At 41.3% G+C, this 57671-nt stretch carries 50 protein-coding genes and 2 pseudogenes; 18 read left to right on the forward strand and 34 right to left on the reverse strand.

All coding sequences use genetic code 11. From position 1 onward, the window contains the following. Window positions 1-465: 465 nt before the first annotated feature. Window positions 466-1224: an alpha/beta hydrolase gene (locus J7J00_RS02870; protein ID WP_214787323.1), complete on the forward strand. Its 759-nt coding sequence runs from the start codon at window positions 466-468 to the stop codon at window positions 1222-1224. 80 nt (window positions 1225-1304) lie between these two features. After that, window positions 1305-1475, forward strand: a complete 171-nt coding sequence (locus tag J7J00_RS02875) for a CsbD family protein (protein ID WP_096340795.1) — start codon at window positions 1305-1307, stop codon at window positions 1473-1475. Window positions 1476-1589: 114 nt separating this feature from the next. Here the strand turns inward: J7J00_RS02875 and J7J00_RS02880 are convergent, their stop codons facing one another. From J7J00_RS02880 to J7J00_RS02900, 5 genes are all read right to left on the reverse strand, one after another. Next, entirely contained in the window at window positions 1590-2732 is a 1143-nt protein-coding gene (locus J7J00_RS02880; RefSeq protein ID WP_214787325.1) for a PP2C family protein-serine/threonine phosphatase, read from the reverse strand. 281 nt (window positions 2733-3013) lie between these two features. After that, window positions 3014-3847 carry a CheR family methyltransferase gene (locus J7J00_RS02885; protein ID WP_214787327.1) on the reverse strand — a complete coding sequence of 278 codons (834 nt, stop codon included), beginning with the start codon at window positions 3845-3847 and terminating at the stop codon, window positions 3014-3016. 32 nt (window positions 3848-3879) lie between these two features. Beyond that, window positions 3880-6678 carry a response regulator gene (locus tag J7J00_RS02890; RefSeq protein WP_214787329.1) on the reverse strand — a complete coding sequence of 933 codons (2799 nt, stop codon included), beginning with the start codon at window positions 6676-6678 and terminating at the stop codon, window positions 3880-3882. Between the two features lie 310 nt (window positions 6679-6988). Continuing rightward, complete coding sequence (locus J7J00_RS02895) at window positions 6989-8305, reverse strand: hemolysin family protein (RefSeq protein ID WP_396020474.1); 1317 nt, start codon at window positions 8303-8305, stop codon at window positions 6989-6991. A 177-nt stretch (window positions 8306-8482) separates the two neighbouring features. Beyond that, window positions 8483-8872 carry a MerR family transcriptional regulator gene (locus J7J00_RS02900; RefSeq protein WP_309487128.1) on the reverse strand — a complete coding sequence of 130 codons (390 nt, stop codon included), beginning with the start codon at window positions 8870-8872 and terminating at the stop codon, window positions 8483-8485. A gap of 532 nt (window positions 8873-9404) precedes the next feature. Between J7J00_RS02900 and J7J00_RS02905 the strand changes: the two genes are divergently transcribed. Beyond that, window positions 9405-9830 carry a DUF4395 domain-containing protein gene (locus J7J00_RS02905; protein ID WP_214787333.1) on the forward strand — a complete coding sequence of 142 codons (426 nt, stop codon included), beginning with the start codon at window positions 9405-9407 and terminating at the stop codon, window positions 9828-9830. Between the two features lie 43 nt (window positions 9831-9873). On the opposite strand, the gene J7J00_RS02910 is transcribed toward J7J00_RS02905, so the two are convergent. The 4 genes from J7J00_RS02910 to J7J00_RS02925 all read right to left on the reverse strand — a co-directional run bounded on the left by J7J00_RS02910 (window position 9874) and on the right by J7J00_RS02925 (window position 14514). Further along, window positions 9874-11628, reverse strand: coding sequence for an FTR1 family protein (locus J7J00_RS02910; protein ID WP_214787335.1), 1755 nt, complete (start codon window positions 11626-11628; stop codon window positions 9874-9876). An 85-nt stretch (window positions 11629-11713) separates the two neighbouring features. After that, the gene (gene efeB, locus J7J00_RS02915; protein ID WP_214787337.1) at window positions 11714-13000 is read right to left on the reverse strand and encodes an iron uptake transporter deferrochelatase/peroxidase subunit; all 1287 of its coding nucleotides are present in this window, start codon (window positions 12998-13000) and stop codon (window positions 11714-11716) included. Beyond that, a complete protein-coding gene (gene efeO, locus J7J00_RS02920; protein WP_214787339.1) occupies window positions 13001-13846 on the reverse strand; it encodes an iron uptake system protein EfeO in 846 nt (281 codons plus the stop codon). Window positions 13847-14034: 188 nt separating this feature from the next. Continuing rightward, window positions 14035-14514: a MarR family winged helix-turn-helix transcriptional regulator gene (locus J7J00_RS02925; protein ID WP_214787341.1), complete on the reverse strand. Its 480-nt coding sequence runs from the start codon at window positions 14512-14514 to the stop codon at window positions 14035-14037. A gap of 129 nt (window positions 14515-14643) precedes the next feature. Here J7J00_RS02925 and J7J00_RS02930 point away from each other — a divergent pair, with 129 nt between their 5' ends. Together J7J00_RS02930 and J7J00_RS02935 are read left to right on the forward strand one after the other, a co-directional pair. Then, the gene (locus J7J00_RS02930) at window positions 14644-16158 is read left to right on the forward strand and encodes an MDR family MFS transporter (protein WP_214787343.1); all 1515 of its coding nucleotides are present in this window, start codon (window positions 14644-14646) and stop codon (window positions 16156-16158) included. A 129-nt stretch (window positions 16159-16287) separates the two neighbouring features. Continuing rightward, window positions 16288-16989, forward strand: a complete 702-nt coding sequence (locus J7J00_RS02935) for an SGNH/GDSL hydrolase family protein (protein WP_214787345.1) — start codon at window positions 16288-16290, stop codon at window positions 16987-16989. A gap of 41 nt (window positions 16990-17030) precedes the next feature. Here the strand turns inward: J7J00_RS02935 and def are convergent, their stop codons facing one another. Further along, window positions 17031-17609: a peptide deformylase gene (def, locus tag J7J00_RS02940; RefSeq protein WP_214787347.1), complete on the reverse strand. Its 579-nt coding sequence runs from the start codon at window positions 17607-17609 to the stop codon at window positions 17031-17033. A gap of 252 nt (window positions 17610-17861) precedes the next feature. Here def and J7J00_RS02945 point away from each other — a divergent pair, with 252 nt between their 5' ends. Both J7J00_RS02945 and J7J00_RS02950 read left to right on the forward strand, forming a co-directional pair. After that, window positions 17862-19595, forward strand: a complete 1734-nt coding sequence (locus tag J7J00_RS02945; protein WP_214787350.1) for an AAA family ATPase — start codon at window positions 17862-17864, stop codon at window positions 19593-19595. Window positions 19596-19923: 328 nt separating this feature from the next. Then, window positions 19924-20720: pseudogene (locus J7J00_RS02950) on the forward strand (ABC transporter ATP-binding protein). A gap of 42 nt (window positions 20721-20762) precedes the next feature. Here J7J00_RS02950 and nagE read toward each other — a convergent pair. After that, the gene (nagE, locus tag J7J00_RS02955) at window positions 20763-22673 is read right to left on the reverse strand and encodes an N-acetylglucosamine-specific PTS transporter subunit IIBC (RefSeq protein WP_214787352.1); all 1911 of its coding nucleotides are present in this window, start codon (window positions 22671-22673) and stop codon (window positions 20763-20765) included. A gap of 310 nt (window positions 22674-22983) precedes the next feature. On the opposite strand from nagE, the gene nagA reads away from it, so the two are divergent. From nagA to J7J00_RS02975, 4 genes are all read left to right on the forward strand, one after another. Next, window positions 22984-24162, forward strand: a complete 1179-nt coding sequence (gene nagA / locus J7J00_RS02960) for an N-acetylglucosamine-6-phosphate deacetylase (protein ID WP_214787353.1) — start codon at window positions 22984-22986, stop codon at window positions 24160-24162. After that, window positions 24162-24896 carry a glucosamine-6-phosphate deaminase gene (nagB, locus tag J7J00_RS02965; protein WP_214787355.1) on the forward strand — a complete coding sequence of 245 codons (735 nt, stop codon included), beginning with the start codon at window positions 24162-24164 and terminating at the stop codon, window positions 24894-24896. The genes nagA and nagB overlap by 1 nt, the downstream gene beginning before the upstream one ends. A 14-nt stretch (window positions 24897-24910) precedes the next feature. After that, complete coding sequence (locus J7J00_RS02970) at window positions 24911-25633, forward strand: GntR family transcriptional regulator (RefSeq protein WP_098372142.1); 723 nt, start codon at window positions 24911-24913, stop codon at window positions 25631-25633. A gap of 67 nt (window positions 25634-25700) precedes the next feature. Next, window positions 25701-26423: an SIS domain-containing protein gene (locus tag J7J00_RS02975; RefSeq protein ID WP_214787357.1), complete on the forward strand. Its 723-nt coding sequence runs from the start codon at window positions 25701-25703 to the stop codon at window positions 26421-26423. A gap of 109 nt (window positions 26424-26532) precedes the next feature. Here J7J00_RS02975 and J7J00_RS02980 read toward each other — a convergent pair. Continuing rightward, window positions 26533-29639, reverse strand: a pseudogene (locus tag J7J00_RS02980) (MMPL family transporter). Between the two features lie 8 nt (window positions 29640-29647). Continuing rightward, complete coding sequence (locus J7J00_RS02985; protein WP_098372145.1) at window positions 29648-30112, reverse strand: MarR family winged helix-turn-helix transcriptional regulator; 465 nt, start codon at window positions 30110-30112, stop codon at window positions 29648-29650. Between the two features lie 169 nt (window positions 30113-30281). On the opposite strand from J7J00_RS02985, the gene J7J00_RS02990 reads away from it, so the two are divergent. Next, window positions 30282-30824 (forward strand): YtxH domain-containing protein, encoded by a 543-nt coding sequence (locus J7J00_RS02990; protein WP_214787359.1) that lies wholly within the window; start codon window positions 30282-30284, stop codon window positions 30822-30824. A gap of 135 nt (window positions 30825-30959) precedes the next feature. Here J7J00_RS02990 and J7J00_RS02995 read toward each other — a convergent pair whose 3' ends face one another. The 7 genes from J7J00_RS02995 to J7J00_RS03025 form a co-directional block, all read right to left on the reverse strand. Continuing rightward, on the reverse strand, window positions 30960-31127 hold the full coding sequence (locus J7J00_RS02995; RefSeq protein ID WP_214787361.1) for a hypothetical protein: 168 nt from the start codon (window positions 31125-31127) through the stop codon (window positions 30960-30962). A 21-nt stretch (window positions 31128-31148) separates the two neighbouring features. Continuing rightward, entirely contained in the window at window positions 31149-32039 is an 891-nt protein-coding gene (locus J7J00_RS03000; RefSeq protein ID WP_214787363.1) for a peptidylprolyl isomerase, read from the reverse strand. A 288-nt stretch (window positions 32040-32327) separates the two neighbouring features. Then, window positions 32328-33401, reverse strand: coding sequence for an ABC transporter substrate-binding protein (locus J7J00_RS03005; protein WP_214787365.1), 1074 nt, complete (start codon window positions 33399-33401; stop codon window positions 32328-32330). Next, window positions 33398-34201 carry an ABC transporter permease gene (locus J7J00_RS03010; RefSeq protein ID WP_214787367.1) on the reverse strand — a complete coding sequence of 268 codons (804 nt, stop codon included), beginning with the start codon at window positions 34199-34201 and terminating at the stop codon, window positions 33398-33400. Before J7J00_RS03010 ends, J7J00_RS03005 begins: the two co-directional genes overlap by 4 nt. Window position 34202: 1 nt before the next feature. Beyond that, entirely contained in the window at window positions 34203-35006 is an 804-nt protein-coding gene (locus J7J00_RS03015; RefSeq protein ID WP_214787368.1) for an ABC transporter permease, read from the reverse strand. Next, the gene (locus J7J00_RS03020; RefSeq protein ID WP_214787370.1) at window positions 34996-36105 is read right to left on the reverse strand and encodes an ABC transporter ATP-binding protein; all 1110 of its coding nucleotides are present in this window, start codon (window positions 36103-36105) and stop codon (window positions 34996-34998) included. Before J7J00_RS03020 ends, J7J00_RS03015 begins: the two co-directional genes overlap by 11 nt. Before the next feature lie 63 nt (window positions 36106-36168). Then, on the reverse strand, window positions 36169-36711 hold the full coding sequence (locus tag J7J00_RS03025; protein WP_141994151.1) for a helix-turn-helix domain-containing protein: 543 nt from the start codon (window positions 36709-36711) through the stop codon (window positions 36169-36171). Window positions 36712-36931: 220 nt separating this feature from the next. Between J7J00_RS03025 and J7J00_RS03030 the strand changes: the two genes are divergently transcribed. Next, on the forward strand, window positions 36932-37294 hold the full coding sequence (locus J7J00_RS03030) for a hypothetical protein (protein ID WP_214787372.1): 363 nt from the start codon (window positions 36932-36934) through the stop codon (window positions 37292-37294). Window positions 37295-37352: 58 nt separating this feature from the next. Here J7J00_RS03030 and J7J00_RS03035 read toward each other — a convergent pair whose 3' ends face one another. The 4 genes from J7J00_RS03035 to J7J00_RS03050 form a co-directional block, all read right to left on the reverse strand. Continuing rightward, a complete protein-coding gene (locus J7J00_RS03035; protein WP_214787374.1) occupies window positions 37353-38738 on the reverse strand; it encodes a protoporphyrinogen oxidase in 1386 nt (461 codons plus the stop codon). Window positions 38739-38916: 178 nt separating this feature from the next. Then, complete coding sequence (locus J7J00_RS03040) at window positions 38917-39435, reverse strand: GNAT family N-acetyltransferase (RefSeq protein ID WP_214787376.1); 519 nt, start codon at window positions 39433-39435, stop codon at window positions 38917-38919. Window positions 39436-39554: 119 nt separating this feature from the next. Next, window positions 39555-41588, reverse strand: coding sequence for a Na+/H+ antiporter (locus tag J7J00_RS03045; RefSeq protein ID WP_214787378.1), 2034 nt, complete (start codon window positions 41586-41588; stop codon window positions 39555-39557). Window positions 41589-41886: 298 nt separating this feature from the next. Next, window positions 41887-42777 (reverse strand): diacylglycerol/lipid kinase family protein, encoded by an 891-nt coding sequence (locus J7J00_RS03050; protein ID WP_214787380.1) that lies wholly within the window; start codon window positions 42775-42777, stop codon window positions 41887-41889. A 511-nt stretch (window positions 42778-43288) separates the two neighbouring features. On the opposite strand from J7J00_RS03050, the gene yhfH (J7J00_RS03055) reads away from it, so the two are divergent. Genes yhfH (J7J00_RS03055) through yhfH (J7J00_RS03075) form a run of 5 tightly spaced genes read left to right on the forward strand, consistent with a single transcriptional unit; the run spans window position 43289 to window position 44109 of the window. Beyond that, window positions 43289-43423 carry a protein YhfH gene (gene yhfH / locus J7J00_RS03055; RefSeq protein ID WP_214787382.1) on the forward strand — a complete coding sequence of 45 codons (135 nt, stop codon included), beginning with the start codon at window positions 43289-43291 and terminating at the stop codon, window positions 43421-43423. Window positions 43424-43472: 49 nt separating this feature from the next. Further along, the gene (yhfH, locus tag J7J00_RS03060; protein ID WP_396020475.1) at window positions 43473-43604 is read left to right on the forward strand and encodes a protein YhfH; all 132 of its coding nucleotides are present in this window, start codon (window positions 43473-43475) and stop codon (window positions 43602-43604) included. A gap of 30 nt (window positions 43605-43634) precedes the next feature. Continuing rightward, window positions 43635-43772 (forward strand): protein YhfH, encoded by a 138-nt coding sequence (yhfH, locus tag J7J00_RS03065; protein WP_144529495.1) that lies wholly within the window; start codon window positions 43635-43637, stop codon window positions 43770-43772. A 29-nt stretch (window positions 43773-43801) separates the two neighbouring features. Then, entirely contained in the window at window positions 43802-43939 is a 138-nt protein-coding gene (gene yhfH, locus J7J00_RS03070) for a protein YhfH (protein WP_144553350.1), read from the forward strand. Window positions 43940-43968: 29 nt separating this feature from the next. After that, window positions 43969-44109, forward strand: coding sequence for a protein YhfH (gene yhfH, locus J7J00_RS03075; protein WP_098371755.1), 141 nt, complete (start codon window positions 43969-43971; stop codon window positions 44107-44109). A 111-nt stretch (window positions 44110-44220) separates the two neighbouring features. Here the strand turns inward: yhfH (J7J00_RS03075) and J7J00_RS03080 are convergent, their stop codons facing one another. The 10 genes from J7J00_RS03080 to J7J00_RS03125 all read right to left on the reverse strand — a co-directional run bounded on the left by J7J00_RS03080 (window position 44221) and on the right by J7J00_RS03125 (window position 57350). Beyond that, the gene (locus J7J00_RS03080; protein WP_214787387.1) at window positions 44221-45855 is read right to left on the reverse strand and encodes a PucR family transcriptional regulator; all 1635 of its coding nucleotides are present in this window, start codon (window positions 45853-45855) and stop codon (window positions 44221-44223) included. Window positions 45856-46021: 166 nt separating this feature from the next. Further along, window positions 46022-46237 carry a hypothetical protein gene (locus J7J00_RS03085; protein WP_098371753.1) on the reverse strand — a complete coding sequence of 72 codons (216 nt, stop codon included), beginning with the start codon at window positions 46235-46237 and terminating at the stop codon, window positions 46022-46024. Between the two features lie 15 nt (window positions 46238-46252). Then, window positions 46253-47737, reverse strand: a complete 1485-nt coding sequence (locus tag J7J00_RS03090; protein WP_214787389.1) for an NCS1 family transporter — start codon at window positions 47735-47737, stop codon at window positions 46253-46255. A 42-nt stretch (window positions 47738-47779) separates the two neighbouring features. Continuing rightward, window positions 47780-49198: a dihydropyrimidinase gene (gene hydA, locus J7J00_RS03095; RefSeq protein ID WP_214787391.1), complete on the reverse strand. Its 1419-nt coding sequence runs from the start codon at window positions 49196-49198 to the stop codon at window positions 47780-47782. A gap of 14 nt (window positions 49199-49212) precedes the next feature. Beyond that, on the reverse strand, window positions 49213-50499 hold the full coding sequence (gene preA / locus J7J00_RS03100) for an NAD-dependent dihydropyrimidine dehydrogenase subunit PreA (RefSeq protein WP_214787393.1): 1287 nt from the start codon (window positions 50497-50499) through the stop codon (window positions 49213-49215). Window positions 50500-50525: 26 nt separating this feature from the next. Next, on the reverse strand, window positions 50526-51884 hold the full coding sequence (locus J7J00_RS03105) for an NAD(P)-dependent oxidoreductase (RefSeq protein WP_396020476.1): 1359 nt from the start codon (window positions 51882-51884) through the stop codon (window positions 50526-50528). 711 nt (window positions 51885-52595) lie between these two features. Further along, window positions 52596-53861 (reverse strand): GTPase HflX, encoded by a 1266-nt coding sequence (gene hflX / locus J7J00_RS03110; RefSeq protein WP_214787398.1) that lies wholly within the window; start codon window positions 53859-53861, stop codon window positions 52596-52598. 274 nt (window positions 53862-54135) lie between these two features. Beyond that, on the reverse strand, window positions 54136-56259 hold the full coding sequence (locus J7J00_RS03115; protein ID WP_214787400.1) for a heavy metal translocating P-type ATPase: 2124 nt from the start codon (window positions 56257-56259) through the stop codon (window positions 54136-54138). Beyond that, window positions 56252-56623: an ArsR/SmtB family transcription factor gene (locus J7J00_RS03120; RefSeq protein ID WP_214787402.1), complete on the reverse strand. Its 372-nt coding sequence runs from the start codon at window positions 56621-56623 to the stop codon at window positions 56252-56254. The genes J7J00_RS03115 and J7J00_RS03120 overlap by 8 nt, the downstream gene beginning before the upstream one ends. A gap of 526 nt (window positions 56624-57149) precedes the next feature. After that, the gene (locus J7J00_RS03125; protein WP_034304915.1) at window positions 57150-57350 is read right to left on the reverse strand and encodes a cold-shock protein; all 201 of its coding nucleotides are present in this window, start codon (window positions 57348-57350) and stop codon (window positions 57150-57152) included. Between the last annotated feature and the right edge of the window lie 321 nt (window positions 57351-57671).

A 57671-nucleotide genomic window follows, 5' to 3' on the forward strand; every position in this document is an offset into this window, starting at 1 on the left:
TTAAATCGCTGTGTTTTTCAGTGACCATTTCATCTTATCATTTTCATAGTAAGAAGTCAATAGTTATTTTCTTTCAGCAATCTGCCGAAAGTGATGAAGTTTTTCGTTTGTCTTAGTTGGTGCTTATTTATATTAATCCCTTTTCACTTTAAAGTCAATGCCTTTTTCTCCATTTCTTATATTTATATCTTGAACCGATTATAAGCTTCTTCATTTATCAAAAATCCCAAAACAGTACTTATATAATAGAAAGAATGGCAACCATAAATGGAATAGACCTACTAAGTATCTTTATCCTTTTTTAATACCTCTTAATGATAGTGAATTTTGGAATATAACCAAGTTGACTTCACAATTTTCATTATGCTATTATATAACCAAGTAAAATAATCGGAATAGTTAATTTTATTTATAAACTTTCTTAATAAAACTTAGCTAATTAGCTAAATTAAAGGAGATGGGAATATGACAGCAGCAATGGTAATACCAGGTGCGGAATCTTTTTTCATACCCGGCAATTCTATCGGCATTCTTATTTGCCATGGTTTTAATGGAACGCCACAAAGCGTAAGGTATTTAGGTGAAAAATTCGCCGCCAAAGGCTTCACTGTCTTCGCTCCTCGACTGGCGGGCCACGGAACGGATGAATATGAAATGGAAACGGGTCATTATCAGGAATGGATCCTAGATGTTGAAATGGCTTATGCAAAATTAAAGCGAACCTGCACCCATGTATTCGCCATCGGACAATCAATGGGAGGCGCCCTTGTTCTCGATTTAGCGACAAAAGTGGCTTGTGATGGAATTCTCACCATCAATGCCGCTCTCCAAGTTCCTGAATATGAAAAATATCGTAAACAATCGGTTCCGCGCTTCGTTCCTGAAGGCAAGCCTGACATAAAAGACAATACAACTAAAGAAATCACATATGACCAAGTTCCGGCAAAAGCAATTAATCAATTGCTCGATATAATGGAACATACCAGTCAAAAACTAGTAGACGTTTCATGCCCGATACTTATCTTCCATTCTCCAGAAGATCACGTTGTACCAGACTCGTGTTCCTATCAGATTTACGATACTGTCATGTCCAGTGATAAGGAGATGGCGCCCCTAGAAAATTCATATCATGTTGCCTCGTTGGATCATGACAAAGATCATATCATTGATCGATCATATCAGTTCATTCAAAGGTTAAGCAAAAGGGCTATAATCGCTTCTTAAAACTCCCTTCTCCATAAAATCAGGTTTACCCATACACTTCGAGGGTATATATAGCATATAAAGAAAAAGGAGGTAACATAATGAGCGGTTTATCAGACAAAGTAAAAAGCGCTGTAAATAAAGTTAAAGGTGAAACGAAAGACCAAGTCGGAAACGCGAAAAATGATCCTCACTTACAAGCAGAAGGTAAAGTCGATAAATTAAAAGGCAATCTCCAAGATGGCATTAGTAAATTGAAAAATGACCGTTAATTAAAAATAACCGAATAGAGGATTTACTCTCTTAACGAACATTCTCATTTCATATAAAAGTGCCCCCCCTTTTATAGAGAAGAGGCGGCAGATAATCTGCCGCCTCTTCCTTCTTCAATTTGCTTGAATAACAACAACACACATATCATCAGGTTGATCTTGCTGCATTTCCGGGGACATCAAAAAATCGATAGGGGGAGATTCTTTACAATCAAACCATCTCGTCGTGACCGCTTCTTTGATTTGGTCGAGTCCTTCCGTTCCTTCTCGATCTATTGCTTCCATGACTCCATCCGTAAATAGCATAAGCTGAATCTTCTCTTCATAATGAATGACGGATTTCTCTATTTTCATTTCGGTGAAGAACCCAACAGGACATGTCCCTTTTGAAAGTGAGGCCACTTTTCCATCGTCCATTAAAGCAAATCCCGGAGGATGTCCGGCATTCACATATTCCACTGTCTTTTGCTCTGTATCAATGATCATATAAATCGCGGTAAAATAATAATGCACTTGATTATCTTCTTTATTAAGGGTACTCATCCAGCGATTCATTTCGTTTATTACTGCCACTGGATCTGTATGTGTCCTGATGGCATCCCTCAATACGGAGGAAATGAACATGCACACAAGTGAGGCGGATATGCCATGCCCCATCATATCCAACAGGATGATCCCATACCGATTTTCATCGATGCGGTGCCAATAGTACATATCCCCTGCTAATTTATTCGCAGGTAAGTATGATGCCCTTATAGTTAAGTGGTCATTTATAATGGGTTCACTTAATAAGCTGCTTTGAACCTGCATGGAAAGATCCAATTCATTGCGGATTTTTTCATCCTGCATTTTATGCCAATCTTTTTCATATTTAAGTCTTAACCCTACGCGAATCCTCGCAAGTAAATCTATTTTATTGATAGGCTTCATTATATAATCAATTCCACCAACATCAAGTGCCTCGGCCACCTTATTTGAATCTTCAAGGGCGGTTACAAAAATGACGGGTATATCTCTAAGGTGAGGAATACTTTGAAGTCTCCTGCACGCCTCAATCCCATCGATCTCAGGCATCATGATATCAAGCAGAATGATATCAACTGAAGTCTCTTTAGGTTGCGGACTATCCACCTGTAAATATTCAAACATCTCAACAGCTGAAGTTAATGATAGAAAATCCGTATAGCCAGCTCGTTTTAGAATTTTCTCTATAACGAAAAGGTTAACCTGGTTATCATCTACGATTAAAATCGTCATTCTTTCATTCCCCTTTTGGCTTATATCGAGCGGCAACATTTATCTTCATTATATGGATCGGTACTTTACTAAAACTCCCTAAAATAAGGATTTTTCAGTTATATTATAACGAAGTTCAGTCTCATTTAATAATAATAAACCATGGCAGCGATTTTACATGGAGACCAACTCATTATATATACCCCTTCTTCCGATATCTTAAACATAGAAATGCAAAAAAAGTGAAAAATACTGCACTAAATTAAAAAGAAAGAGTCCGCTTATATGCGAACTCTTTCTTTTTACAATTTCCGATAAATTCTTTCCTTTGAGTCAAAGTCCTCATAATCTTCCGAAAAGGATGATGTACGAAGTGTTTCCTTGCTGCCAACCGCAAGGAAGCCGTCTTTACAAAGACTGTCATAAAACAACTGATTAACATAGGTCTGTAATTCACCGGTAAAGTAAATCATCACATTCCGGCACATGATGATATGAAACTCATTGAACGAACCATCAGTAACTAAATTATGCTGGAAAAATACAATATTTTTTAGGAGATCCGAATCAAGATAAGCATTTTGATAATCGGTTGTATAATACTCCGAAAATTCCTGGTTACCTCCAGCTTGCAAGTAGTTTTTCGTATAAGACTGCATTCTATTTAAAGGTAATATCCCTTTTTCCGCATGACGGAGCACTTCATCATTCATATCAGTGGCATAAATCCTCGCCTTATCATAAAGTCCTTCTTCCTTGAGGATGATCGCCATGGAAAAGGCTTCTTCACCGGTCGAACAACCCGCATGCCAAATTCTGATTTCAGGAAGTTTTTTCAGGAGCGGTACAATATTTAAACGAAAGGCTTTAAAGAACTCCGGATCGCGAAACATTTCAGTGACATTTATTGAAAAATCTTTCAAAAGCTTCTCGACATACCCTTTTTCATATAAAACCATTTCTATCATTCCGCTAATCCTGCGAATATGGTCCAGTCTCATTCTATTTTCAACTCTTCTTTTTATTGAAGAACGCATATATTTGCGAAAGTCAAAGCCAGAAACGGAATAAATGGCCTCTAACAATAATTCGATTTCCAAGTCTTCTCTTTCTTCAATCGTTAAAGTATCCTTCATGCAAAACCTTCCTTACTCGTACGTACTATCAATCAATTAGTCAGCCATACTCTTAGGACGGATAGCAGCTGATCCAATTTCAATGGCTTGCTGACATAATCGGAAGCGCCGGCCTTCAGGCATTTTTCCCTATCGCCTTTCATCGCTTTCGCAGTTAGCGCGATGATTGGAAGATCCTCGAACTTACTTTGCTGACGAATTCTGGTCATCGTTTCGTAACCGTCCATGCCCGGCATCATGATATCCATCAATATAACATCTATATCGTTTCCTTTTTCAAGGAGTTCCAAACATTCGTAGCCGTTTTCAGCTGTAAGGATTTCCATCCCCTCATGCTTCAGCGCATTTTTCAGAGCAAATATATTACGATGATCATCATCGACGACCAGTACTGTTTTATTGCAGAATGGTTTGACCTTATTCCGATTTTCTTCATCCATTATAACTACATCCGATTCTCCTTGACCGCCAAAAGGTGCTGCAGAATCATCGTGGTTAGCTGCTGCCACTTCCGGAGAAGCAGCTATTGCTTCGCCGACATTCTTGAAGCCCTCTGGCATGCTTGGAATAAAGAAAGTAAAGGTACTGCCTTGCCCTTCTTCACTATCTACAATGACCCAACCTCCCAGAAGTTTGGCAAACTCCCGGCAAATCGATAGCCCTAAGCCCGTACCGCCATATTTTCTCATAGTAGCTCCGTCACCTTGCTGGAACGCTTCAAAGATAAGTTTTTGCTTTTCTTTTGATATTCCGATACCCGTATCCGTCACCTTAATTTCAACCCAATTGCTAGCTCCTTTTGTCTGTATCCATTGTGCTACATTTTCTTCATCAGCTTTTTGGATTTGGACAGAGACAGAACCTTTTTCCGTGAATTTAAATGCATTGGATAACAGGTTTTTCAAAATTTGTTGGAAGCGCTGTTCATCCGTAAAGAAAATATCCGGAACGTTTTTACTTTTTTCTATTGTAAAGTCAATGTTCTTTTTCTTCGCTACATGATCGAAGTTACGGTGCAATAACTCAGGAAGTTCACTCAAATTCATTTCGTCAAAGACCACTTCAAGCTTTCCGACTTCAACTTTTGATAAATCCAAAATGTCATTAATCAACGTTAATAAGTCTTGGCCCGATGAATTAATGACACGAGCGAATTCCTGTTGCTCTTCATTTAATTTACTATCATTTGGATCTGAAAGCATTTCAGATAAAATCAGAATACTATTGAGCGGTGTCCGCAATTCATGGGACATATTTGCCATGAACTCCGATTTATATTTTGAACTTAACTTTAATTCTTCCGCCTGTTTTTCAAGATTTTGTTTTGTGACTTGAAGCTCTTTCGATTTTTCTTCAGTTTCACGATTTCTCTCTTCTAATTGTTCATTGATCATTCGCAACTCTTCAGCCTGGGTTTGCAGTTCCTCCGATTGGGCTTGCATTTCCTCTGACTGTGACTGCAATTCTTCCGATTGAGCCTGTAACTCTTCGGTCTGTGCTTGTGATTCTTTCAATAAACGCTCTATTTCCATCCGGCCCTCTACATTATTAATCGTTATGCCTAGAGTATCAAGAACCTGGTTCAGGAAAGATTTTTGCAACTTCGTAAAAGTCTCCAAACTTGCCAGTTCAACCATCGCCACAACTTCTTCCTCAAAAACGACTGGCGCAATGACAATGCTTTTCGGATTGACTTCCCCTAATCCTGTCGTAACCAATTGAAAATCTTCAGGGATATCGTCAATGACTTTGGATTTCTTTTCAAGGGCACATTGTCCGATCAACCCTTCGCCAAGACGGAATTCACGTCTGCCTGAATCTTCGCCATCTCCAGCAAAGCTGGCAAGCTTCACAAAACGCATATCCACACCCTCACCCCGTTTGACGTAAAAAGCTCCAATTGAAGCCCCCATCATCGGTGCAAGTCTTGTAATGAACCGGTCAGCCAGAACTTCCACATCAACAATGCGCTGATACATGGTAGCTATATCTGCAACACGGGTCTGGATCCAGTTCTGTTCACTGATCTTTTCGGTGAAATCTTTCTCTTTTCGATTATAGTCTTCAAGTGATTCCGCCATATCATTGAACGATCTCGCTATATCACCGATTTCATCAGTAGTCCGAACCGGAACTCTTGGTATGACCGATAAATTTTTAAAATCTATATTTTTGATGACATTCGTAATCGATTGCAGATCTTTCGAAGTACTGCGAATCATCCAAACAACCGTTACGGAAATAACCAAAATGCTGAGAATAACCGCAAAAATCACAAAGCCGATCATATCTTCATAGGTTTGTTTCGAATTACTTAAGGTATCTTTCATGACACCTTCTTGGTAATCCTTAAATTCATCCATCGTACTGATGACTTTCGTTCGTTTTTCCCTCTGGTCATCCATCAGGCTTGTTAGATCCGAGGAGTTTCCCGACTTTATCCTTTGGATGATCTCAGCCTCCGTTATGGAGTAAGAAGCATATTGAGTCTCGAACTCTTTCAATAATTGCTTTGCTTTCGCCTTATTTAACGAACCTGATAACCCAGCAATTTTTGATTCAATCAAACTATGATTCTCATTGATGATCTCGAGGCTCTCTGCTCTTTCTTCTTTGTTTGCATCATTAGCTACAAACAGGATCTCACGGTCCGACCTGGAAAAAAGCTGACGGATTTCCATCGAATCTTGAACTTTTTCATAGCGATTTTCGACTATTTCAGTCATGCTGCTCTTTAAATTGTTAAGCGTAACCATCATGAATGAGAGTAAAATAGCCAAGAAAAACAAGATTAAACCAAATCCCAACATTTGCTTCTTCTTAAAACCCATTTTCCCGCCCACCTTCGATACTTATTTATACCAGCCAAAAATAAACGGCATTTCAAAATAAATCTTAATACTATCATTAGTATTACTTTTATTTTTGACACTTTAATATGATATATAGATAGATTCATTGCTCCAAGTCAATTTTAACATTTTCAAAGCCAAAATGGTTACCTACAGCGTAATTTTTAAGGAATTCCTTTTCCAATTAAGTAACAGTCAGCTTTAACCATTGTTATAATTGTCATTGTTCGAACAAAGGATCACAACAAGAGCCGAAAGTTTCCACTTTCGGCTCTTGTTGTGATCCTGTTTATTTAATCTTCTTCACTTCAACATATAAAACATGGTGGCCGTCCATTTCCTTTACAGTAAATTCATATCCGGCGTATTCGATTTTATCCCCGACAGCAATCTCAAATCTGCCTGTCAGGAACCATCCTCCCAATGTATCGATATCTTCCTCCGGCAAATCGATAGCAAGTGTATCATTGACATCTTCAACCAATGTTTTAGCGTCGAATACATAATGCCCTTCATCAATCTTTTGAATGAGCGGACGTTCATCCTGGTCAAATTCATCACGGATTTCCCCAACGATTTCTTCAAGGATGTCTTCAACCGTAACAAGACCGGCCGTTCCGCCATATTCATCAGTCAAAACTGCCATATGGATCCGTTCCTTCTGCATTTTCAGCAGCAAATCATGAATGGCGATCGTTTCAAGAACACGTATGATGGGTGTTACAAAGGAATCCACCGTCAAAGCTGTTACATTCTCTTCTGTAATCGTCGCTGTATAAAGCCGCTTGATATTGACCATTCCCACGACATTATCTTTATCGCCGTCTATGACCGGATACCTTGTGTATTGTTCTTCTTGAATAAGTTCAACAACTTCCAATAATGGCATGCCTTTTTCGATAACGGTCATTTCCGTACGCGGAACCATGATTTCATTGGCAATACGTTCATCAAATTCAAAAATCTGATTTACATATTTGTATTCCGATTGGTTGATCTCACCGCTTTTATAGCTTTCCGATAAAATGATGCGCAGCTCTTCCTCAGAATGGGCCATTTCTGACTCAGATGCTGGCTTTAATCCGAAAATGCCTGTCAGAAGACGCGCAGAACCATTCAGTAACCAAATGAATGGGTATAAAATGCGGTAGAAGAGAATTAACGGCTTTGCAAAAAGCAAGGTTACCTCTTCAGCCTTTTGAATGGCAACCGTTTTCGGTGCCAATTCACCGACTACAACATGAAGGAATGTTACGGAACCGAACGCGATCAGGAACGAGATGATGTGACTTACGGAAGCCTCTAATCCCCATTTAGTGAACAATGGTTTTAAGATCGCCTCGACCGTCGGTTCCCCCAACACCCCCAAACCTAAGGCGGTTACTGTAATCCCCAATTGACAGGCAGATAAGTACTCATCGATATGCGTTGTCACTTTCTTGGCTGCGAGGGCATTTCTATGCCCTTCTTCAATCAATTGATTGATTCGGGAACTTCTGACTTTCACGATCGCAAATTCCGATGCAACGAAAAATGCGGTTAATGCTATTAATACAGCTACTGCTAATAATTTTATAAAAATCTCCAATATGTGCGGGTTCGCCATAGTGCCAATCCTTCTGACCTTCGGATTAGCATGTACGGCTAAATCCCAAGCACCTCCTGTATAAATGGTTATTTTCGTTTCAAAATGCGATTTTTGCCTTATAACATGAACCAAAACCATTTAGCCTATATCGTTAATATGCACCTTCGTGCATAAAACTATAAAGATAAAATTTAATCATATAAGCAACAATAATAATGATTGGATCAAGGCCATGCTTTCACTGGACACCTGTTTTTTTAGAAGAAGCTCACTTTTTCCGTCCTTTTCAATCAAGCTGATGAATTCCTGAAGTTCCTCGTTCAGGCCATCCATTTTATTCTTGAGTTGAAGACCTTTTTCCTCAATTGCTGACGCGTCTTCCATTTCCTTTTTAAGTAGTTCTTTAATATCTTCCAATGAAAGGTTTTCTCTTTTGTATCCTTCGATACGGCGGAGCCTTTCAAGTTCACCGACTGAATAATAACGGTAATTAGAGGCGGAACGTTCTGCTTTAAGCAAGCCTAGGTTCGTATAATAATCTACGGTTCGTTTCGTAACGTTCGCCATTTCCGCCAACTCGCCAATTTTTAAAGTCTCGTTCCCAACCTAACCCCTCCTAACCGTCACGTGATGGTTTGACAAACAGAAAGTATGTCTTTTCCTCCATGACGTTTTATTCTATTCATATAATCGTACATTATTTTAATTGAAATGAAAAATATTTATTATCCTCTTTTTACCCTTCATTGGAAAAACAAAAACCGATTAATTGAATAATCGGTTTAATTTTATAATTTAATCCACGGATTTATTTTTTTGTTTTAACTGAGAATTGATTACTCAATATCTTAGGACCGCATTGGCATAGGGAAGAATGCTTTAGCTTTTTTATTGGTGTTCCGCATGTTTCACAAACTTTTGCTACCATTTATACTGTCCTCCTTACTTTAATTGCTTGTTATATATATAATAACACTTTCGTAATGATAATCAATACTAAATTAAAATAATTATAAACAAAGAGGGTTTTGACTTTATTTTAATAGCTTTTCACTTCACAAGTGATTATAATAAAGATGAAAATACAACAAGACACATAAGGAAGGTTGGTATTAGTATGACGAGTGAAATCCGTTCCATTCCCCGTCCCATAGTACGAACGAATCAATGGGTCATTTTGTTAAGCGTAGCCACCGCCTTATTAACGGGACAAATATGGATATTAGTGATTCCTTTAACAGCAGGACTTTTGGGTCTTCTCTTTAATTTCAATCCAGTGATGCGTCTCGCCAAGCTCTTTCTGCGAAAGAAACCTTCCGATTATATTCCTGAAGATCATTCACAGCAACAATTCAACCAGGTCATAGCAGTCGCTTGCTTAGGACTTGGATTCACTTCTTTTTTGCTAGGTTGGAATGTTACCGGTTATATATTCACCTTGATGGTCGGAATGGCTTCTCTCATAGCCATTCTTGGATTCTGCATCGGCTGCTTCATCCTTTTTCAATGGAAGCAATATTCCTATCGCCGATCTATTCGCTAATACCACACATAAAATGGGACTGACATTCGTCAGTCCCATTTTATTATTCGGTTGCCCGTAAGGAATTACTCTTTTTGACCCAAATGGTTGCCAATGCAATCAGCAATAATAATACACCTTGCGGCACCAGCGTTTCCATTGTTGGATAAAGACCTATCGTTTCTACAAATGGGAAGGAGCTGATCGTATTTGTCTGTAACACTTGAGAAACCTGAAGTGAGTGGATAGAGACTCCAAGAATCTTGAAAGCCAAGGCATATATGAGTATCGTTGCCACTTTAAAGAATAGTGTCATCGGTAATTTCACACTGTACCGCAGCATGATGAAACCAATTACCACTAAAATGAGGAAGGCAAGGAAAATCCCGCTCAGCAGCTGCTTTAATTCCATATAAGGAGCCATTCCAGCATAAAAGATAATCGTCTCGGCACCTTCACGGAATATGGATAGAAAACTGATTAAAGCGAAAGAGATGATACTCCCCGTCGCAATGGCTTGGTTCATTTGCTTGCCGATATACCGGTTCCATGCATTGACATTCGATTTACTATGAAGCCAAAGACCAATTGTCAACATCATCAATACTGCTAATATCCCAGTGATTCCCTCAATATATTCCCGGCTTGAAGCAGCTGTGATCTGAGAGAAAACGATATTGATTATGACCGCCAATATAGAACTGGCAGCTAAACCCGCACCAACTCCTGTCCAAATCCATTTTTGTTTGTCCGCTTGCCCGATTTTCTTTAGGAAAGACAGCAATGTAGCTACAATCAAGAGTGCTTCCAACCCTTCCCGCAAAAGGATCAGAGCTGCATCCCATGTTGTATAACCCGTATCCTCAATTAAAGGGAGTAACCTTGTGTTTAAATCGGATACGATTCCCTTTGCTTCATCTTCCTTTACATTTTTCGATTCTAAAAGGCTGATTGCGGTCGGGACTTTCGTTTCTATATCGCTGTAAAGCTTGCTGTCCCTTGTGGAAACCTCCCCTTCTACATTAGGCCAAATTGTTAAGATTTCATTTAGCTTATCAACGGCAGAATCGATTTCACCCTTTTCAATATCCGTTGCACTTCCTTGTAAAAGTTCTGTTACATCCCCAAGTGAATATGTGTTCTTCTGGCTTCCTACTTCAACTTTACCAGCAAGGAAATCCTCGATTAGACCCTTCAATTCAGTTAGGTTTTTTTGGGCTTTTTCCGAATCAGGTGGGTCTTGGGTAATCGCTATCCGCACAAAGGCCATTTTCGTTTCAAACTCACCATATGTAGCAACACTTTTCTCCCTGACAATGACCTCTGCATCGGTCCATTGATTCAAGAGATTGGTATATTGAACTTTAGCTTGATCAAAGTCACCCTCAGTTATCAAAGCCTCCAACTTATCTATTAATGGAAGTATCGCTTGTAACCGTTCTTTATAGTCAGTCTTGTCAACAGGGTTTTCATTGGCATCATAAATAACAAGCGTACTTGATAATGCCGATAATCGCTTTTTGATTTCATCTGTGGAGGCTTTGTCGCTCACAGCACTTTTTACAGCGGATAGCTTCTCGTCGACTTTCCTCGCACTCTTGCTGTCCGTTTTTATCGTTTTCCAATCTTGCTCGAATAGATTGATATTTTTCGATACTTCCTCAAGGTCGCCGGACTTTACCTTCATTAAACTATCGCCAATATAAACAAAAAGCTGATCATGGTTTTCACCTGCCGAAACCATCTTTATATCAGTCGAAAGAAATAAAAGACTGACAACTAAAACCAATAACCCACTCTTCCATCTAGAAACGGTCATAGTGGTTCCTCCTTATTCATGAACTAAAATCGCCAACTGGATAATATCCATGCTGGCGATTTCCCGTCCTCATTTGAAATTATATTTACCCAAAAAGGGAATCCCCGATATAGCCACCCTTTTTCACACCTGGTAAACAAGCGAACATGGCACTGCCCCTGTGAACGATATATTCGTTGAGCTTATCATTTTTCGCCAGTCGCTCTTGTATGGGTATGAATTGTTTACTTGGGTTTCGCTGAAAACAAATGAATAGCAAGCCTGCATTGAAGCTCCCTGTTTTAGGATCCATTCCATCTGCATATGAATACGGACGCCGCAATATCTTTGCTTTTCCGTCCCCCCTGGAGAGACTCATATGTGAATCTTCTGGAATGATCCGATTTCCATTTGGATCTTTAGCTTCAAGATCCACGGTATCGAACTCATTTTTCATTCCTAGTGGGGCTCCACTGTCGCGATGACGGCCAAACGTCTTTTCTTGTTCTTTCAATATAGTCCGATCCCAAACTTCAATGTACATCTGGATTCGTCGCACCACCATATAACTGCCTCCAACAAGCCAGTCAGGACCGTCCTCACCCTTCACCCAAACATGCTCATTCATCTCATTATTATCATTCGTATCCGGATTGACAGTCCCATCCTTAAACCCGAATAAGTTCCGCGGTGTCGTTTTTTGTAAATCGGCTTGCTTAGTCCGTTGAAAACCTGTTTGTGCCCAATGAATGATCGCTTTCCCTCTGCCGATCCTCACTAAGTTCCGGACGGCATGGAAAGCCACTTGAAGATCATCTGCACATGCTTGAATACAGATATCCCCACCGCTCCATTCTTCTTCTAAAGCATCTAAAGGGAATTGGGGCAGGTCCTTTAATTCAGCAGGTCTTTTTGATTTCAAACCAAATCGATCTTTGCCATCCTTCGAAAACAGGGTCGGACCCACTCCAAAAGTGATCGTTAAATTGGAAGGTGATAATTCTTTCGCTTCCCCTGTATCCTTTGGGGGCATATTCGTATTAAGTGATGTATCACCAATCAAATTCCCCGCTGTCATCTGAGCCGCAGCCTCTGTCCAATCCTTAAATAACTGGATTAATTCTGACCTTTTATCCGTGGTTACTTCCAATGATGCGAAGTAAAGGTTATCTTGCGCTTCAGTGGTGATACCAGCTTGGTGCGCTCCATAAAAAGGAACAATATCCTTAGTTTGTCCCTTCGCCTTTTGTTCAGAAAGTGTAAGCAGCCCACCAAATCCAGATGCTCCTATCACGACTCCGATTCCACCCACTCCTGCCGTTTTCAACATGTTTCGACGACTCACCTTTTTTGTAAAAAGTCCGGTTTCATCTTTCGGCGTATGTTCTTTCAATTAAGATTCCTCCGTTACAATACCTATTTGAGAAAGTGGTTCAGCCAATGCATCAATTGCTTGACTTAACTCTTTGACTTCAGATTCCTTTAAATCCGTATATGAGATGTAGCCATTCCCTTCCTTATGCTTTTCAAGCAAGCCGTATACATCGTCAAAACGTTTTTGGATTTCCCCAGCAAGCTTCGCATCCTTTTCTTTTAGAGCTGGAGTAAGCAGTTCATAGATCTTCTCTGCACCTTCAACATTAGCCACGAAATCATATAAATCGGTATGGGAGTATCGGTCCTCTTCTCCTGTCACTTTACTCGTGGAAACTTCATTCAATAAATCCACCGCACCCGTGATCAACAAATCGGGTGTTACCTCAACCGTCTCAACTTTGGCACGAAGCAAATTGACATCACTCATTAATTGATCTGCATACTTTTCGTATCCTTTCGTTGTATTTTCTTGCCATAACCCCATTTCAATCCTATGGTAACCGCCCCATTCTTCATCTTTGACATCCCCTTTACGCGCATCGATTTTGGGATCAAGATCGCCAAAGACTTCAGCGATGGGTTCCGCTCTTTCATAATGCATCCGTGCTGGTGCGTATAATTCCTTCGCCTTTTCAATATCACCGGCAGATACGGCCGTAGTGAATTCTTCCGTTGCGTTTACGAACTCTTCTATTTCACCAATGGCATATTCCCGGTACTCGCTAGATACACCATCAAGCTTACTCGCACTCACTTCTTTGGCCTTATCATCTGCCGGTTTAGTTCCTTCCTTTTCCTGCGCACAGCCAAATAATAGACTGGTTGATAGTAAGACTGCTAATGACGCCTTTGCTTTCTTCATATTGTATTCTCCCTTTGAAATGTTTTGTAGATTCATATTAGCAGATAATGAAATTCATTATCAATATATATTTTAATGGAAACAAAACATTGTTCATTCTCTTCCAAAATATTCAACTTTATCCCTTTTCCTTTCGTATGATAAGCCACCGGCTGGCTAAAGATAAAAAAGGCAGCCTATACAATCTGCTACCTTTCACGCTCACACATTAATTTGTCATTTTCTTTGTCCATGATTTTTGTTATATCCTCAATAAATTTATCGATTAACATTAGCTCTTGCTCATTATAAGCGGAACATAACTCCTTGGTTGCCGTAGAGAGCGATTGATAGTGCGATTTAATCTGTTCCTGTCTTTCGGGTATCGGTGCAATCATTACCCTTCTTCCATCCAATTGATCTCGTTCCCTTTTAACATAACCGGATTTCTCAAGGCGATTGATCAGTGCCGTAACCGATCCCGTACTCAATCCTGTAATTTTGGATAATTCACCGGCGGTAATCGGTCCTGTTTCATTCAATATTTCAGCACTCTTTAAGTCCGTATGGGACACCCCTATTTTCTGGGCCATGTTTTGTTGAAATAAAACGGACCTCATTCCATACCGCTGCAATCTGTGTGTTAAACTCTCTAACAGAGTTGCATTCAACCCATTATCGCTTGACATAAAATGCCACCCCTTTTACACTTAAATTTATCTTGATTTTCAAGATAAATATTTTGTTTCATCTTAACGTTTACCCTTCAACCATGTAAAGGAAATTCATTAGCTGGTTGATTTGAAGGAGGAAAATAAATGAACAATCAAAAAAAACAAAAATTCATTGTTGCCGGTTTACTATTGGGTATCTTGATGTCAGCAATGGATAATACGATTGTTGCAACTGCAATGGGAACGATCGTTTCTGATTTAGGCGGATTTGATAAGTTTGTATGGGTGACATCTGCCTATATGGTCGCCACGATGGCAAGTATGCCGATTTTCGGTAAGCTTTCCGACATGTATGGAAGAAAGCGGTTTTTTATTTTTGGACTTATAGTCTTTTTGGTCGGTTCCGCATTATGTGGCATGGCTCAGAGCATAGTGCAGTTAAGTATCTTCCGTGCAATCCAAGGGATAGGCGGAGGCGCTTTGATGCCTATAGCCTTTACAATCATTTTTGATATTTTCCCACCGGAAAAACGCGGGAAATTAACTGGCCTTTTCGGCGCTGTATTTGGGGCCTCAAGCGTATTGGGACCACTTTTAGGCGCTTATATTACTGAATACTCCAGCTGGCATTGGATTTTCTACGTCAATGTTCCGATTGGGATCATTTCTTTATTTTTCATCTGGAATTATTACAAGGAGTCACCCAACACCCAGGAGCAAAAAATTGATTGGGGTGGCGCAGCAACTCTCGTCATTGCCGTTATCAGCTTAATGTTCGCTCTCGAACTGGGCGGGGAGTATGGCTGGAGTTCCTCTCCTATCATAGGCCTGTTTGCCAGTTTTGTGGTTTTCTTCGTTTCATTTTTCTTTTTCGAAAAAAGAGCAAAAGATCCAATCATTTCATTATGGCTGTTTAAAAGGCGATTATTTGCCACTTCTCAAATTCTAGCCATTCTTTATGGCGGCACATTCATTATTTTAACCGTCTATATTCCGATTTTCGTGCAGGCAGTTTACGGTGGTTCCGCGACAAATGCCGGCTTGATTCTCACTCCCATGATGCTTGGTTCAGTATTCGGCAGTGCAGTTGGCGGGATATTCAATACAAAGACAAGCTTTCGCAACTTAATGACGATTTCCGTCATCTGTTATTTTGCAGGAATGCTTCTATTAGGGACCATCACCCCTGATACCAGCAGGACTTTATTAACTTTGTACATGATTCTGACTGGATTTGGCATGGGCTTTTCTTTCTCCCTTTTGCCTATTGCGTCCATTCACAACTTGGAACCTAGATTCAGGGGGTCGGCCAACTCAACAAACTCATTCCTCCGTTCATTTGGGATGACACTCGGTGTAACGATTTATGGAGCGATTCAGACCAATGTATTCCAAAGTAAAATGACGGATGCATTTAAGGGAATGCAAGGAGGCCCGGATACAGCCGGATTGATGGAGGACCCACGTCAGCTCTTCCAATCGGATGCACGTGCCGAGATTCCGGACTTTATCCTGGATAAAATCGTTCATGCGATGTCCGATTCGATATCATTGATATTCACCTTGGCTCTCATTCCGATCGGTCTTGCTGCAATCACTGTTTTCTTCATGGGAAAAACAAGAGTGGAAACACCTTCAAAAAAGGAATCATTGCAATAAACAAAAAGCGCTGAAATTCCAGCGCTTTTTGTTATTTCATCTTCCTTCTATAATGAGAGGTGAAGATTGCCGAAAAATCATTCCACAACTAAAATATAAGTAACACATTCACATACCGAGGTGAGAAGTTTGAAGATCGTATGTTTTGGTGACAGTTTAACAAGAGGCATTTCTTATGTTAAGGGGCGCCTTCGCATCATTAAAGAAAATTATCCGAACTCTTTAGCTAAGCTAACAGAATCTTTGCCATTCGTGGAAGTCTTGAATAAAGGGGTTTTCAATGACAACTCCGACCTGTTGGTTAGCCGGATCGAGAAAGACGTCATGTCGGAAAATCCCGATATCGTATTAATAGAGGTCGGTGGAAACGACTGTAACTTCCATTGGGATGAAGTAGCCAAGAATCCAGAAGGTGACCATGAGCCCATCGTTCCAATCGAACGCTACCTGGATAATATCACACAACTTGTCAAGCAGATTCAGGACAAGCATGTAACACCATTCCTTTTAACTCTCCCGCCACTTGACCCTGCCAGGTATTACAGATCCATCGCTGATAAGTTCGGTCATTCGATCGGGCATTTCGTTTCCCATGTCGGCGGTATTGAACATTGGCATGGGATGTATAATCGCCAATTGAAACACCTTGCAGCGGAACTAAAGGTGCCATTGATCGATGTCCGTTCCTATATTAAATCCTCCGGCGATTTGGGTCGCTTGATTAGCGATGATGGCATCCACCTCACTTCAGAAGGGTATCAGCAAATGAGCATGGCCATATTCAGTGATTTGCAAAAGCATATGGAAGAGGATATGATTCCTCAGCCATAAAACGGTAAAAAGGCAAAGCATGGCGCTTTGCCTTTTTTTCCTTAAAGACTTTTCACTTCCACGTTTTCCGGAAGCTTGAAAGGGTTTTCGGTGTTGATCCGGTCATAAAACATCGTCCCGTTTAAATGATCTAACTCATGTTGAAAAACGATTGCAGCAAAGCCCTTCAGCCGCATCTCTATTTCCTCACCATTACCATCCACCGCTTTAATTTTAACCCGTTCATAACGCGGTACATAGCCTTTAATATCACGGTCGACAGAAAGGCAGCCTTCACTTTGCGGTAAATAGATCATTGTGGCCGAATGACTGATGATTTTCGGATTCACAAGGGCATATTCAAACAGCTTCCCCTTTTCGTCGGGAAAATACATGACGAACATGCGTTTATTCAAGCCTATCTGATTTGCAGACAACCCAACTCCTTCACGCAAGTTGAACTTCTTTTGGAGTTTTGGATCCTGACTATTTTTCAGGTATTGCATCATGCATTCCAACGTTTCACGATCTTCATCCGAAATCGGCAGGCTAACTTTATCCGTTACCTGACGCAGAATGGGATCCCCTTCTCTAACGATATCCTTCATCGTAATCATATAGTCTTTTATAAATTTACTCATAGAACTTCACACTCTTCTACCATTTTATTTTTTCATGACTTAGACCATTTCACTTTAGCATTTCGCTTTTAAAAAGTCTAATATGCTGGTTAGATTAAATATTTCTAAATTCCGGACTCTTTAAACTTTCATATAAATAAACATTATTTATTGCATTTCACATTATTTACCTTTATTTTAAGGTATAAAGACCTATAGATTACATGTTTAAAAATTTTATACTGGATATATACTCTTAAAGGAGATGAAAAATTGAACTCGAACTCTAAATTAGTTTCGAAATTGCTGCCGTTCCTTACGGCTCTCATTGTGATAATTGCTGGAGTCAGTTGGTATGTTGTTACTCAGTCAAAGGATATGGTCATTCCCTTTTCTTCGGTAGAAAAGACGATTAAAGCCCAAAATGGAGCCCTTGTCACCATTGAAGAAAAAAGAAATGGCACTCTTCACATCTCCACGCCAGATGGAGAATATGTTTCCAATATTCCTCCCAACAGCCAAATGATCAATAAACTTGTCGAAACTTATAACGTTCAATATTCTTTTTCATCAACTAATAAATCAGCATTATGGATTTTAGGCGGTTTAATGGCGGCTCTCGTCACAACCGGTGTCATTATACAGAAAAGATCACAGAATGGATTGCGGATAGGCAGTAAAAAACAAAGCCTTTCCACCCCAAAGCCCTTGCCAGAGATAACTTTGGATGATGTAGGCGGGTTGCAATCCGAAATCAAACAGGAAATCCTACAGACACTCACTACACTGAAGGAACCTGAACGTTCAGCTAAAATTGGAATTAAGCCGCCTCAAGGCATTTTATTATATGGCCCCCCTGGAACGGGGAAAACTTTGCTTGCACAGGCAATTGCAAAAGAGCTTGGTGCAAACTTCTTCTCAACGAGCGGTTCAGCCTTCAACGAAATGTTTGTTGGAGTCGGTGCAGCCCGTGTCCGCAGCCTTTTCCAAAATGCACGTAAGCAATCGCCAGCTGTCATTTTCATCGATGAAGTGGACGCGTTGGCTGGTAAAAGGAAAGCTCATGGCGGGGAAGAAGGCGAAAAAACGTTAACTGAACTGCTTGTGCAATTGGATGGAGGCCATCCAAATGAAGGCATTTTATTCATTGCAGCGACCAACCGGAAAGATATGCTCGATGAGGCATTTCTACGTCCGGGCAGGATTGATTTTTCTTTCCAAGTTCCACTTCCAGATACACAGGGAAGAAAGGAAATCATCGATATCCATACGAAGGGAAAACGTCTAGCGACAGATGTCCTGGCTTCCCTGGATGAGTTGGCTGAAAGTACATCCGGTTTCTCCGGCGCTGACTTAAGCTCCCTGTTCGATACTGCCTCACGACATGCCTTGAGGAATGAACAGGATATGATTCGTAAACAGGATCTAGATTACGCCATTGACCGTACGATACTTGGAGCGACATCACGTACCTTGAATGATGCGGATACGAAGCGGCGTGTGGCCATTCATGAAAGTGGACATGCCCTGATTGCAGCTTTGACAAAGCCCGGTTCCATTCGAAAGGCGACCATCATTCCGCGTGGGGAAGCCCTTGGATATGTAGCGCCAATACCAAAAGAACTCCATCTGGCAACAGCCAGTGAATTGCTTGATCAAGTCAAAATGATCTTAGCAGGTGGCGTGGCGGAAAGAATGTATTTAGGAGAACATAGCATCGGTGTAGGCGGAGATGTACAACAGGCGAAGCATCTGCTTGAACAAATGGTCGATACCGGAATGCTTCAAGATGGATTTACCCTCACCTTTAATAAAGGTGAGAAGGAGCAAAAGATGCAGGAATTATTCACGAAAGCGATTTCTGAAACGGAAATGTTGATTGACTCGAATCGCTTACAATATGAAGAGATCGTTGAAGAGTTATTGAAAAAAGAGACACTTGAAGGATCAGAAGTTCAGCGTATCGTTGATGCTTCAGAAATAACCGGCATATGCTCGAATGCTTAATGCTCTTTTCCGCTGAGTCTTAAGACCTAATGTTATATTTAGAGCCTGTTTCCAATCGAACAGGCTCTTTTTTTATCATATATGGACTCAAGACAAAGAAATGAATTAACCAGATGGAAATCCCTCATACTAGTCAACACGATATGATCTTTTACAGTTTTTCCTCCCCTTGTTGCTGCAATCCAAAGAACAATATTTGCTATTTGCCTTTCTTGGTTTGTACTTCTTCCCATTACACTCCGGCAATATTGACCAGTGTCTCTATTGAACCAATTTCATTCTCTTCTATTTATTAATTAAGGCAAAAGCATAGAAGGAGCGATGATAAGTGAGTATTCTCCGTATGGAAAATCTGGAAACGAATTACGAGAGATTCACGGTATTCAAAGACTTGAATTTGGAAATAAAGGAGGGGCTGGTCACGACCATCATTGGTCCGAATGGATGTGGTAAATCCAGATTACTGAAAACAATAGGCCGTATTCTAAAGCAAAAGAGCGGAAGCGTTTATTTACAAGGTCAGGAATTACATAAGATCCATACCAAACAGATTGCCAAGCACTTGGCATTACTTCCCCAAAACCCGGTTGCACCAGCCCAATTGAAGGTAGAGGAACTTATTTCATATGGAAGGTATCCGCACCGCAATAATGTAAAGAAACGATTGAATGGGCCATGGATATCACAAAAACCCTTTCATTTCGAAACCGGGAGATCGCAAACCTTTCCGGTGGTCAAAGACAAAAAGTTTGGCTAGCAATGGCTTTAGCACAGCAAACGGAGATTTTATTACTGGATGAACCTACTACCTACCTTGATATGCCCATCAACTGAGGTTTTACAATTGTTGAGAGACTTAACAGGGAACAGAAAAAAACCATCGTGATGGTACTGCATGATATCAACCATGCGTCTCGTTTTTCACATGAAATCATAACGATGAAGGAAGGAGAAATCGTTAAAATCGGAACCCTAGGCGAAATCATATCACCTGCCGTTTTAGAAGAAGTCTTTCGTATTCATTCAAGGGTGATGATAGATCCTGCCAATGGGGCACCCGTTTGTTTTGGTTATGACAATTTATCACAGCAAGAAGTATACAGAGAAGCCATTTCATCCAATTAAAAAAAGGGTGTCGACAAGTCGACACCTTTTTTTTGACACGTTTTATAGTTTTTCCAACTGGATGATATCTGGTGTATTTTGTTTCTGGATCCCTGGCTTTTGCAATTTCACTGCCGTTCCTTCTGGTAAGTTAGTGAATATAATAGGAGTGACCGTTGATGGTGCATTCCGTTTTATGAAATCTAAGTCAATTTCCAAAAGAGGTGTTCCTTTTGTTATTCTTTGACCTTCTTGCACAAGAGCTGTAAACCCTTCGCCATTTAATTTAACTGTATCTAAGCCAACATGGATCAGGATTTCCAGACCATTATCCATTTTCAATCCCAGTGCATGATTTGTCGGGAATATACTTAGAACTTCCCCATCAATTGGGGATACTAGTTTTCCGTTGACTGGCTCGATAGCAAAGCCATCCCCCATCATTTTCATGGCAAACACTTGATCGGGAACTTGTTCGATCGGTAAAACGGTCCCTTCAATTGGAAGGACAAAGTCATTTGCACCTAAAGCTTGGTTTTCTTCCATTTTATCCTCTGCCACTTGTGCAGCTGGACTTGTTTTCACTTTGCTTGGATCGACGCCATTCTTGACAAGTTGTTTCATTGCATTTGCAACGAATTCAACATTCGTTCCAACAATGACCTGCACACTCGATTTATTCAACTTCATAACACCGCGCGCACCATGCCTTTTTAAGGCTGCTTCATTCACATTTCCTGAATCAGCCACTTGTAAACGCAAGCGCGTTGCACAGTTATCAATTAGCATTATGTTCTCTATACCGCCAAGATCTTGAATGAAAAGCGATCCCATATCGGTATATTTATCCCCTGTTTTAACAATAGTTTCTTCTTCCACAACTTCTTCATCGTCTTCACGGCCAGGTGTTTTTAAATCCATGATTTTGATAACAAAATAGAAAATCACGAAGTAAACTGCTGCGTATACTAAGCCAATCGGTATTAACCATAGCGGTTTTTGCGCTATACCAAAGTTTAAGAAATAATCAATAGCCCCTGCGGAGAATCCAAACCCATGATGGATATCCAATATAACAGCTAGTGCCATGGAGACCCCGGTTAAAAGGGCATGAATTACATATAACACCGGCGCGATGAACATGAACAGAAATTCAATCGGTTCAGTGATTCCTGTTAGGAAAGAAGTGAAAGCTAACCCAACAAGCATCCCTGTCACCAATTTACGTTTCTCTTTTTTAGCAGCTGCAATCATCGCTAATGCTGCAGCTGGAAGGCCGAACATCATGATCGGGAAAAAACCGGTCATGAATGGCCCAGCAGTCGGGTCCCCTGCGAAGAAACGATTTATATCACCTGTCGCTCCATTGTATTCACCAAAAACGAACCAAACCATACTATTCAAAACATGATGCAATCCTACTGGAAGCAATAAGCGATTCAATACGCCGAATACTCCGGCACCCAATGCCCCGGCACCTGTAATCCAGTCTCCAACACTATTGATTACATCTTGAATCGGCGGCCAAACAAAACCGAATATTCCCGCAAGTATAATCATCGCCAGCGAAGTGATGATTGGGACGAATCGTTTCCCTGAAAAGAATCCAAGCCATTCAGGGAGTCTTATGTCGGAGTATCTATTATATAGAAGAGCTGCAACTATACCCGATATAATACCGCCTAAAACAGCCATATCGATATCTTTATTAATCGCTTGTGTTCCATTCGTTAAAACAAAGTAACCAACAAGACCAGCTAATGCCGCTGCACCGCTACCGTCTTTAGATAATCCTATTGCAATACCTAATGCGAACAATATGGCAAGGTTATCAAAGATCGCTTTTCCCGCAGCCGCCATAAATGCTATATCAAGTAAATCCGGTTGGCCTAAGCGAAGCAATATAGCCGCTGCCGGTAAAACAGCAATTGGTAGCATAAGAGCTTTACCAATCTTTTGTAAAAAATTCAACATCGAACTCATCTCCCTTGTTCCTAACTTCTATAGATTCTTCTGCATGACAAGAAGTATAAAGCGTTTTCATTTTATCAATATAATAACATTTCTTTGGCTTATACTAGCACAGAAAATATATAGATGTCTATACCAATTTACTTGAAAATATACTATATTCTTCGCAAATAAAGCAATAATATCTTTTTTATTCCTTATACTACCCAACTGGTCTAGACAACTTTTAATAAAAGCGATAAAATGAGGGCAAAATATATGAGACCATTTCATGACTCATTCATAAGTTTTACTTTCATAAAGGAGATTATGTATGAAAACATTCATTATTAATGATCTAATAGTTCATGGCGAAAAGGAAACATACAAAAATGGGTATATTAAAGTCGTGGATGGAAAAATTGCCGAGGTTGGTCCAGTCAGCCAATACAAACAGGACGATGATGCCAAGGTAATTACTCTTTCACCGGATTATCAGGTAATTCCCGGTGCCATCGACATTCATATTCACGGGGCATCCAATTCCGATGCAATGGATGCCACACATGAAGCATTATCCACAATGGCAAAGACTCTTCCCAAAGAAGGAACCACCAGCTTTCTGGCCACTACAATGACTCAATCTACCGAAGCCATTGAATCGGCCCTTCTTAATGCTGGTAAATATATCGAAAATCAAACTCAAGAATACGCTGAAATAGTTGGGATTCATTTAGAAGGCCCTTTCATTTCACCAGCCCGTAAAGGAGCCCAGCCTGAGGATTATATCGTTGATCCTGATGTCACTCTATTTAAAAAGTGGCAGGAAATGGCCGAAAATCAAATCAAGCTTGTAACGCTTGCTCCTGAACAACCAAATGGATTAGATCTAGCCGCCCACTTAAGGGGAACTGGCGTCGTCGCCTCCATTGGACATTCAGATGCAACATATGACCAAATAGATGAAGCAATCCAGGCAGGCACTACCCACGTTACACATCTTTATAATGGGATGCGGGGACTCCATCACCGCGAACCTGGTGTTTTGGGAGCTGCATATCTTCGAGACGAGCTATATGTTGAACTTATTGCTGACGGCATTCACTGCAGGCCGGAAATGGTGAAGTTGGCATTTAACCAAATTACCAGTGAACGCATGATTTTGATAACGGACTCGCTTCGTGCCAAATGGCTTGAAAAAGGAACCTATGATTTAGGTGGTCAGCCTGTGTATGTAAACGAAACGAAAGCAACGCTTTCAGACGGTACACTAGCTGGCAGTATATTGAAAATGAACGATGCCATCAAGAACACATTGGAATATACCGATTGTTCCATGACTGACATTATAAAAATGACGGCAGAAAACCCTGCTAAACAGCTTCGGATTTTTGACACAAAAGGAAGCATCCAGGTCGGCAAAGACGCCGATCTTGTAATATTGAATGACCGCTTGGACGTTGAAATGACGTTCTGCAGAGGAAATTTAGCTTTTAAAAAGGAGAATGTATAATGAATATCATACAGGTGCAGGACTACATGGAAATGAGCCGGACAGCTGCAGAAATAGTGATTGGAAAAGTCAAAGGGAATCCAAATATCAAATTGGGCCTTGCTACAGGCGGCACCCCAAAAGGAATGTATGATAATTTGATTGAAGATCACGTGAATAATCATACTTCTTATGAAAATGTAACATCTTTTAATCTTGATGAGTATATCGGCTTAAAACCAAATGATTCAAACAGTTACCATTATTATATGAATGACTCCTTATTCACTCACATCAATATAAATAAAGAGCGTACTCACCTGCCAAATGGCACGGCCGATGATACCAACGGGGAATGTAAGCGGTATGACGAAATGATTGATTCCTTGGGAGGGATCGATCTTCAGATCCTTGGTATTGGGCAAAATGGCCATATTGGTTTTAATGAACCTGGAACTTCATTCACATCGGGTACACATGTCGTGACACTTGAAGATTCAACGCGCCAAGCGAATGCACGTTATTTCGATTCCATAGACGAAGTTCCTACACATGCCGTTACGATGGGCATTTCAACAATCATGAAAAGCAAAGGAATTCTGCTGCTGATATCTGGTGAAGAAAAAGCCGAAACCTTGAAGAAATTGATACACGGTGACATTTCCGAGGAATTCCCTGCATCTATCCTAAAAAAACATACTAGTGTTACAATTATCGCAGACCAAAAAGCGTTATCCGGAGTGATAATACCCTAAAGGAGCGAAAGTCGATGATTGATAAAAACTCACCTCTTCCGATTTATTTTCAAATCGAAGAACAAATAAAAAGACAAATAGAAAACGGTGAGTTCCAAGCGCATAATGCCCTTCCATCTGAACGTGAATATGCCGAGCAATTCGAAATTAGCCGAATGACCGTCCGGCAAGCCATAAATAATTTGGTGAATGACGGATACTTATACCGTCAAAAAGGAAGGGGAACCTTTGTCGCCGATAAGAAGTTGGAGCAGCAGCTCAATGGGTTGACCAGCTTCACCGAGGATATGAAAGCCAGGGGATTAAATCCAAGCAGTAAGCTGCTGAGCTTTGAAATCATTCCGGCTGATAAGAAGATTGCCAGTGAATTGCACATTTCCCTTTATGCTCCCGTTTATGAAATAAAGCGCATTCGTTTGGCTGATGATGTTCCAATGGCCCTCGAGACCGTGTACATGTCTGCCAATTTAATTAAAGGATTAACGGAAGAGATCATCAATCTCTCTCTTTACCAATATGTCGAGAATTACGTTAAACTTAAAATAGACTATGCTACACAAACGTTGGAATCATCGATTGCTTCTGAATTAGAAGTCACCCATTTAGCGATTCCAAAGCACTCACCCATATTATTCATTCAAAGGCATACGTTCCTAATGGATGGAACTCCCCTTGAATATGTTAAATCGGCATATCGTGCGGACAGGTATAAGTTCACTATCACTATAAGCAGATAAAATTGAATAAATATTTTCATCACTAAAGTCTTTTAATTGCCAAAGGTAATCGGAGGGTGTCACAAATATGAACTCATACTTTGAAGAAGTGCAGGCTTTACTCACAATTGTGGGAGAACAGGAAAAGCAATCAATTAAGGAATCCGTGGACCATATCTCAAAAGCGGTGATGTCTGATGGAATCATCCATCTATTCGGAAGCGGACACTCCCATATTTTGACCGAAGAGGTATTCTACCGGGCAGGTGGGTTAGCCGCAATTCGTCCTATTTTCGTTGAAGATTTAATGCTTTTTAAGGGAGCTTCAAGGTCATCTCAACTTGAACGGCAAAATGACCTATCAGAGAAATTCATGCATGATGAGGATATCCGTCCTGGTGATGTCTGTATCGTCATTTCATCATCCGGCGTAAATCCCGTTCCCATAGATGTTGCCACTATCGCAAAAGAAAAAGGGGCCTTCGTCATTGGACTAACATCACCGGATTATGCAAAAAGTTGTCCTTCACGGCATAAACAGAAGCATTATCTTCACGATGTCGTTGATTTGGTCATAGACAATCATATTGCCAAAGGTGACACATTACTGAAATCAAATAATATATCTTTTGGTTCTGGATCGACCGTGATCGGGGCCGTTCTCCTCAATATGATTTTCACGCAAGTCATCCAAACGATTATTGAATCAGGGGAGACCCCTCCCGTATTCCTGAGCAGTAATATCGAGGGGGCAGATGAACACAATCAAAAGATCATCGCGAAATATAAAACAAGAATTCCCCAATTATGAATCGATATAGCAAAAAAGGAATACATAAGCTTTTATGTTCATCGTGAAGCAGTCATATAAAAGAAGGCATCCATTCGGATGCCTTCTTTTATTCAATGGTTCCTTTCCTTTATTCCTTATTCTTCAAAAACGGCCACCAATTCGCATTACCAAATGTCGCAACCATAACAGGAATAAACAATGGCAATATGACGAACGCATATAAAGCAAGCCCCACCAAAATTAAAGTGGCTATCTCCAAGAGCGATAAAACTCCTGCTGGCATCATGGCAGCAAAGGTTCCACCCAGAATGACAGCCGCTGAGATGATCACCGTTCCCATTTTTCTCATGGACAGTAACATCGCTTCCTTGACCGGTTTATCTTTCCACTCGTTAAAGCGATCCATCAAGAAAATGCTATAGTCAATGCCAAGAGCAAGCAAGATGACGAACGCAAAGAAAGGAACTGCCCAGCCGATGCCGGCATAACCGAGAATATTAACAAAAATCAACTCTGTAATGGCTGCCGCTGTATAATATGTCAAAACGAGCGACACAATCAAATAGACCGGCATGACCAAGGATCGCAGCATGAAAAAGAGAATGATTGCGATACCCGACAGCATCAACACGACCGTCCGCGAGAAATCCTCCTCAGACATCATGCCCAAGTCATGATGTGTACTTGTGATTCCCCCTATCGCCACCTGCGCATTTTCAAGCTTTGTATCTTTCGTTACTCTTTCAACGGCTGCCTCGATCGAATCGATTTGCTCGATTGCTTCATTGGAATATGGATTCGCCTTGAATACCACATCCATGGTCATGATTTTACCATCTTCAGATAAATACGCGTTCAATGCTTCCCCGAATTCTTCGCTTTCCACTACTTCTTTGGGAATGTACATGCCTGTTACCGTTTTATCCGTTTTTGCCAGCCCTGATAAATAACCCTGTGCGGACGATAGTCCATCATGGACTTCATTCAGACCATCCGCACTTTCATTTAAGCCATCTGTCAAATCGGTAAGTTGCCCGCCGAGGCTTGAAAAGCCATTTAGGAGCTCTTGCTGCCCATTACTTAAGCTGGTAAGGCCTCCTTTAAATCCTGACAGGTTATTTATGACTTCCCCCTGACCATTGGCCATCGTGCTTAGACCTTTTTGTAAAGTGTCAACACCTGAAATCAATTGGATCAGGCCCTCCCCAAGAGAAGTTTGACCCTTTACGATCTCTGCCATATTTTGATTCGTCGTATTCAAACCGCCGGACACTGAACCAAGATTCCTATTGAGCTCGGATAGGCCTGCTGCCATGGGCTCCAAGCCACTCTGTGCCCCTTGCACCGTTTGCTTGATCGTTTGATAGGACTGATCAGCCTGTAATTCTGGATGTGTGGCTTCCATTTGCTCAAAGAAAGGATTTAAACCAGCAAGGCTTTGTGATACGCCCGTAAGGCTAGTTTGAATCTCTTTGTATCCCCCTGTGAGCTCACTTAACCCATTGGCTGATTGTTTATAGCCTTCGAGGAGCTGTCCGCTTCCGGCGGCGAGCTTCTCCAAGTTTGCCTTGACCTCAATCAGTCCGTTTTTTATGTCCCCAGTCCCTGAAGACCCATCGCGAATGCCTGATTCAATGCTTGTTAACGCATTCTCCACCTGACCTACGCCACTCTTCAATTCATTGGTGCCAGATATGAGACCCCCTATTCCGTCCGTCGCTTGCTTCAAGCGTGGTCCTGAATCGGAAAGCTCACTGCCTGCCGTTTTTAATCCATCACTGATTTGTTTAATGCCTTCATTTCCTTCCCCGATTCCCTTTTCCAAAGTTTCGGCTTGGTTCGCGACAAATAAGTCCTTAATGGGTTCACCTGTCGGGCGGGTCATGGAACGAACTACATCGACTTCATCCACCTTGACGACTTCCTGGCTGATTTTTTCAGCAAGTGCGACGTAATCCTCCGAATCCATGCGTTCGTCATTTTTTATGACAATCTGTGTTGGCATGGATTGTCCTGGCCCGAATTCATCGGAAATGATATTAAATGCCATGATGGAAGGAACATCATCACCCGCTTCTTCAAGGGAGTTATATGAAATCTTCCCATCATACATAAACAAAAAGGGAACACAGACGATTGCAACAATCATAAGCGCCAACAATGGGCGGTTCAAGGAGAAGTTACCCAGAATTCCCCATAGTTTACTTTCACTATGCTCAAGCTTCCCTTTTGCCGGCCAAAATAGCTTCTTGCCAAGAACCGCCATGAAAAATGGAACGATCGTATAAAGGGCGATCATTAAAATGAAAACCCCTATTGCAACGGCCGCCGCAGATTGATAGAGCTTAAAAGTAGAAAAACCGATTGCCACAAAGCCAATCATTACGGTCAGCCCACTGAAGAAGACAGTCTTACCGGCGGTTCGGTATGTCTCCACGATCGCTTCAGGCAAGGACTCCTGTGACGATAGCTCCTCCTTGAAACGACTAAGAAGCAGGATGCAATAATCAGTCCCGATTCCAAATAAAATACCTACCAGGAATATTTGGGTGTAAGACGAAATCGGAAAGTCCCATTTATCCACCAGGAATGAGACGATGGATTGTGAACATAAATAAGTGAAACCGACTGTTACTAACGGAATGATCGGTGTCACCACTGAACGGAAGACTATCAGCAATACAGCCAGAATGAAGACAACCGTGATGCCTTCAGTTTTCTTCAGCCCCTCTTGGGAATTGGCATTAAGATCTTCATCGATCATCCAGCTGCTTGTGTAATAATGATCGACATCCACTTGTTCCAACTCTTTATAAAGGGCATCGATCACGTCCTTAGCTTCTCGGACCCCCTTGACCATCGTGATGGAAGTCAAAACTGTTGATTCATTCTCCGAGACCAACTGACCTTTTAGCGAGGGCTCTTTAAAATGGGTCATGACCTCTTTGATGCCAAGCTCTGCTTTATTCTTTTCAAGCTTTTGGATCGCTATCTCAATCTCTTTCAATTCCGAGGAAGACAACTTCTTATCACCATGGAATACGAGAGCCACTTGTGACTCATCCTTGTCCTGGATCTCTTTCATTAGCTCATTGGCCATCCCAGAGGAATACTCTGCCGGTACATCCAGCTGTCCCTTATTCCGGACAGTTCCGCCATATTCGGTGCCGCAAACAATAATCCTGCTGTAATTGCAACCCAAACGATAATGACCAGCCATCTTCCCTTTATGATCCCCTCATTTATATTTCCTCCAATTCCTCATTTTTCATTTGAATGAAAATTTGTGAAAGCTTCTCATATGTATCAAGGAATCTAACAATCTCTTCATAATCGAATTTCGTCATGATGCTCTCTACCAATTTATGAATCTTACTTTCCGTTTCATGTAACAATGCTTCCCCCTCTTTGGAAAGCTTCAAGTGAAAGACCCTTCGGTCAACCAGGTCCTGTTCTCGTTCTATCAATCCTTTGCCTTCCAGCCTGTTGATGTTGGAAGTGACGGCACTCTTATTAATATAAAAGGCATCACTGATTTCCGTCGATGTACACAACCGCTGTTGTTGAATGAACCGTAAAGTATAGTATTGTTCGTTCGTCAGCACATCACAAATCTGGTCTTTTATTAAAAGCTCACCCATCTTATTAACATAGAAGGATACCCTCATATATCGATCAATCAATCCAGAAACTTTGTCATTAGTCATCATTGCACCTCTCGAAAAGTAGTTCAGTCATTTAACTATATGTAGATTACTATTGTTTTATTTATTATGTCAATCCCATCATAGTTTATTATTTCCAGTTTAACTTATGGTAAATAAGGGAAAACCCAAAGTAAGCAAACAATCTACTATTCTAAAGGAGGAAATATAAATGACTCAATCAACTATCGAAAATCAATCGACTATCGAAACTCAACCGAATAGCAAACTCTTAAAAGGGATCCTGATTGGGGGGCTTGTTGGTGGTGCGTTGACCTTGCTTGACTCCAATACAAGAAATAAAGTAAAGCGTTCAGCCGTCCTTTTAAAAGACAACTCCATGAATATGATTGAACAGGTCAAGGAAAATCCAGGCGAAATGAAGGAACAGATGGTATCAGGAGTCAAAGGGGCAACGGAGACGATTAAAGAGGCAATCAATGACGTTGAAACACTATATGAAACCGTTAATGAAGACGTGGTGGGTAAAGTATCCGAAGTAAAGGATATCTCCACTGATGCCCTTGGTACGGCTAAAGACGCAACAAGTGAATTGAAGGACATCAGTTCAAAAGTGGTCGTTGCCGGTAAACAGCTGAAAGAAACACCATCACAATCATTGAAAGCCGATAATGATAAAGGTGAAAAAGAGAGTGATGAAATCGTTAAAAAATCAGGATTATCCAATCAAAAATCCATTTCATCCAACTTCTAATATATAAAAAAGCTGAGGCATAATGCCTCAGCTTTTTTTATGGCTTGTACAATTTGGATGTTGATTTCCGCTCCAGGCACTCGCTTTCCGCGGGCGGTCGTGGAGCCTCCTCGGCTTGCGCCTGCGGGGTCTCCCCTAGACACGCTTTTCCCGCAGGAGTCTCGTACCTTCCTCTCCAATCAACTCTGTATAAAATTCAGACAGAACCATACCTATGGAGTTGAAGGTGTTGCTTTGGGTCAATTGGTTCGGGAACATCATTTGATGAAAGGTACATTTTCCGGAACCCTTTTGTTTTTTCATATATCATTTCACTTGATGACCTTAGTTAGAACCCTCTAATTTATTCGTTATCTCATGGTCTTTTTTCACTTCAGCCAACCAAACTGGATATTCCTCTTGTAATTTTTCAGAAAGAAGCGTTTCTTTAATTACATCTTTACTGTCTTCTAAATTAGCCTTTTTTGCTTTCTTCTTACCGGTTACTTTTATGATATGGTATCCATAATCGGATTTGACTGGGTCACTGACTTTATTTATATCAAGATCAAAGGCGACATCTTCAAACTCTCCCACCATATCACCTTTCCCGAAATACCCCAGGCTTCCACCGTTATCCGCCGTTTGTGTATCAGTGGAATATTTAGCTGCCAATTTAGCGAAATCACCGCCTTCTGCAATTTCTTTCGCAACTTTTTTAGCCGTTTTTTCGTCTTCGACTAAAATATGACTAGCTTGCACTTGTTCAGCTTGATCAAATGTTTCTTTATTATCTTCAAAATACGTACTGATTTCATCGTCCGTCACGGTAATTCTCGGTTCGACCAGTTTTTTCGTTTGCAGATAAACCACGATGTCCTTTTTTAAGGCCTCCATGGAAGAACCGCTAGCTTCCAATTGCTCTTTAAACGACTTTTCATCACCATAGGACTCAACCATAGTATCGATTTCTTTCTGGATTTCTTCATCCTTTATTTTAATTCCCGCTTTTTCCGCTTCCAATTCAACCAATTTATTCGTAACTAACAGGTCTAAAGTATCTGCTCCGTAACCCGCAACAAGCGCGTCATACAGCTCATCCTTACTGATTTTCTCGCCATCGATACTCGCCATTGTCTTATCCGATGACGAGATCATCGCAAATACCATGATCCCGGCAATGATTAGAATGCTCCCTGCCCAAATATATGCCTTCGTGCTTCTTAATAGTTTCATGAATACTCTCCCTTAATTTTTCTATAATGATAGCTTGGAAATATTAATTAATCCTTAAGATTCCTTAATATGCACTAACCCATCATTATACTAACATACATATATCCCTACAGATATTTTAGAGTATTCCATTCTGCTACCAATTTTACATTGAGATTTGGTTGATCATTACAAAAAAAATTATACCGTTATATCGACTTTGATATATAGATAACTGAGTGAAAAAATATAGAAACAAAAAAGCATGGTGTACGGAGGGAATTCCTACACCATGCTTTTTTTCATGTGTTATTTACGATGCATCTTGAATTCAAGGAAGAGTTCGTTGTAATGGGCCAAGTTTTTCTTCCCGAGGTTTTCGTACACTTCGAGTTTCTTTGTCAGTTCCGGTGATGGATAGAAACGTTCATCCTTCACCACTTCTTCAGGCATATATTTCAGTGCTTCTTTATTAGGTGTCGAGTAACTTACATATTCAGCATTCTGTGCCGCAACTTTCGGGTCCAGCATGAAGTTGATGAACTGGTGAGCCGCATCGACATTTTTGGTTGTTTTCGGTATGACCATATTATCAAACCATAAATTGGACCCCTCTTTTGGAACAACGTATTCGAGATCTTCATTTTCAGCCATGATTTCAGAAGCAACTCCCGACCAAACAAGGCCAATCGACGCTTCCTGGGCTTCCAATAGCATGCGGCTTTCATCTCCTACTATTGCTTTAATATTCGGGGTGAGGGCATCAAGTTTGGACTTTGCCTCTTGAAGGTGTTCTTCATCTATATCATTCAATGAATAATTCAAAGAGTTGAGACCCATGCCCATCACTTCTCTTGCCCCATCCGTCAAAAGGATTTCATTTTTTAAATCTTTATCCCATAAATCCGCCCAGGCCGTTATTTCTTTGCCACCGAGCATCTTGGAATTGTAAACAATTCCAACCGTTCCCCAGAAATAAGGGACGGAATATTTATTCTCCGGATCGAATGGCAGATCCATGAATCGCTCATCGATATTTTTCAAATTCGGAAGCTTGGAATGATCCAAGGGAATCAGCAAGTCTTCTTGCCGCATCTTATCGATCATATACTCAGACGGAATGGCAATGTCATAAGTCGTACCGCCTTGTTCGATTTTAGTCATCATGGCCTCATTCGAATCGAACGTCTCATAAATGACCTTTATACCTGTTTCTTTTTCAAAACGTTCGATTAGATCCGTATCGATGTAATCGCCCCAATTATAGATGGTAAGCGTATTGCTGCTCGTAAACCCTTGCGATGAATTCAATCTTGAAATCGCATATAGCAACAAAGCGGATACGAGGGAAATGATCAAAAACATTTGGACAAGCCTTTTCATCGTTTCCCCCCCATTCCCGTTTGCCTTACACGTTGAGTTATAAAGTAATATACGACAACCAACAGCAGTGTCACGACGAACAGCAGTGTCGATAGTGCATTGATATTCAATGAAATCCCACGGCGGGCCAATGAATAGATTTCCACAGAAAGAGTGGAGAAGCCATTACCGGTCACAAAGAACGTAACTGCAAAATCATCAAGTGAATAAGTCAATGCCATAAAAAAACCAGCAAAGATGCCTGGTAAGATGTATGGAAGGATGACCTTCGTCAATACATCCCACCGGCTTGCCCCCAAATCTCGGGCCGCATCAATTAAAGTAGGGCTCATTTCCTGAAGTTTCGGAAGGACCAGCAGCACTACGATCGGGATGCTGAAGGCGATATGCGACAACAGTACCGAGTAGAATCCAAGCTTGATCCCGGCCATTGTGAATAAAATCAGGAAGGAAGCACCGATGATCACATCGGGACTGACAATCAATACATTATTCAATGATAATACCGTATTCTTAGCTTTACTGCTCGTAAAGGACCGAATTCCAATCGCCCCCATCACCCCAATGATCGTTGAGATCAGTGCAGATAATAAAGCGATCACAAGTGTATTCAATACAATGATCAGCAGCCTTGTATCTTGGAACAGTTCCTTGTACCACTCCATCGTGAACCCTTTAAAGTCATACATCGTTCCACCGCTGTTAAAAGAGTAAAAGACTAAAAAGAAAATCGGTGCATAGAGTATGAGAAAAATCAAAACGAGAAACGCTTTTGATGTTGGTGATAATTTATTGCCCAATTTACACACCCTGCTTTCGGTTACCCGTTACAAACATAATCAGGAACATTATAATAATCAAAAATACCGCAATTGTGGAACCCATTCCCCAATCCTGTGTCACAAGGAAGTGCTGCTCGATAGCCGTACCAAGCGTAATGACGCGGTTACCGGCAATCAGTCTTGTAAGCATGAACAAAGAAAGTGCCGGGATGAAGACTACCTGGCATCCCGTCTTTACACCATCTAACGTCAATGGAAAAATGACACGGCGGAATGTCATCCATCGGGACGCTCCCAAGTCATTGGCCGCATCCAAAAGGGTTGGATTCATTTTATCAAGCGCATTGAATATCGGTAAGATCATAAACGGGATGAAGATATAAACCGAAACGAATATGAAGCTGAAATCCGTAAAGAGAATCTGCTGCTTCCCGATTCCTACAGCCTCTAGAAAACCATTCGCGACACCATACGTGCCAAAAATACCAATGAAGGCATAAGCCTTCAAAAGTAAATTGATCCAGGAAGGAACGATGATCAGCAAAAGCCACAACTGCTTATGCTTTGTTTTCGTTAACAAATATGCGGTTGGGTAAGCGACTAAAAGGGATATTCCCGTAATCAGGAAAGCATACCAAAATGAGCTTAATGTCATTGTTAAATATACTGGCGTAAAGAACTTTTGATAGTTAATCAAAGATAGATTGCCTTCAATGTCAAAGAAGGAATAGTAAAGGATTAACAAAATGGGTGCAATCACGAATAAAGCGATCCATAAGACATAGGGTATGAAGTAAATATTCCGGGATATTTTATTCTTCATGACTTTCTCCATCATGATACGCTTCCAGACGTTTATCGAATTCTTCTTCCGTTTCACCCAATCGCATGACATGAATCGATTCTGGATCGAAATAAAGACCTATTTCATCTCCAACTGCCACTTTTTTCGTTGATTGGACAAGCCATTCATTTCCATCATGGTCATAACAGCTGATTTCATAATGAACACCGCGAAATAGCTGGGAGTCCACCCGAACTTGCAGTTTTCCGCGATCTACGGAAGTAATCTCTAAATCTTCCGGGCGGATGACGATATCGACAGCTTCATTACTGTTCAATCCTTGGTCGACACATTCGAACTGTCTGCCGACGAATTCCACACGGTAATCTTCAATCATTTTTCCTTTTACAATATTAGACTCACCGATGAAATCTGCAACGAACCGATTCAGCGGTTCATCATAAATATCCGTAGGAGTTCCACTTTGCTGAATCTTCCCTTTGTTAAGGACAAAAATCTCATCTGACATCGCTAACGCTTCCTCTTGGTCATGAGTGACGAAGATAAACGTGATACCAAGCCTCTGTTGCAGCTCCCGCAATTCATATTGCATTTCTGTACGCAATTTTAAATCGAGGGCAGATAGCGGTTCATCCAGAAGGATGACTTCCGGCTCATTAACAATCGCTCTGGCAATCGCTACCCGTTGCCGCTGACCGCCGGACATTTCCCTGATCTCCCGTTTTTCATACCCATCCAAATTAACAAAGCTGAGGGCTTCCTTCACCTTGATTTCCACTTCCGAATTCTTCATTTTTTTAATCCGAAGACCAAATGCTACGTTTTCAAACACATTTAAATGCGGAAAAAGTGCATAATCCTGAAATACCGTATTCACTTGCCTTTTATTGGCTGGCACATCATTGATCTTTTTTCCTTCGAAGTAAATATCACCTTTGGATGCTTCCGTAAATCCGGCAATCAAGCGAAGGATCGTAGTCTTCCCACATCCGGAAGGACCCAAGAGCGTATAGAACTTCCCTCTCTCGATTTCAAAACTAACATTATCGAGAACTACCGTATCATCATCAAATTGCTTCGTAACCTGATCGAAGCGTATTATATTCCCGTTTGCCATATCTTCTTCCCTCTCTCCATTACCTTACTCATCAATCTTCAACGATTGCATTTGTTTTGAATTCTATAAGTATGATTCCGTCACCACGAGTAATAGCTCTGACGGACCTTCAAAATCATTGATGATTTGATGTTCATCTGAAGCATGAAAATAAATCGATTCCCCTGCCTTGACGAAATACGTATGTGTACCAAGCTTTACAATGACTCTTCCGCTTAATACATAACCGAATGTTTCCGAAAGGGATGGTTCAAACTGTTTGAACTCCCCTTTTTCCTGGAGAATCAGCCGAATAGGTTCCATTTCCTTTTCATTCGACTCAGGCACGAGCCACTGGATTTGATACCCGCGTTCTTCATCGATGAAAAATGTTTGTGCTTCTTCTTCATAAACCACTTTTTGGACTTGATCCTCTTCATCGAAGAACTGCTTCGGCTTGCAGCCGAGTACTTCTAAAATATTGAAAAGAGTTTCAATTGAAGGGGAACTAAGATCCCTTTCCAACTGTGAAATATATCCTTTGCTTAAATCCGTTCTTTCCCCCAATTCTTCCTGGGTCAATCCTTTTTTCAAGCGAAGGTTCTTTATTTTTTTTCCAATTTGCATCATATTAACCTCATTCGGTTTACTTATAGTAAACCCACAGTAGATAAAGTTTTATATAAGTAAACTTCCAGTTTAATTTTACGGATATCATTATACAGGAAATGCGGGAAAATTCAAACGGAATTTCCAGTCATGCAAAAAAAAGGACCGCCACAGGGCAGTCCTTTCTGATTTACTATTGGAAATGAAGCAAAGCAGGGTATAGGAATAGTTACCTCTCGTGATTCTTCCACGTATTCTTGCCAAATGTGACGTGCCAGACCTTTTTGATGATCCTTTCTTTCCGTACATTGCTAAAAAAGAACCGCAAATATGTTTGGTGTCCTCTTCCAATCACGTTTTCCTATTGAGATTCTTGGATATTATTATCATAGCTGGTGCTGCAATCGTACCTATTACAAAATTGCTAAAAGTTAAAACAAAGTTGATTGGAACGGAAGGTACGAGACTCCTGCGGGAAAAGCGTGTCCAGGGAGACCCCGCAGGCGCAAGTGCGCCGAGGAGGCTCCCGGACCGCCCGCGGAAAGCGAGTGCCTGGAGCGGAAATCAACGTTCCATTTTAATAACACTCAAAAAACAGTAGATGATATCTTTCCTCGAGTTTGTCTACAGTCTGAGACCGCCATCTGGCAGTCCCCCTTTTACAAATTCAGACATATCTCTTGCGCTTTCTTTTCCCCATCAGCAATACAGTCCGGTATTCCGACACCATTGTATGAACAGCCCGCAAGTAAAACATTCGGGTAATTCTCGGAGATTTTCGCCTCCAGTGATTGAACGATTTGAGGATGCTTAATATGGTAGTTCGGCATATTTTCATGCCATTTCGTCACTTCACTAGTTACTGGATTCCCGGAAATGCTTAGACTGTTTTTAATGTCGCGTAAAGCCACCTGGATCAATTCCTGGTTTGTAAGGGACCGTAAGCGTTCATAGTCCGGACTAGAGCTTTTATAAAAAAGCCGTACCAAAAGCTGACTGTTTTCAGAAGTATGCTCCCATTTCCGGCTTGTCCATGTACATGCATTGCAGATCAAATCACTATTATCACCTGCAATGAAACCCGTCCCGTCTTTAGGAAGCATGCTGTCCGGGATATCGAATCCAAGATAAACGCTAATCATCGAACTATTGATCAAGCCGTCGAAGTCCTCATCCAACTCCCGATCAACCAATAATTTCTGGGCAACTGTATGCGGTGTACTCAATACGATGAAGTCCGTTTCCAGCGTTTCACCGTTTGCCAATGAAATGATGTACCCTTCATCTCCAACTCCAATTTTATCCACACTGACCCCTTTTAAAATTTCCACCATATCGAGGCTTTCCTCAATTCGATCAACCAATGTTGATAAGCCATTTTTAAACGAAAGGAACTTCTTATTTCCCTTGCTTTGGTATTTCTGCTTATTTTCCGATAGACCGCGTATTATACTGCCATATTCATTTTTATAATCCAGCATCTCTGGCAGTGTTTTGGCAATGGTCAATTCATTTAATTTTCCTGAGTAAACACCCGATAGGACAGGCGCTATCTGCTTTTGCACCAATTCCTTACCTAAAAAGCTTTCAAGAAATAAACCAATTGAGTCATTCTTCGTAAACGTCTCATTTTTTGTATAGAAATCCTTTAAGGCGTCAACCTTCCCTTGGGCAGAAACCAGATCGCTTTTCGCCAGCGACTCAAGGCTCATTGGTATTCCGAATAGGGCATCCTCGGGAATTCCCTTCAGCATCCCATCTGTATGGATGAATGATTTTCCCGTCGCATTATAGACAACTTGATCCTCTAGGTTCAATTCCTTAATAAATGGTTTTATATTTTGTTTCCTGGCGACAATCGAATCGGCACCCGCTTCAATTTTAAATGGACCATTGTGCACAGTCCTTATTTTACCGCCTAGTTCCTCATTTCCTTCTATTAATATCAATCGTACGGAGAGGTTCCTCGCTTTAACTGTTTTTTGTAAATAATACATGGTTGATAAACCGGTAATGCCTCCACCTACGACTACGACTGTTTTCATTAGGACTACACCTCGATTAACGAATTTTGCATTAAGTAAAGTGTACCATAAGGCAGCGGCATTATTAAAAGCAGCACTTCTAATTCATTGGTTTCGTAATGAAACCTGTAACAAATTCGACAAAAAAAGACCTCTCCTCTTGGAAAAGTCTAGATCAAACAATATTAGTATTCGTTTCTTATTCCATATCCTTGTTCATCGTATCTAATCTATACTCCATTATCTCCATCAACCCGCTTCTGCCTACTTTTTGAATCCCTGTATCCTGATACCCCGATTTCGCATATAGCGATTTTGCAATCACGTTCATGACGTTCACTGCCAGAATGATCGAATCCTTGTTTGGAAAAATCGCTTTTGCGAATTCCGGAAGGATTTGCAAGGCTTTCTTCGCAAAACCTTTACCTTGATGCTTTTGATCAACAAGAAATCCACGGAGTAATATCGCTTTTTTATCATTGGTGAAAGGGGTGATATTCTCGCCAATGTGTAAAACGAAAAAACCAACTGGAATACCCTCATCCATTATTACGATAGGATGCCTATCGTAATCTTCCCGGCAATATTTCAGTGACTCTTCAGGCAGAGCAGAAAAAGGGGTTTGTGTATCCGGTAAATAAAACTGGGAAAGCTGGTGAAGATATTCCGGTAAATAAGTCGTTAAGGTGATGGTCCCGATTTCCTTGTCCTGTTTCATTGAACACACCCTCTTTCATCAATTATTGGATACATTAATGATTCGATGACCCGTCCGATTCTCCCTTCACAAACCGCAAGGAGCACTGCCGAATATATCGGCAGTGCTCCTTAAGTAAATCAATGTGTATTTTCATTGATTGTTAGTGCTTCCCGTAAATTGATCTGCTGGCGGAGTATGTTGGCAACATCTCGGGAAATTACTCGTTTTTCAAACATATCCTGCACTTCGTCCCGTTCTGCCTGGATCGCTTTATAGAACAGCTCTCTTTCATAATCGACCATTTTACTCGGGGTCCGGCCCCTATTTTCACGTTTACATTTTAAAATCAGCACTTTATACTCATCTATGAGCATCGAGGATGTCTTATGATTATCAGCTGTAATCCCTGCCTGTATCTCTTGGATGGCAGCTTTATACATCCTGATTTTAAGATCCCTTACCCTTTCCAATCTCTCAAGATTGATTTTTCTTATTTCTCTTTTATTAGGGAAAAATAATTTTAAAACCCTCAGCATACTTCTTCTGAAAAGCGTTATTGACCTGAAAAAACGGAACTTCAGTCGATTAGTTACGGCACTTTCCATACGCTGGATGTATTCCTTGCATATATACGCCGTCTCCCGGTCCACTTTTTCATCCTTAATGAGCTTATCCAGGAATCTTTGCTCTGCTTCAAGGGCCTTGAAGCGTAGATCCTTCTCTTCTTCCCTTAATGCAGCTGGTTCTTTCTCCTGTTCTACATAGGACAAGTCATTGATCTTGGTACAGTACCTCGAAATGATCGATAAAGCCGCTTCCCGGTTTTCATCAGTCATTTGTGACTCAATCACTCGAATAGCCGCTTGATGTGAGTGAATGGCTGCAGTTTTCGTTTTGTCAGCCTGCTTGTCCACCACTTCCTCTTCTTCAGACCGTGCCACGATTGGCAGAAATACACTCGCAACAATCAAGGTCAGCAAAATGACTCCTGCTGCTATGAAAATGATTAACGAACGCTCAGGAAAAGGACTTCCATCCGCCAACACATACGGAATCGAAAACGAACCCGCTAACGTTACCGCTCCGCGAACACCGGAAATGGTAATGATTCCGGCCGCTTTGAAGTCCGGTTTTTGGGCGCCTGCTTTTTTCGTCATCCAGCCAATCGACCAGGCAGCCGTAAGCCAAATGAATCGTAAAGCGAAGAGGAAAAGTGTAATGACCACGATATAAATGATCACTTGTCCATTATTGAAGGCTGGATCTTGAAAGATAGTTTTCGCAACGCTTGGGATTTGCAAGCCAAGCAAAACGAATACAAGGCCATTCAATATATATAAAATGACGGACCATGTACTTCTTGAAACTACCTGTAGTTCCACAGTTGGTGATATTTCCCTATCTCGTTCAATGGCATGGACAATCCCTCCAGCCACGACCGCTAAAATCCCAGAAAGGTGGAAATGTTCCACAGCGAGGAAAATAATAAAAGGAGTTAGGATTTGGATCAGCATATGCATCGTGACGTCTTCCATCCCTAAACGGCGAAGAACTACACGAAGCCTGATAATGATGAAAGCAAGTATTGCTCCACCTACAAACCCGCCAATTGCAATCCATATGAAACTGAAGGTTGCATCGACTAAGGAGAAAACACCAGTAACTGTAGCCGCAACGGCAAACTTAAAGGCAACTAGACCTGATGCATCATTCATTAGTCCTTCTCCTTCGAGAAGGTGCATGATGCTCTTCGGTAGCTTGACCCGACTCGCCAAAGCGCTCACTGCCACAACATCTGTAGGTGACAAAATGGCCGCCAAAGCGAAAGCCGCCGGTAATGGAATCGAAGGGATCATCCAATTAATTAAATACCCGCCTGCCCAAACCGTTATGAATACTAGGCCTAGTGCAAGCATTAGAATGGGTGCTCTCAACTTCCATAGTGCTGTTCGGGGTACATTTTTCCCATCATTGAACAATAGGGGCGCGATGAATAACAGCAAAAACAATTCCGTCTCCATCTCAACATGCATACCCAGGGGTAAAAGCGCCAATATGACACCCAGTGTTATTTGTATTAATGGTACAGGTATAAAGGGTATAAAATGGTTAATTACATTAGACACTCCAATCAATATAAGAAGGGCTAATATAACAAGAAAAAACTCCATACAAACATCAAACTTCCTCTCTCATCTATTCTCATAACTATAAGCGTAACATATTTATACCCATTCATTCATGCATTAACTATTCTAACCTAGAATCCTCCTGAATAATGATACCTGTTTTAATATCATGAAGATTGAAGTGATTGGATGTTTTACAAAATCAACTCCATCAACAAACTTGGGTACACATAAAACAGAAAAAAGCTGATTGGCTAACCATAATCAGCTTTTCCCAAATGATGAATGAAAATGGTCTTTGTGAAAAGACACCCCACATAACAAGCTGGGACTAAAAAACTTATTTAGTTCCCGGGACAAAGAGGCGAAGATGTTTGTGCAGTACATTTGCCTGGAAAGGAAGAAGGATGCCTTCATCGCCATCGATATTGACTGCTAGTTCCTCTGATGTGGCTAAATGGAGCTTGGATGTTTTAATATATTCAACTTCGTCATGCCCCTTGATCTCCCCCCTAATTAAACTGGGAATGATCTTGACGATGAGAGGAAGAGATAAATCCTTAATGATGAATGTGTGCAGCTTTCCATCATTCACTTCCGCCTCTGGTGCAAGTTGTTCGAAACCGCCGACAGAGTTAGTCATTGTTGCAATTAGTAAATGTGCCTCGCCTATCCACTTTCCCTGATCATGTTCAACCGTTAAAGGAAACGGAGTCTTTTTAATGATCGCTTTTGCTCCTTCAATGAAATATGCAAAAGACCCCAGACGGGTTTTTTGTTCAACGGTAACATTATAGGTAGCCTCGGCGATAGCCCCTACTGCCAACACATTCATGAAGTAACGGTCATTGATCTTCCCTATGTCTGATTCCTTCATATGCATATCCTTTAATATCTCAATGGCTGCATTGGGATCCAGGGGTATTCTCAAAGATCTCGCGAAATCATTAATGGTTCCTAGTGGAATGATTCCGAAAATAGGCCGATGTTGCTGCTCGCCCAAGCCATTCACTATCTCATTCACCGTTCCATCCCCACCCATGGAAATGACAGCATCGAACCTTTCTGCACAGGCCTCCTTAGCAAAATTCGTAGCATCCCCCTCTCCTTCCGTTTTACAAACGCTTACCTCATCATAAATTTCACCAAGTGCCTTTTCCGCTTTCGGCAAAATCTTTCCTGCCTTTTCCTTACCTGAAGATGGATTGATGATAATCATCGCTTTCGACATATGCTACCTCCCATTATTGTACTTCTACTAGCAAGTTACCTCATTACTGATGTACTAAAACCACATGGACATTTTTTTGATTGTTAAATAAGCATTTCCCCCAGTAACTTACAAATAATCGCTGCCACTTGAAGTTTTCCGTCATTTTAAAACAGGCTCTTATTTGTTACATAGGCTGTGAAACTGGAATTCTCTGATCACTGAACTTTCCTGTTCCACATCTGTTACATTAATACCTATCTCAACCAATTGAAAATTGTCTTTCCCTTTCGCTCCCTCTTTGTTTTCCTCCTTCATAATAGGCATTATTTCTTCGATTTCCTATTTGCCGTGAAGAAAAACAAAAAAAAAATAGATGATAAACCCCTTTCCTATAAGGTTTTCACACTATTCATGAAAAAAATTTCAAATTTTCTGTAAAATACCTATACATTTTCCAAATTCGGGTATATACTGTATTACAACAACAAGCAAACACCAAAAACTGTACTATAAAGAGAGGGAGCGAGACATGCAAGCAAATCAATCAGATTTATTCATAATCGATTCATTTAAACATTGCCCGGAGTGTGGTGAAACACATGTGGACCACTCAAATTCCTATCTGATGGAATGCGATCGCTGCCTTTCCAAACGTGAAGAATAAAACGATTGGAAAATATATCTAACATTAAAAAGGAGGAAATATCATGCAAATGAAAAAGTCCATTGAGTTTTTTAGCAATATCCCTGCTAAACATTGCCCCGAGTGCGGTGACCATATTATTGAGCACGCTGAGTCCTACTTAATGGAATGTGACCGCTGCCTTTCCAAACGCGAAGACTGATTAAACCAAATAAAAAAAGGAGGAACCATCATGCAAACTATAAATCCACTGGAATTCTTCAGGACTCTGCCGCCTAAACAATGTTCGGAATGCGGAACCCATATCACGGAACAAGCTGAATCCTACTTAATGGAATGTGACTACTGCCTTTCCAAACGCGAAGACTGATTAAACCAAATCAAAAGGGAGGAATCATCATGCAAACTAAAAACCCATTGGAATTCTTCAGGACTCTGCCGCCTAAACAATGTTCGGAATGCGGAACCCATATCACGGAACAAGCTGAATCCTACTTAATGGAATGTGACCGCTGCCTTTCGAAACACGAAGACTAAATTAAACCAAGTCATAAGGGGGAATCATCATGCAAACTAAAAACCCATTGGAATTCTTCAGGACTCTGCCGCCTAAACAATGTTCGGAATGCGGGACCCATATCACGGAACAAGCTGAATCCTACCTCTTGGAATGTGACCGCTGCCTTTCCAAAAAAGATGAATATTAATTTAAGATGCTGACATCAAGAAGCTATATAGGCCAATTTGATGTCAGCATTATTTCCTTGCATTCAAAAAAAGGAGTGTCCCCGGGACACCCTTCAGCCGTACTTATTTTTTTATCTCCCAATATATTTGTCTACATATTTCCCACTTATCTGCCTGCTGCTGTATTGTAAGAAATCCAATGCAAAAATCATGAATTCAAGGCCTAGACGCTTATCTGAACGCATAAAATCAGAACCTAGCAGTTTCTCCAATTTTTCAAGCCTATGGTATAGCGTTTGCCGGACAATGAATAGTTGTTTCGATGTTTCCTGTTTGGAACCGTTACAGGCAAGATAGGTCTTCAAGGTAGGCATTAACTCACCATTGTTTTGCTTGTCATATTCAATGACCGGACCTAAATATTCGTACACCGTTTCCTCCAGATTACCATGTTTATTTATGAGCGAAATCATGCGATGCATATGTAAGTCCTGATAAAAGAGGCTCCTGTTATCCTCTGGTAGTGTATCCTGAAGCAGCAAAGTCTCACGGGCCGTTTCATAACTTTTATAAATCTCACTTAACCTTTGAACATGCTTTCCAAACCCAATGGAAAGCAGACCCATGCGATTACGCCCGCTTACATCCATTTTCTTGATTCGATCCACCGCGCTTGTAATCCTTGATTTCCAATCTTCAGATGAACGATTATCACCTAAAATAAAAACAAGATGCTGATGTATTTCCATGGAAAATATCTGAAAGCCGTACTGTTCAAAAACTGTTCTAAACATTATCTTAAAATAGGTTCCATCTAGTTTTGTGGAACTTTTATTATATTTTGGGTGTTGTTTGCAAATGCAAACAATTCCGCCATCCAACTGCATTTTCGGATCAATATAGGAAAGCCTCTCCCGGATTGCTTCGTCACTATATTCACCTTCAATCCAATTTGTAAGCCATTTACTTTCTTCCGACATTTTCTTTTCTTCTATATATAACTCCCTTAATAGATGCTGTGCCAATGCGGTAGCCGTTCGATCCAATATCAGTGAATCAAAATCAGTCAACTCCCTGTCGTTGCTGCAAATGAGCAGTTCCGCATAATTTTCACCGAGCACTTGAATCGGCTGTCCAAGAACGGTCTTATCCAATTTCCGCTTCTCTTCGTATATGTCCGCTACCATTTGAAAGGTCATTTTTTTCTTGGTTTTTGGAATGCTGGCTATATCATTTTCATTAAAGATAAGAATAACCTGTACATTTAAATAGCTGTGGAGAAATTTTAGAATTGGTTCATAATGGTCAATTTCGAGGAGATTTTTATTTAACTGCTGGGAGTAGTTTTCTAAGTTGGAGATCATCTGATATTGTTTATTGATGATAAGGGAATGAATATCCTGCGTGATTTCTACGAAAGGGACTTCTTCATGAAATAGGATGATAGGGAATTGCCGTTCATTTGCGAGATCAATGGCACATTGCGGCACGGCCATGGTGTTTGCGCCAACCTCTATACAGAGTCCAGCTGCATCGCATTCAATTAACTGTCTTAAGTAGGATAGAAATGTGTCATCGCAATCTTTCCACCCTAAACCGGTAGTCAGAATCAGTTCATTTCCATTTAACAAATGGCTGATTTGGGTGACTTCCATACAATGTACCCACTTCACTTGACGCTTTATCCCACCGCTACCTGCAATTATATCCGTCAGATTAAAATACTTGCGTGTTAGAATTTCCTCGATTGTAATCGATGTATTCATCCATACACATCCTTTTATAAAACTGCTTTAAAATCTATTATAAACGGACAACCTTTAAATCTCCAGACACTTGTTAGAAAATCTAACGTCAAAATTCTACAAAAAAATCGAACAGGAACAAGAAAAAGGACCCATTCGTGAGGAATAGGCCCGGTTCATAACCATTTCAATTCAATTTTTTTACTAGCAGTGTAGAGAAGTATTTCCTTCCTTCCGGGGTTTTGATGTTCAATTGCTTCCATTCCTGCTTCGTTCCTTCAATCAGTTCAAAATCGAGAAAAGCTCCACTTAAACTTTCGGAAACCCGGGTGATTCGATATCCTCTTTCAAGTAAAAAATCGATTTGTTCCCTTTCTAAGCGATACTCTTGATATTCGGACATTTCCATTCCCCCTTTTCATACATTCTCTTTGCCGGTTGAAGCCGGAAAAACCATCTCTTCCTCAAGTTCTGGACCTTTCCCAATTTCCCAATCCCTGCCAACGGAAATTCCTAAATATTTCTCATCGCTGGGATCAATGATTTCAGCTTGTTCATATTGCTTGAACCACCAATACTTAGCTAATATATAATAACTTGCACCGCCGAGAAGAAAGCCAATAATAAACGAGTAATTTGAAAAAATCGTGGCACCGATTCCGCCAATCACCCAAGAAATGATCCCTGCCCAATTCACTCCATTCAAGTATTTATACTGGCCTTCACTCTCATAGAGGTCTCGTACATTCACTCTCCGTTTACGGAGGAAATAGTAATCCGCTATCAGGATGCCGACAATGGATGCCAGGATGCCGCCTATTATTAATAAAACTTCTATTATGACGCCGAACAGGCTCCATGGCTGAACTACTATCCCAATAACCCCTGCCACAACGACTCCCGCCCAAAATGGCATTTTAGGACCCATGACATTGGAGAAAATGGTAGCCGCGGGAATGACATTGGCCGTAGTATTCGTCGACCATTGAGCGAATACGATCATGATTAAAAGGACGCCGAGAGCAATTCCACTTGCCGATCCCTGTATGGCAACTACAGGATCATAATTGGAAACGGCCATATAAGAAACGGCTCCGATAATCACCATGAACGTCTGCGTGATGGGATAGGTGATAATATTCCCAATTATTTGCCCCTTATTGCGCTTAAACCAATTTTTTTCATTTTTTGGTGCCTTTATATAGCGGGAAAGCGTGGGCATATCTGCCGTCAACGTGCCCCAAAATCCCATATTTGCCATGATGACGACCATGAAAGCCGTGGCGGCAGCCCCGCCAGTGACCGGACTTTCAATCCAGGACCATACATCTCTTCCTTGGGCCACAGCCTGATCGGATAGAGTGAAATACATCCAGCCAGAAATTAAAATGATAACGGGCGCCGCCAAGTCGGCGAATCGTTCTATCGACTTTATTCCCATTGCCGTGTTGACCAATTGTAAAACGGCAAAAATGAGGAAGCATATAAACCAATTATCAAAGTCAAAAAGGGTTGTGAAGATAGCGTTCATTGCAGTGGCTCCAAAGTAAGTATTGAGGCCGAACCAGCATGACGCTACAAAACCCCGTACAACCGAAGGGATGTGGGTGCCAATCGTACCGAACGGCGCCCTCATATAGACCGGGAATGATATTCCATGTTCAACACCAATATCCCCTGTCATTGTCATCAAAAAGCCGAGAACCACACAGGCAATGACCGTTGCAAGAACGACCCAGCCTAAGGATAAACTTTGAACACCGTTCCCACCGATTGCGAAGGCGGCCAATACTACAGCCATGCCCACCCAAATGAAACCAAATCCGGCTGCACTTATATTTTTCTCACTATGAGGTATAGGCAGCAAATCGGGAGACTTTAAATAATCTTTCTTCTCACTCATAGAAAATCCCCCTAAATTAATTTGCAAGATTCCTTACCGAAGTTAGACTGGAAGCCTTTTCCCGGTATCCGGCTTCAGCGCCGCATTATATTTTGCCCGTTTCAGGAATTGCCCTTTTCCAGCTTCGCCTACAAATTGTTTTTCTTTAATGACGAATTGACCTCTCGATAAAACGGAAACCGGTTCACCTGTAATTTCCATACCTTCAAACGCATTATAATCCACAGCCATGTGATGAGTATCAGCAGAAATGGCCCTTTCAACTTTAGGATCAAAAATGACGATATCAGCATCAGAACCTACTGCAATCGTCCCTTTCTTAGGGAATAATCCAAATAGTTTGGCAGCACGCGTAGATGTCATGTCGACGAATTGATTCAAGGTAATACGCTCTTTCATGACCCCTTCAGAAAAGAGGATGCTCATACGGTCCTCAATCGTTGGGCCACCGTTCGGTATTTTCGTGAAATCTTCACGTCCAAGTTCCTTCTGTCCCTTAAAATCAAAAGAGCATTGATCGGAGCCAATCGTTTGCAGCTGTCCCGTTTTCAAAGCATTCCATAGCACTTCCTGGTTTTTCTTCTCCCTTAACGGCGGGGACCATACATACTTAGATCCTTCGAAATGGGGCTTTTCAAGATAAGACTGGTCAAGAACCAAATATTGCGGACAAGTCTCCCCCCAAATATCCACCCCTTTATTTCTTGCCTCCGTGATCTTTTCAACCGCATCTTCACAGGTGACATGAACCACATAGAGCTGGCCATTTGCCATTTCAGTCAGTTTAGCTGCACGTCCAGTTGCTTCCCCTTCAAGTTCCGGAGGCCTTGTCAATGCATGGTAAATTGGATCGGTGTTACCTTCAGCAAGCGCCTGCTTTGTAAGATAATCGATGACATCACCATTTTCAGCGTGAACCATGACAAGTGCGCCAAGTTCCTTTGCTTGCAACAAAGTGCGGTATAGCGTGGCATCATCAGCTTGAAAAACATTCTTGTAAGCCATGAACACTTTAAAGGAAGAAATCCCTTCATTATCGATGATACTTGGCAACTCAGCCAATACATCATCGTTAATCTCGCTGATCATTAAATGAAAACCATAATCTATGGCCGCTTTTTCATTGGCCTTTTCATGCCATGTTTCAATTGCTTTCTTTAATGGCACCCCTTTTTCGGTCAGACAAAAGTCGATGATCGTTGTCGTACCTCCATATGCAGCAGCAATCGTACCCGTTTCATAATCATCCTTCGTCGTTGTCCCTCCAAACGGCATATCGAGATGGGTGTGCGGATCAATGCCCCCCGGAAAAATATAAGCGCCTTTTGCATCAATGATTTCAGCCCCCTCAGCCGGCAGGTCCTTGCCAATCATTGCAATCTTCTCATTTTCAATCAATATATCCGCCTGATACGTATCTGCAGCTGTTGCAATCGTTCCATTTTTAATGATTTTCTTCATCTTCGACCCCTCCATCATTTTACGAAATCAACACTTTCTCTGCTTATGCCCCCAAGGAACGACTGGCGTTCATTCCAGGTCATTGGCGGTAATTCATTTGTCAATTCGATCATATCGATCGCCCCATCGACCGGACAGACGATCGAGCAAAGGTTACAGCCTACGCAATCTTCTTCCCGCACTCTCAAAAAGGAGCTGCCTGACGTGTCCTTTAACATATCTATACATTGATGAGATGTGTCTTCACACGCAATATGGCATTTATTGCAGTTAATGCACACATCATTATTAATGCGCGCAACAACCTTATAATTGAGATCTAAATTCCCCCAGTCGGAATAACGCGGTACGGACTTACCGACAATATCCATCACAGAAGAAATCCCTTTTTCATCAAGGTAATTGGACAGGCCATCAATCAAGTCTTCTACTATTCTAAAACCGTGATGCATGGCAGCCGTACAAATTTGCACTCCAGTCGAACCCATCAATAAAAATTCCACCGTATCCTGCCAATTTGAAATGCCGCCTATTCCGGAAATGGGAACATTGATCATTTTATTCCTTGCACACTCAGCCACCATATTCAAAGCAATTGGCTTCACGGCGGGACCGCAATACCCTCCGTGAGCCCCCTTGCCGCCTACATGGGGAATCGTATTCCATGAATGGATGTCCACTCCTGCCAAACTGTTGATCGTATTGATCATGCTTATTGCATCCGCACCGCCGCGCACCGCCGCTTCAGCTGTAACCGTAATGTCGGTTATATTGGGTGTAAGCTTGACGATGACGGGTTTGGATGCAGCTTCCTTCGCCCAGTATGTTTGCTTTTCCACAAGTTCGGGAACCTGTCCCGAAGCAGCTCCCATCCCACGCTCTGCCATACCGTGCGGGCAGCCAAAGTTCAACTCGTAACCATCGACCCCTACATCTTCTATACGTTTGATGATTTCATGCCACTTTTCCTGTTTTGGCTCCACCATCACCGATGCAATGATTGCATGATCAGGAAATCTCTTCTTCGTTTCATATATTTCTTTCAGATTCACTTCAAGAGGACGATCCGTAATCAATTCTATATTGTTGAACCCGGCAACTCTCTGTCCATTAAAGCTGACCGCTGCAAAACGTGATGAAACATTCAGGATGGGATCACCCAACGTCTTCCAAACAGCTCCACCCCAGCCAGCTTCAAATGCGCGCTGGACTTGATAACCCGAATTAGTAGGTGGTGCTGAAGCAAGCCAAAAAGGATTGGGAGATTTAATACCTGCAAGATCAATTGATAAATCAGCCATGATAAGCCTCCTAATTTTCATAGTTATTAAGCAATATCCACCGCTTCGCCCATCAAAATCGTTTCAATTTCATAGGCTGTCTTCTTCCCTTGCTGGGCAGCTGAAACAACCATTGCCTCACCTTGGCCTTTTCCGAAGATCACGTCACCGCACGCAAAGATCTTTTCATTCGATGTCCTGTAGGAATCACCCTCCAATGTTACGACACCATCATCATGTTGAATGCCGAACTGTTCAATCAATCCTACATACCTGGATTGGCCTATGGCACGAATGACCCCATCGACCGGTATGACGAACTCTGATCCGGAAATTTGGACTGGACGGCGCCGGCCATCTTCCCCCGCCTCGCTAAGCACCATCTTCACGCACTCGATGCCCGTAACCTGACCGCTTTCATCCGAGAGTATCCTGGATGGGGCAGTCAGCCAGTGAAACCCGACACCTTCTTGTTTGGCAAACTCATATTCAAAATCATAGGCTGTCATTTCCTTTTGGGTACGCCGATAAATAATGCTAACCTGTTCGGCGCCAAGGCGTACAGAACAGGTCGCGGCATCAATCGCCGTGTTTCCAGCCCCTATAACCGCCATCTTCTTCCCAATGAATTTATCAGTGATTGCCCCTGTTTTCGTTGCTTTCACGAAATTGATTGCATCATAAACTTCAGCCAAATCCTCCCCTTCAATTCCAAGCTTAGGAACATCGGACATGCCGATCGCTAAAATGACCGCATCATAGTCGGCAGTCAGCTGATTTGCGGAAACATCCACTCCGACCCGTGTATTCGTTTTAATATCAACATCCAAACTCTTTACTTGTTCAACTTCCCAATAAGAAATGCTCTGAGGTAAACGGAACGATACAATTCCGTAAGTATTTAATCCGCCTGGATTCTTTTCAGCTTCGAAAATGGTTACACTGTAGCCAAGCAAGGCTAACTCCCTTGCTGCAGACAAACCCGCCGGACCGCTTCCTACAATGGCAACTTTTTTGCCATTCTTCTTCCCGGCCTTGAATAGGGCTTGTTTATTTTGGATGGCCCAATCTGTGGAATAACGCTGGAGATTGCCAATCATGATTGGCTTTGTAGAATGGTTCAGGACACATGCCCCCTCACATAGCTCTTCAGTCGGACATACCCGCGCACAGCTGGCACCGACAGGATTGGCTGTCATGATGGTCTTGGCCGACCCTTTAAAATTACCTGAAGCTATCTTCTTAATAAAACCTGGAATATCTATTCCGGTCGGACATGCTTGGATGCATGGGGCATCATAGCAGTATAAACATCGATTCGATTCTTCCAAAGCTTCCCTTGGGGATAAACCCCTCTCCGCTTCCTGGAAGTTAATCTCCAGATCACCTTTTAATGGGCTCGTCATACTCATCCACTATTTCTCCTTCCAAACATTTATTTTTGAAAAATAAAAAGGGAGGAATTGCATGCATTTCTCTCTACTGTCCTCATATTTAAACGATTGAAAGCATTGCCAACATGGTTTTCATCAATTTATTCAAATAACAGTCATGGCGATTTCCCAGCCAAAATTCTCTCGTTTTGTTTATTATTTTCTATCATTCTCTCACTGATCACGCCTCGGTCCCTGCTTCCTTCTAACACAAAAAGCCCCCCCTGCTAATCTTAAAAACTCATATCCTGATGATAAATCAGAGAATTGAGTATTCTTTATTTTATAATGTTTAAAAATAAGTTACATTATACAAAGTGTAAAGTATTCCCAGATGCTAGATATGCAATATGTAATAATCATGTTATATTTCCTAACAATAAGTGATAAACATCGTCATTTTTCTACATTCAAACTTACTTTTCACCATACTTATTGATATTCTTTGGATGATTTGTTCTGAAGACCTAATTATCAACACTTTGTCCACATAAAAAAAAGCCCAGAAACTAAAATCTTGGTTTCCTGGGTCTTTTCACTTTTATCCACAACTTATTCACATACTATATGGCATTATTCTCTTTGTTTTTGCAGAACGGAGGCATTCCACCAAAAGTTATCCACAATATTGAATCGACTTTTCCACTTATCAACAAACCGTTAACAATTTATCAACAGGCAGGTTCATTCCGGATGAATAACGTATCGTTTATATTTCTCATAATCCGTTTTCTTGCACTCAAGCTTTATTCGATATCCGGTTGCCTCATATTCTGTTTCGGTTATGTGACCATTTTCATTGAAATATGAAACAAGCTGTCCTTGATCAAATGGAATCAGCATTTCACAGTGAGTATAGTCGACAAAAATATGCTTGCGAATTTGATCTATCAATTCCTCGATGCCAACTTTGTTTTTTGCTGACATATACACAGAGCCACGATTCACCTGAGGGATATCCAAATCGGTAAGGTCCGCTTTATTATAAGCAAAAATCGTTGGAATCCCTTTATTGCCTATGTCGTTTAAAGTCTTATCCGTTATCTCTATTTGATGCTCATGATCAGGATTGGAAAAATCGACAACATGAATCAGCAGGTCCGCTTCTACCACTTCTTCCAATGTGGAGCGGAATGCTTTCACGAGATGATGGGGCAATTTGGACACAAACCCCACCGTATCCGTCAATAAAAATTCCTTTTTATCCGGAAGCGGGATGTTTCGGACGGATGTCTCAAGCGTAGCGAACAGCATATCCTTCTCAAACACCTGCTTCTCGACTGTTGGATGGAACTTCTCAATTAGTGCATTCATGATCGAAGATTTACCTGCATTTGTATAACCGACTAAGGATACGACAGGGATGGCGTTCTTTTTCCGCTGTTTCCTCTGCGTTTGCCGGTGTGCAACAAGTGCTTCCAGTTCTTTATTCAAAACACTTATATTTTCCTCGATTCTCCTGCGGTCAAGCTCTAACTGCTTTTCACCTGCACCTTTGTTTGTACCGACCCCGCCACTCTGACGCCCTAATGACTCCCTCAAACCAACGAGACGCGGGAGCATATACTGAAGCTTTGCCACCTCTACCTGAAGCTGTGCTTCCTTCGTTTTCGCCCGATGCGCGAAGATGTCCAGTATCAAGATTGTCCGGTCGATCACCTTGCAATCCATGTCCCTCTCCAGATTACGAAGTTGCGAAGGGGAGAGCTGATCATTAAAAATGACGACATTAGCTTCTTTATACTCAACGAGATTTTTTACTTCCTCGATCTTCCCGGTACCGATAAAATGTGACGAGTTCACCCGTTGCAAATTTTGTGTGATGGTCCCTGCGACCTCTACCTCACATGCTTCCGTTAAATTGGCCAATTCCTCCATTGAATACTCAAAATCCTTTTGACCGTTGAGATTAACTCCAACCAAGATTGCCCTCTGCTGTAATTCCATCATTTCAAATCCCTTCCGTACATACCTTACTCCCTATATTATGCTTAAACAAACCCATCATACTGCCTAAAAGCCAGCCACATTGTAGCATACCAGACATTACTTGCATAACGTTCGCTGCCCGAGTTGATCGGACTTCCCTTACTATAAAAGAAAATTCAACAAAAAAATAACAGGACCGATTAATTTTTTCAAAGTTTCACATGAAACAATTGGAAATCCCATAAATAAAAGCTCCCTGGTGCACCTTAAGATACACCAGGGAGCCCATATTATTCTATTCCTTTATTCTCAATAACCTAAGACTATTCAATGTAACTAATAACGTCGCACCCATGTCGGCAAAAATCGCCATCCAAAGTGTTAACCAGCCCGGCGCTATCAATAATAAGGCCAGGATTTTAATCACCAATGAAAACGTGATGTTCTGCTTAATGATTTTTAATGTTTTGCGGCTTAAGCGGATTGTATAAGGCAGCTTCGATAAGTCATCACCCATTAAGGCAATATCGGCTGTTTCAAGGGCCGTATCTGTACCCGCCCCACCCATTGCTATTCCAACCGTGGAAGCTGCCAAGGCCGGAGCATCATTGACACCATCGCCTACCATGGCCACTCGATCATATTTTTGTTTCCATCGTTTGATGATGGTCAATTTATCTTGTGGCAATAGCTCTGCCTCGATCTCATGAACGCCAGCTGCCGCTCCAATAGCTTTAGCTGTTCCGATATTATCCCCAGTCAGCATGATCGTTTTTTCAATGCCCAAGGCATGCAGTTTCCTAATTGCTTCTTTACTGCTTTCCCTTATTTCATCAGACACCGCGATGAGCGCCAGGATCTTCACTTGATCGCCAAGCACCATCACCGTTTTTCCCGTATTTTGAAAGCCGCTGATTAATTTAAGCACATCATCAGATAAAACTAAACCTGCCTCTTCTTCAAAAAGGTGGGGTTTACCAATGTAATAGATTCCTTGATTGATTTTCCCTTTTATACCTTTACCTGTGATCGCAGTAAAATCCTCTACCAATAAAGAATGATAGTCCACATCGTGGTTTTCCGCCTTTTGAAGAATGGCTGTGGCAAGGGGGTGCTGTGATCTGCTTTCTAAAGCAGCAGCGATAGCCAGCACATCCTGTTCATTCAACTCAGCAGATAACACAGTGAAATCAGTCACTTCAGGTACACCCTTTGTTAAAGTACCCGTTTTGTCAAACGCAATCGCCTTTAAGGCTCCCGCTTCCTCCAAATGGACCCCGCCTTTAATCAGCACACCATGTTTCGCAGCATTTCCGATAGCTGTCACAATGGCGATGGGCGTAGAAATGACCAAAGCACAAGGACAGCCGACAACAAGGACAGCCAACCCCCGGTAAATCCATTCACTCCAATCCCCGTTCATCACAAACGGGGGCAACACGGCAATGGCCAAGGCAATGAGCATAATGGCCGGCGTATAGAATTTTGCGAATTTATCCACGAAGGCTTGGGAAGGGGCCTTTTCGGCCTGTGCTTCTTCAACAAGGTGGATGATTTTTGCAATCGTCGTATCCTCGACTCGCTTCGTGACCTCCACTTCGAGCAACCCTTCACCATTTAAGGTTCCGGCAAACACTTCACCATCAACCGTTTTAAAAACCGGCTCGGATTCCCCAGTAATGGCTGCTTGATTAAGTGTCGAGGCCCCTTTCATGATCCTGCCATCCATGGCAAGCTTTTGACCCGGTTTAACGATCATGATGTCGCCCACTTCAATCTCATTAACAGCAACAATCATTTCGTGATGCCCCCTACGGATCAAGGCTTCTTTAGGTGCGATGTTCATTAATGATTCTATAGAATTACGGGCTTTATCCATCGAATATTTTTCCAGTGCTTCACTTATCGCAAATAGTATGACGACAGTCGCCCCTTCGCCCCATTCACCAAGCACGGCCGCCCCGATGATGGCAACCGTCATAAGGGTGTGCATATCAAAGCGAAGTCTGACAAGATTCTTCAATCCATTGACAAATAATGAATATCCCCCAACTATGATTGCAGCCGCATAACCGATCACCGGCATGATGCTTCCATCAGCATATCGATTATCCAATATCCAGCTGATCAGCAAAAGGATAACCGAGAATACCACTTTTATATTTTCTTTTTGCTTCCAAAATGGTTCCTTTTGCGTCACCTGTTCCTGTTCACCACGGATTCTCAGGTTATCAAAAGCACCCGCCTTTTCAATTTCTTCGATAGTCGCACTGCCCTGTACAGAAATCTTCGAGGCACCAAAGTTGATTTTGGCATCCTCCACACCCTCTAGTTCACGGACTTTGTTCTCAAATTTAGCTGCACAATTAGTGCAGGATAGACCTTGGATACGATATGTTTTTAATGGGGACTCAGCCATCGACCCTTACCTCCTGCTGATGTTCTAAAGCAATGAGAATTAATTGCTTTATATGGTGATCATCCAAAGAATAAAAAGCCAACTTTCCTTCTTTTCGGTATTTTACGATTGCGTGTTTATAAAGGGTACGAAGATGATGTGACGTTGTCGCCATTGAAGCACCAATGATATTGGCCAGATCGCACACACACAATTCCTCGTCCTTACAGAGCGCATAAGCTATCTTCGCCCTATTCTCATCGCCTATAACCTTAAACAGCTTCGACATGCGGGATAAATTCACCTGGCCCATTTCCTCTTGAATGCGATTAACCTTCACTTCATCATGCAGGTGGACATCACATATATCTTTCAGTTCCGTCATCTTCTCACACCTCTCATTCAAATCTGCGTTTGATTATAATATAACATAATTCCCTGAATATTCAAATCTATATTTGAATGTACAAGAATCTTTTCTCCTTCCTTTGAAAGTGCCTATATGTCTTTATATGTGGGCCATCGTTTTTTGTTTCACTTCGCAGTCGTTCCCCTGGAATTTTGCTGAACACAAAAGGGCAGGCCGTCCTCTTTCCAGGGACTCCATGAATCTCCTGAACCGAAACTTCTATACTTCAGGCGAAAAAAAAAAGAAGGGACATAAATTCCTTCACGTCCCTTCAATCCAATGATTTCAGTAATTTCCTATCGATGCCTCGATAAGTATAATATATTTAATTTAGTATTTTTTAGAAAAACTATGATATACTTAGTCAAACCTTTTTAAGCGTTTTACTTTACTTGTGCCATTTACCCTGCTTATCGTTGAGCAGGGTTTTTTGCTATGTATTTTCACAAAACAAAAAAAGACAGATCCTATAACAAGGATCCGTCTTTTTTTGTTATTGAAATTATGCTTTTTGAACGTTAGAAGCTTGAGGTCCGCGTTGGCCTTGTTCTACTTCAAAAGTAACTTCTTGACCTTCGTCTAAAGATTTGAAACCTTCGCTTTGGATAGCTGAGAAATGTACGAATACGTCGTCTCCGTTTTCGCGTTCGATGAATCCAAAACCTTTTTCTGCGTTAAACCATTTTACTTTACCTTGTTCCATTGTTGTTGCCTCCTAGTGCATCTAAGCACAATGTATTACTATCCTTGCTCTAAGTCATCATCGAAAACGAAAAGTAGTACTTTTAGTATCCTTAGTACCGAACAAAAATAATTAAGACTAAGCATAACATTAAATGGTAGCGATTGCAAATAGTTTGGATAAACTTTTTTCCAGCAATTTTTAATACTCTCTCAATTCGATGAAAAAATAAGCAGTAATTAAAGTGGCTCTATCTATTACACACGAACTCTTACATGCATTCATCCAAACAAAAACCTCTCGTAAACAAAGTTAATGAGAGGTTTCAAAATGTAGACAAAC

This window comes from Bacillus sp. ISL-4, from assembly GCF_018613275.1.
In the GTDB taxonomy this organism is placed as follows: Bacteria; Bacillota; Bacilli; order Bacillales; family DSM-1321; genus Peribacillus; species Peribacillus simplex_E.

Excerpts from the sequence above, each read along its gene's own strand:
- J7J00_RS03115 (WP_214787400.1), bottom strand. The coding sequence starts at position 56,259 with ATGGCTGAGTCCCCATTAAAAACATATCGTATCCAAGGTCTATCCTGC.
- yhfH (WP_098371755.1), top strand. The coding sequence starts at position 43,969 with ATGCAAACTAAAAACCCATTGGAATTCTTCAGGACTCTGCCGCCTAAA.
- J7J00_RS03025 (WP_141994151.1), bottom strand. The coding sequence starts at position 36,711 with ATGCAAATTGGAAAAAAAATAAAGAACCTTCGCTTGAAAAAAGGATTG.
- J7J00_RS03005 (WP_214787365.1), bottom strand. The coding sequence starts at position 33,401 with ATGAAAAGGCTTGTCCAAATGTTTTTGATCATTTCCCTCGTATCCGCT.
- J7J00_RS03000 (WP_214787363.1), bottom strand. The coding sequence starts at position 32,039 with ATGAAACTATTAAGAAGCACGAAGGCATATATTTGGGCAGGGAGCATT.
- hydA (WP_214787391.1), bottom strand. The coding sequence starts at position 49,198 with ATGAAGAAAATCATTAAAAATGGAACGATTGCAACAGCTGCAGATACG.
- J7J00_RS02905 (WP_214787333.1), top strand. The coding sequence starts at position 9,405 with ATGACGAGTGAAATCCGTTCCATTCCCCGTCCCATAGTACGAACGAAT.
- yhfH (WP_396020475.1), top strand. The coding sequence starts at position 43,473 with ATGAAAAAGTCCATTGAGTTTTTTAGCAATATCCCTGCTAAACATTGC.
- J7J00_RS03125 (WP_034304915.1), bottom strand. The coding sequence starts at position 57,350 with ATGGAACAAGGTAAAGTAAAATGGTTTAACGCAGAAAAAGGTTTTGGA.
- J7J00_RS02890 (WP_214787329.1), bottom strand. The coding sequence starts at position 6,678 with ATGGGTTTTAAGAAGAAGCAAATGTTGGGATTTGGTTTAATCTTGTTT.
- J7J00_RS03105 (WP_396020476.1), bottom strand. The coding sequence starts at position 51,884 with ATGACGAGCCCATTAAAAGGTGATCTGGAGATTAACTTCCAGGAAGCG.
- yhfH (WP_144553350.1), top strand. The coding sequence starts at position 43,802 with ATGCAAACTAAAAACCCATTGGAATTCTTCAGGACTCTGCCGCCTAAA.
- J7J00_RS02985 (WP_098372145.1), bottom strand. The coding sequence starts at position 30,112 with ATGACTAATGACAAAGTTTCTGGATTGATTGATCGATATATGAGGGTA.
- J7J00_RS02970 (WP_098372142.1), top strand. The coding sequence starts at position 24,911 with ATGATTGATAAAAACTCACCTCTTCCGATTTATTTTCAAATCGAAGAA.
- J7J00_RS02885 (WP_214787327.1), bottom strand. The coding sequence starts at position 3,847 with ATGAAGGATACTTTAACGATTGAAGAAAGAGAAGACTTGGAAATCGAA.
- J7J00_RS02925 (WP_214787341.1), bottom strand. The coding sequence starts at position 14,514 with ATGTCAAGCGATAATGGGTTGAATGCAACTCTGTTAGAGAGTTTAACA.
- efeO (WP_214787339.1), bottom strand. The coding sequence starts at position 13,846 with ATGAAGAAAGCAAAGGCGTCATTAGCAGTCTTACTATCAACCAGTCTA.
- J7J00_RS03120 (WP_214787402.1), bottom strand. The coding sequence starts at position 56,623 with ATGACGGAACTGAAAGATATATGTGATGTCCACCTGCATGATGAAGTG.
- J7J00_RS03090 (WP_214787389.1), bottom strand. The coding sequence starts at position 47,737 with ATGAGTGAGAAGAAAGATTATTTAAAGTCTCCCGATTTGCTGCCTATA.
- J7J00_RS02870 (WP_214787323.1), top strand. The coding sequence starts at position 466 with ATGACAGCAGCAATGGTAATACCAGGTGCGGAATCTTTTTTCATACCC.
- J7J00_RS03020 (WP_214787370.1), bottom strand. The coding sequence starts at position 36,105 with ATGGCAAACGGGAATATAATACGCTTCGATCAGGTTACGAAGCAATTT.
- J7J00_RS03080 (WP_214787387.1), bottom strand. The coding sequence starts at position 45,855 with ATGAATACATCGATTACAATCGAGGAAATTCTAACACGCAAGTATTTT.
- J7J00_RS03040 (WP_214787376.1), bottom strand. The coding sequence starts at position 39,435 with ATGAAACAGGACAAGGAAATCGGGACCATCACCTTAACGACTTATTTA.
- nagA (WP_214787353.1), top strand. The coding sequence starts at position 22,984 with ATGAAAACATTCATTATTAATGATCTAATAGTTCATGGCGAAAAGGAA.
- J7J00_RS03035 (WP_214787374.1), bottom strand. The coding sequence starts at position 38,738 with ATGAAAACAGTCGTAGTCGTAGGTGGAGGCATTACCGGTTTATCAACC.
- yhfH (WP_144529495.1), top strand. The coding sequence starts at position 43,635 with ATGCAAACTATAAATCCACTGGAATTCTTCAGGACTCTGCCGCCTAAA.
- yhfH (WP_214787382.1), top strand. The coding sequence starts at position 43,289 with ATGCAAGCAAATCAATCAGATTTATTCATAATCGATTCATTTAAACAT.
- J7J00_RS02910 (WP_214787335.1), bottom strand. The coding sequence starts at position 11,628 with ATGACCGTTTCTAGATGGAAGAGTGGGTTATTGGTTTTAGTTGTCAGT.
- nagB (WP_214787355.1), top strand. The coding sequence starts at position 24,162 with ATGAATATCATACAGGTGCAGGACTACATGGAAATGAGCCGGACAGCT.
- J7J00_RS02930 (WP_214787343.1), top strand. The coding sequence starts at position 14,644 with ATGAACAATCAAAAAAAACAAAAATTCATTGTTGCCGGTTTACTATTG.
- hflX (WP_214787398.1), bottom strand. The coding sequence starts at position 53,861 with ATGATGGAATTACAGCAGAGGGCAATCTTGGTTGGAGTTAATCTCAAC.
- J7J00_RS02990 (WP_214787359.1), top strand. The coding sequence starts at position 30,282 with ATGACTCAATCAACTATCGAAAATCAATCGACTATCGAAACTCAACCG.
- def (WP_214787347.1), bottom strand. The coding sequence starts at position 17,609 with ATGAGTAAATTTATAAAAGACTATATGATTACGATGAAGGATATCGTT.
- J7J00_RS03050 (WP_214787380.1), bottom strand. The coding sequence starts at position 42,777 with ATGTCGAAAGCGATGATTATCATCAATCCATCTTCAGGTAAGGAAAAG.
- preA (WP_214787393.1), bottom strand. The coding sequence starts at position 50,499 with ATGGCTGATTTATCAATTGATCTTGCAGGTATTAAATCTCCCAATCCT.
- J7J00_RS03045 (WP_214787378.1), bottom strand. The coding sequence starts at position 41,588 with ATGGAGTTTTTTCTTGTTATATTAGCCCTTCTTATATTGATTGGAGTG.
- J7J00_RS03015 (WP_214787368.1), bottom strand. The coding sequence starts at position 35,006 with ATGAAGAATAAAATATCCCGGAATATTTACTTCATACCCTATGTCTTA.
- J7J00_RS03085 (WP_098371753.1), bottom strand. The coding sequence starts at position 46,237 with ATGTCCGAATATCAAGAGTATCGCTTAGAAAGGGAACAAATCGATTTT.
- nagE (WP_214787352.1), bottom strand. The coding sequence starts at position 22,673 with ATGTTGAATTTTTTACAAAAGATTGGTAAAGCTCTTATGCTACCAATT.
- J7J00_RS02895 (WP_396020474.1), bottom strand. The coding sequence starts at position 8,305 with ATGGCGAACCCGCACATATTGGAGATTTTTATAAAATTATTAGCAGTA.
- J7J00_RS02875 (WP_096340795.1), top strand. The coding sequence starts at position 1,305 with ATGAGCGGTTTATCAGACAAAGTAAAAAGCGCTGTAAATAAAGTTAAA.
- J7J00_RS02880 (WP_214787325.1), bottom strand. The coding sequence starts at position 2,732 with ATGACGATTTTAATCGTAGATGATAACCAGGTTAACCTTTTCGTTATA.
- J7J00_RS02975 (WP_214787357.1), top strand. The coding sequence starts at position 25,701 with ATGAACTCATACTTTGAAGAAGTGCAGGCTTTACTCACAATTGTGGGA.
- J7J00_RS02995 (WP_214787361.1), bottom strand. The coding sequence starts at position 31,127 with ATGAAAAAACAAAAGGGTTCCGGAAAATGTACCTTTCATCAAATGATG.